The following is a 55,716-nucleotide window of genomic DNA, read 5'->3' on the forward strand; positions in this document are numbered from 1 at the left end:
CGCTCACTCAACGTACTGACAGTTCATATTCATCTCTCGACGAACAAAACCTTCCTCAATACTGTGTGAGACTTGATACTTTCGCTATTTGTCAGACCCGAAGATCCAACTGCGTCCGCCACCAAGTACCCACACTTATCGGCTGTTAATTTTTAAAGATCGTTCGCTCAACCCGCAGCGCAACTTACATCCCGTCGCGCTACCGTCTTGCGTCGCTGCGTCAGCAGCAGAGAAACGAGATTATGCAGACTTCGTTTTCATTCGTCAACTGTTTTTTTCGCTTCGCTTCGTTTTACTTCACTCAGCGTTCAAAACCAGTCTTCGATCAAACGTGCCGCGCACTACCACTTCAACACCTGCGCAGCCCTGCTCCCACTTCCCTTTCCGCTGCACACTTGGCTGCGGAAAGGGCGTGACTTTACGCCCCTTCCTCGACCTGTGCAAGCGAAATTTGAAGAAATTGTGTCAGCGGTGCTTGAACGCTGGTTTGCGCTTCTCCAGGAACGCCGCCATCCCCTCCTTCTGATCTTCCGTAGCAAACAGGGAATGGAACAGGCGGCGCTCGAAATGGATCCCCTCGGCCAGCGTCGTCTCGTAGGCGCGGTTCACCGACTCCTTCACCATCAGCACGGCAGGCAGCGGGAACTCAGCGATCGTCGCGGCGGCCGACATAGCCTCCTCGACCAGCGACGCGGCGGGAACCACGCGCGACACGAGCCCCGAGCGCTCAGCCTCGGCCGCGTCCATGAAGCGAGCCGTCAGGCACATGTCCATTGCCTTGGCCTTCGACACCGCCCGCGGCAGACGCTGCGTGCCACCCGCACCCGGCATCACGCCCAGTTTGATTTCAGGCTGGCCGAACTTCGCCGTATCGGCGGCAATGACGATGTCGCACATCATCGCAAGCTCGCAACCACCACCCAGCGCAAACCCTGCCACCGCAGCGATGATCGGCTTGCGGATCGAGCGCACCGTCTCCCAGTTACGGGTGATGTACTCGCCCATATACACATCCATATAGGTATAGGTCGCCATCATCCCGATGTCCGCGCCCGCCGCGAAGGCCTTCTCGCTACCCGTGATGACGATCGCGCCGACACCGTCGTCTGCATCGAACGCCTTGAGCGCCGCGCCGAGTTCATCCATCAGCGCATCGTTGAGCGCATTCAGCGCCTTCGGCCGGTTAAGTGTGACCAAACCGACCCGGCCACGCGTCTCAACCAGAATGTTTTCGTACACCATGCATCCTCCTATTCTTTAATGTCGATGAAGCGCGAAAACGCTTCGCGCTCGCGCGCGAACAATGCTAACATTCCCCAACCAACCGGTCGGTTTATTAATGATCGTCCGGCTTCCTCCAACACAAGGCCTGCCCTGCCTCCGCCATGACACATCCTCTTTTTGCGAAGCACGAAGACACGCTGAACAAAGCCCTCGCCGCCATTGCAACGCGCGGCTACTGGAGTCCTTTCGTGGAAATGCCGAGCCCCAAAGTGTACGGGGAAACCGGCAACGCGGACGGAGAAGCTGCGTTCAAAGCTCACACGAATCACACGTTCGAGCTCGACCAGCCGAGCACCGGCGAGACAGTAGGCGCCGAGTTGTCGCCGTACGGCTTCGCGCTCGGGACACGTTACCCCAAAGCCGACGTCGATACGCTGATCGCAGCCGCCGCTACGGCGCAGCGCAGCTGGCGCGCGGCCGGTCCGCAAGCATGGATCGGCGTGAGCCTCGAAATTCTGCAGCGCCTGAACCGCGCGAGCTTCGAAATCGCTTATAGCGTCATGCATACGACCGGCCAGGCATTCATGATGGCCTTCCAGGCCGGTGCCCCCCATGCGCAGGACCGCGCCCTCGAGGCTGTCGCCTATGCCTGGAACGAATTGCGCCGCGTGCCGGCCGACGCCCACTGGGAAAAGCCCCAGGGCAAGAACCCGCCGCTCGCCATGCACAAGCGCTATACGATCGCGCCGCGCGGCATCGGGCTCGTGCTCGGCTGCTGCACGTTCCCGACGTGGAACGGCTACCCAGGCCTTTTCGCCGATCTGGCAACGGGCAACGCCGTCATCGTCAAGCCGCACCCGGGCGCGATTCTGCCGCTCGCCATCACCGTGCGTATCGCACGTGACGTGCTGCGCGAAGCTGGCTTCGACCCGAACGTCGTCACGCTGCTCGCAACCGATCCAAACGATGGCCCGCTCGTTCAAGACCTCGCGCTGCGCCCCGAAATCAAGCTGATCGACTTCACCGGCAGCACGCAAAACGGCACGTGGCTCGAGCGCAATGCCCATCAGGCTCACGTGTTCACGGAGAAAGCCGGCGTCAATCAGATCGTCATCGATTCCGTCGACGACCTCAAAGCGGCGGCCCGCAACATTGCGTTCTCGCTGGCGCTGTACTCGGGCCAGATGTGCACGGCCCCGCAAAACATCTATGTGCCGCGCACGGGTATTCGAACCGCCGACGGCCAAATGAGCTTCGATGAGGTCGCGCAAGCGCTTGCCACCGCCGTGCAAAAGCTGTGCGGCGACCCGGCCCGCGCGGTCGAACTGCTCGGCGCGATCCAGAACGATGGCGTGGCCAAACGCATCGACGAAGCCCGCTCGCTTGGCCGCGTGCTCGTCGACAGCAGCTCGCTCGAGCACCCGGCATTCTCCGGCGCGCGCGTACGCACGCCGCTGCTGCTGCAACTCGACGCCGCCACTGACCTCGCCAAATTCAGCGGCGAATGGTTCGGCCCGATCTCGTTCGTGATCGCCACGGACTCGACCGAACAGTCGCTCGAACTGGCCGGCTCGCTCGCCGCGGAGCACGGCGCGCTGACGCTCTCGGTCTACAGCATGGACGAAGGCATCATCGAAGCCGCACACGAAGCATCGATCCGCGGCGGCGTCGCGCTCTCGATCAACCTGACTGGCGGCGTGTTCGTCAATCAATCCGCGGCGTTCTCGGACTTCCACGGAACCGGCGCCAACCCGGCTGCCAACGCGGCGCTCACCGATGCGGCGTTCATCGCCAACCGGTTCCGCGTCGTGCAAAGCCGCATCCATGTTGCGCCGCAAGCCGTGCCCGCGGAAGCTGGCCAGCCGGCATAGGCCGTTTGGCCGAATGGAGTGCCGCCCCTTCACTCTCTAAGATGATCCGAAAGACCCTGCCCTTTCGCAGGGTCGCCGTTCGCAGGACTTTCCGATGACCGATGCATTTATCTGCGATGCGATTCGCACCCCGTTCGGCCGCTACGGCGGCGTCCTCAAAGACGTCCGCCCCGACGATCTGGCAGCGGTGCCGATCAAGGCACTCGTTGAACGCAACCCTGGCGTCGATTGGCGCGCGCTCGACGACATCATCTACGGTTGCGCCAATCAAGCCGGCGAAGACAATCGCAACGTCGCGCGCATGGCAGCCCTGCTCGCAGGTCTGCCGACCGATGCGCCGGGCTCGACGGTGAACCGGCTGTGCGGCTCCGGTATGGATGCCGTCGGGTCGGCCGCTCGCGCGATCAAGGCGGGAGAAGCCCGCCTGATGATCGCTGGCGGCGTGGAGAGCATGACGCGCGCGCCCTTCGTCATGGGCAAGGCAGCAAGCGCCTTCGCGCGTCAGGCCGAGATCCACGATACGACCATCGGCTGGCGCTTCGTCAACAAGCGGCTCAAGCAGCAGTACGGTATCGACTCGATGCCCGAGACGGCTGAAAACGTGGCAGAGCAGTTTTCGGTGAGCCGTGACGATCAGGACGCGTTTGCGCTGCGCAGCCAGCAGAAGGCGTTGCGCGCACAGCAAGACGGGACGCTGGCGGCCGAAATCGTCGGCGTCGACATCCCCCAGAAGAAAGGCGACGCGATCCATGTGACGCTCGACGAGCATCCACGCGAAACGTCGCTCGAAGCGCTCGCCAAGCTCAAGGGTGTCGTGCGCCCCGACGGCAGCGTGACGGCCGGCAACGCATCGGGCGTCAACGACGGCGCTTGCGCACTCCTGCTCGCCAATGAAGAAGCCGCCGCGCAATATGGCTTGCGCCGTCGTGCACGCGTGATCGGCATGGCAACGGCCGGCGTGGAGCCGCGCATCATGGGTATCGGGCCGGCGCCCGCTACGCAGAAACTGCTGCAGCGACTGGGCATGTCGCTCGATCAATTCGACGTGATCGAGCTCAATGAGGCGTTTGCTTCGCAGGGCCTCGCGGTGCTACGTCAACTGGGCCTGCGCGACGACGATCCGCGCGTCAACCCGAATGGCGGTGCAATCGCGCTGGGGCACCCGCTCGGTGCGTCGGGCGCTCGCCTGATTACGACGGCCCTTTATCAACTGGAACGAATCGGCGGCCGGTACGCGCTGTGCACGATGTGCATCGGCGTCGGCCAAGGCATTGCGCTCGCCATCGAGCGCGTCTAAACATCCGATCCGATCGACGGTGCGCGCCACCCGCGCGCCCGTCACGGCGGGAAGCGACGGAGGAGACAGTGAATGGCTTATGAAGCGATCCGCATCGATATCGACGCGTCGACCCACGTTGCCACGGTAACGTTGAACCGGCCCGACAAGCTCAACAGCTTCACGCGCGCGATGCACAGGGAACTGAGTGCCGCACTCGACGAAGCGACGTCGGCCGGCGCGCGGGCATTGGTGTTGACGGGTGCCGGCCGGGGCTTCTGCGCCGGCCAGGACCTCGCGGACCTCGATTTCACGCCGGGCGCGATGACGGACCTCGGCACCCTGATCGACGAGCACTTCAACCCGCTCGTGCGCAAGCTGCAAGCGATGCCGCTGCCCGTGATCGCGGCCGTCAACGGCATCGCGGCCGGAGCCGGCGCGAACCTCGCCCTCGCTTGCGACATCACGATCGCCGCGCGCTCGAGCAACTTCATCCAAGCGTTCGTCAAGATCGGCCTCGTGCCCGATTCGGGCGGCACGGCATGCTTGCCGCAACGCATCGGCATGGCACGCGCGCTGGGGCTCGCCATCACCGGCGACAAGCTCTCGGCCGAGCAAGCCGAACGTTGGGGGCTGATCTGGCAAGTCGTCGACGATGCCGAGCTGCTCCCCGCGGCCACCAGGCTCGCCACACAACTGGCGCAACAACCGACACGCGCGATCGCCGCGATCAAGCAAGCGATGCGTGCCAGCACGACGAACACGCTCGACCAGCAACTCGACCTCGAGCGTGACCTGCAGCGCGAACTCGGCATGTCCCACGATTACGCCGAAGGCGTCGCCGCATTCATGGAAAAGCGCGCGCCTCGCTTCGAGGGACGCTGAAGATGTCGACGGATACGCATCACGCGGGCGCCGGCATGGCGCCCGAAGATCTCGCCAAAGCGGTCGGCGCGACGATGTACGAAGCTGACGCGTGCAGCCGCGCGCTCGGCTTCGAATTGCTCGAAGTGCGCCCCGGCTACGCACGCATGAGCATGACCGTACGCCCGGACTTTCTGAACGGCCACCAGATCTGCCACGGCGGCCTCATCTTCACGCTCGCGGATTCGACGTTCGCATTCGCGTGCAATTCGTACAACATCAATACCGTCGCCTCGGGCTGCTCGATCGAATTCCTGCGTCCCGTCCACGGTGGCGACGTGCTGACCGCCGAGGCCATTGAGCAGACGCTAAGCGGCCGCACCGGCATTTACGACATTCGCGTGACCAATCGCGCCGGCCAAACCGTCGCGATGTTTCGCGGCAAATCCGCGCACATCAAAGGCACCGTCATTCCCGCTGCCTGACACAAAAACAAGAAAACAAGAAGACGCTGTACCGCCGCGACGCGCTGCGAAGTGCGAGGTGCGAGCCCGCGCTCGCCCGTTGCAAGCCGTTTTTCTTATTTCTTTGTAGATGATGAAGGAGACGCTGATGAAGACCGCGCTGCCGCTCGAGCCGATCGAGACCGCTAGCCGCGATGAACTCGCCGCTGTCCAGCTCGAGCGATTGAAATGGTCGCTCAAGCACGCCTACGAGAACTCGCCCGTCTATCGGCGCAAATTTGACGAAGCGGGGGTCCATCCCGACGACCTCAAGACGTTGGCCGATCTATCGCGTTTCCCGTTCACGACGAAGCACGATCTGCGCGACAACTATCCGTTCGGCATGTTCGCCGTGCCGCAAGAGCGCATTTCGCGGATTCACGCTTCGTCGGGCACGACCGGCAAGCCGACCGTCGTCGGCTACACGGCGCGCGACATCGACACGTGGGCCAACCTGGTCGCGCGCTCGATCCGGGCCGCGGGAGCACGGCCCGGCGACAAGGTGCACGTGAGCTACGGCTACGGCCTGTTCACAGGCGGCCTCGGTGCCCATTACGGCGCCGAGCGCGCGGGTCTCACGGTGATCCCGTTCGGCGGCGGGCAAACCGAAAAGCAAGTGCAGCTGATCCAGGATTTCAAGCCCGACATCATCATGGTCACGCCGAGCTACATGCTCGCCATCGCGGACGAACTCGAACGGCAAGGCGTCGCCCCCGCAACGAGCTCGCTGCGCATCGGCATCTTCGGGGCCGAGCCGTGGACCAACGACATGCGCGCGGCGATCGAACAACGGATGGGCATCGATGCAGTCGACATCTATGGACTGTCCGAAGTCATGGGCCCGGGCGTCGCGTCGGAATGCGTGGAGACGAAGGACGGCCCCACGATCTGGGAAGACCACTTCTACCCCGAGATCATCGACCCCGAGACCGGCGAAGTGCTCCCCGACGGCGAATTCGGCGAACTCGTGTTCACCTCGCTCACGAAGGAAGCGCTGCCCATCATCCGCTATCGCACGCGTGATCTGACACGTTTGTTGCCCGGCACCACGCGCACGATGCGGCGCATGGAGAAAATCACCGGCCGCTCGGACGACATGATGATCGTGCGCGGCGTCAACGTCTTCCCGACGCAAATCGAGGAGCTGCTGCTCAAGCAGCATGCGCTCGCGCCGCACTATCAGATCGTGCTGACGAAGGAAGGACCGCTCGACGTGTTCACACTCAACGTCGAGCCGTGCCCCGACACACGCGCCGATGTCGCGACGCTCGATTCAGCCAAGGCGGCACTCGCCTATGACATCAAGGCGTTGATCGGCATCACGGCGATCGTCAATGTGCTCGACGTGAACGGCATCGAGCGTTCGGTCGGCAAGGCGCGCCGCGTGATCGACAAGCGCAGGACGGGCACCTGAGCAGGCCTCAGAACAACAGGCCTCGGAACGTCAGCTCAGGAATTGGGCAGCAACAGCCACATGCGGCCGGCCTGCTTCGTCTTGCCGGCCAGGTCACCCGCATCGTCGCCGTGCCCCCAGAAGTAGTCTGCACGCACGCCGCCCTTGATCGCGCTACCGGTATCCTGCGCAAAAACGAGCCGATTCATCGGCACGTTCGTCAGTGGACGTGTCGTCTGTAAAAAGACCGGCGTACCGAGCGGAATCGCGCTCGGATCGACCGCGATCGAGCGCTCCGGCGTCAGCGGCACGCCGAGCGCACCGATCGGACCGTCGCCTCCCGCGCCCGCCTGGGCAGACGGCATCTCCTTGAAGAACACGAAACGCGGATTCGTATCGAGCAGCGCGTCGACCCGCGCAGGATTGGCGCGCGCCCACCCTTTGATGCCTTGCATCGTCGCCTGCGCGGGCGTGATCTCCCCATGATCGAGCAGCCAGCGGCCAATCGACTTGTACGGCTGATTGTTCGCCCCGCCGAAACCCACGCGCATCACGCCGCCGTCGTCGAGTTCGATGCGACCGGAACCCTGCACTTGCAGGAAAAATGCCTCGACCGGATCGTCCACCCAGACTAGTTCGTTGCCCTGAAGAATGCCTGCGCGCTCGAGCTGCGCGCGCGCCGGCAACGCGGCACCCGCACGATAGCCGGCCGGCCAGCGGTAGAGCGGATATTGGTAGGCGTCATGCCGCGTGCGCGAGCCGCGCAGAAGCGGCTCGTAGTAGCCTGTAATCAGACCGTCGAGCGAGCCGTCGCCGTTGGCGAATTGAAACGGCGTGAAATACTGCTCGAAGAAGCTGCGCGTCGCACCGACGTCGAGGTCGTCGAGTTGCGCCGCGGCCGCACAAGCGCGTTGCCAGCCGCGCTGCTGCGCGACGCGCAGACAATTCTCGCGCAACGCGGCGGCCGCGCCGATCAGCGAATCGTCGTCCCAGCCCGGCACCTGCTGCCACGCCACAGGCGTGAGCCGCGCGCCAGCCAGTTGCCCGGGAATCGATGCCACGCCGCCAGGCCCGGATGCCACCGGCCGCACCATCGTGCCGCCACCGCAGGCGGCCAGCAACGCCGCAAACACGACGGCCAGCGCGCGGCCGGCCGTTCGCTGATTTATCCGCATACAATGCTCGTTCTCGAAGGAAACCGCCATGTCCAACCTGTTCGACGAATACCCGATGCTCATTTTCGCGCTCGAAGCGCTGGTCGCGCTCGTGCTTCTGATCGTCATCGTCGTATGGACGATGTCGGGCAGAAAGAAGCACGCGCCCAAACCCACGCGCGACGATCGTCAGTCCCGGTAAGCCGCGCCACCCAGCCCTCTCAATGCAGCGTGCGCGGCATTTGCAACGTGAACTCGGGCACCGGTGCCTCGAAACGCTCGCCGTCTTCCGCCACGCAGAAATACTCCCCGCGCATCGTCCCGACCGGCGTCGCGATCACGGCCCAACTCGTGTATTCGAATTGCTCGCCCGGCTGCAGCAGCGGCTGATGGCCGACGACACCTAGCCCTTTGACTTCCTGCACGTGATCATCGCTGTCGGTGATGATCCAATGACGCGCGATCAGTTGGGCCGGCACCTGGCCGGTATTGCGGATCGTCAACGTATAGGCGAACGCGTATTGACGGCGCTCCGGGTCAGACTGATCGGGCAAGTAACGCGTCTGCGCCGACACGCTGAATTGATACTGATTCATCGTGATTCCGTTCTGGTAAGCCTGTCATGGCCGCCCGCCTCGCTGGACGCGGGCGGGCGCATGCCGTTCGGTTTGGCATTCTGCGGGATGCGGCCCCCGCCCGCAACCGCACGGTGTGCCGCAGACCACGCAGCGAGGCACGCAGCATAAGACGGTAAAATGACGTTTTTTCCGCCCGCCGCCAGCTTGCTGGCCATGTCCGCGCCATGACGCAATTCCGTATCGCCCCCAGTATCCTGTCCGCCGACTTCGCCCGCCTTGGCGAAGAGGTCCGCAACGTAGTCGCTGCCGGCGCCGACTGGATTCACTTCGACGTGATGGACAACCATTACGTGCCGAACCTTACGATTGGCCCGCTCGTCTGCGAAGCGATCCGGCCGCACGTGCAAGTGCCGATCGACGTGCATCTGATGGTACGTCCGGTCGACCGCATCGTGCCGGATTTCGCCAAGGCCGGCGCGAACCTGATCAGTTTTCACCCCGAAGCGTCGGACCACATCGACCGTACGCTGACGCTGATCCGCGATCACGGCTGCAAAGCCGGCCTCGTGTTCAATCCCGCCACGCCGCTCAGCTACCTCGATCACGTGATGGACCGCGTCGATCTCGTGCTGATCATGTCGGTGAACCCGGGCTTCGGCGGCCAGTCGTTCATCCCCGAAGCGCTCAACAAGCTGCGCGATGCGCGCGCACGCATCGATGCGTATCGCGACAAGACGGGCCGCGAGATCGCGCTCCAAGTCGATGGCGGCGTGAAGGTCGACAACATCGCGCAGATCGCGGCTGCCGGCGCCGATACGTTCGTCGCGGGCTCGGCGATCTTCGGCAAGCCTGACTATCGCAGCGTCATCGACGAAATGCGCCGCGAGCTCGCGTCGGTCGCGCGCGCGTAACGCCATGACGGCCGCCCCCCACGTATTCGAGGCGCCGCGCTTCGCGCAATTTCGCTTGAAAGCCGCCGTCATCGACCTCGACGGTACGATGGTCGACACGGCCGACGACTTCACGGCAAGCATCAACGGCATGCTTGCGCGACTGGGCGAGCGGCCGGCGACACGCGACGAGGTGATCGGCTATGTCGGCAAGGGCTCGGAGCATCTCGTGCGCAGCGTGCTCGCCGCGCGTTTCTCTTCCGACGAAGCGCAAGCGCACTACGACGAAGCGCTCGCCGCCTACCAAGCCGAATACGCCAGCATCAACGGCCGTCATACGCAGCTCTATCCCGACGTCGAACCGGGCCTTGCGGCCCTGCGCGACGCGGGTCTCGGGCTCGCGTGCGTCACGAACAAGCCGCATCGCTTCGCTTGTGCGCTACTTGAACAGTACGGGCTCGCCCGTTACTTCGCGCTCGTACTCGGTGGCGACAGCCTGCCGCGCAAGAAGCCCGATCCCCAGCCGATGCTGGCCGCCTGCGCTGCGCTCGGTGTCGCGCCGCATGAGGCCGTGGCAATCGGCGACTCGGAGAACGACGCGCTGGCCGGGCGCGCGGCCGGCATGGCGACGCTGACCGTGCCATATGGGTACAACCATGGCAAAGCTATACAAACGATAAATTCGGATGGTATAGTCGGCACGTTGCTCGCAGCCGCCACGTGCATTACACGGCATCATGCGAGTCTCGAAGCAACATTCCAATCGCCGACTACTTAGTCACCTTCATGTTTCTGAACAAAAAACGGAGTCCGAGCAGTATCGACCGGGGAGCTTGGCCCTGGCGTCGCTCGTCGCGCTAACCTCTCACGAGGTGCGCTGGTACACCCTATCCAGCGCCGTTTTTTGATTTCGCCGCGCATTCGCGCCACACTCGCCGCATCGACCGAACCGTCCACCGGATGACGTGACCATTGGGTCGCCCTCCGGGTTCGCGCTCATACGGCTTGCCGCACGCTTCGCTTCGCATTCGTCAGTCGATGGCCAAGCGCGCGACCACACGACAGGATCGGAACATGACCGAACTCGAATTCCAATCCCTCGCCAACGAGGGCTATAACCGCATTCCGTTGATCGCCGAAGCCCTGGCCGACCTCGAAACGCCGCTGTCCCTGTATCTGAAGCTCGCGCAGTCCGAGCGCAACGGCGCCAATTCGTTCCTGCTCGAGTCGGTCGTGGGCGGCGAGCGCTTCGGCCGCTATTCGTTCATCGGCCTGCCGGCGCGCACGCTCGTGCGCACCAAGGATGGCGTAACCGAAGTCGTGCGCGACGGGCAAGTCGTCGAGACGCACGAAGGTGATCCGTTCGATTTCATCGCGCAGTTCCAGGCGCGTTTCAAGGTCGCGCAGCGCGCCGGCCTGCCGCGCTTTTGCGGCGGTCTGGCCGGCTACTTCGGCTACGACGCCGTGCGGTACATCGAGAAAAAGCTCGCCGACACGACGCCGCCCGACGACCTCGAACTGCCCGACATCCAGTTGATCCTGTCGGAAGAAGTCGCCGTCATCGACAATCTCGCCGGCAAGCTCTACCTGATCGTCTATGCCGATCCGGCGGTGCCCGAAGCGCACGCGCGCGCCAAGCAGCGACTGCGTGAACTGCGTCAGCGGTTGCGCACGACGGTGCAGCCGCCCGTGACCTCGCCGAGCGTGCGTACCGAGATCTATCGCGAATTCGCGCGCGACGACTATCTGAACGCGGTGCGCCGCGCAAAGGAATACATCGCAGCAGGCGAGTTCATGCAGATCCAGGTCGGTCAGCGTTTGATCAAACCGTATCGCGACAACCCGCTGTCGCTGTATCGGGCGCTGCGTTCGCTGAACCCGTCGCCGTACATGTACTACTACAACTTCGGCGAATTCCAGGTGGTCGGCGCGTCGCCTGAAATTCTCGTGCGCCAGGAAAAGCGCGGCGAGGATCGCATGGTGACGATCCGTCCGCTCGCCGGCACGCGTCCGCGCGGCAATACGCCCGAGCGCGACGCCGAACTGGCGACCGAGCTGCTGAACGATCCGAAGGAAATCGCCGAGCACGTGATGCTGATCGACCTCGCGCGCAACGATGTGGGCCGTATCGCGCAAACGGGCACGGTCGTCGTGACCGACAAGATGGTCATCGAAAAGTACTCGCACGTGCAGCACATCGTGAGCTCGGTCGAAGGCAAGCTCAAACCCGACATGACGAACTTCGACGTGCTGCGCGCCACCTTCCCGGCCGGCACGCTCTCGGGTGCGCCGAAGGTGCGCGCAATGGAAATCATCGACGAACTCGAGCCCGTCAAACGCGGTCTTTACGGCGGTGCCGTCGGGTACCTGTCGTTCACGGGCGAGATGGATCTGGCCATCGCGATCCGCACGGGACTCATTCATAACGGCAATCTGTATGTGCAGGCAGCGGCGGGCGTGGTCGCCGACTCGGTCCCCGAAGCCGAATGGCAGGAGACCGAAAACAAGGCGCGCGCGGTGCTGCGCGCGGCCGAGCAGGTGCAAGACGGCCTCGACAGCGACTTCTGACCGGAGGATACGACCATGTTGCTGATGATCGACAACTACGATTCGTTCACTTACAACCTCGTTCAGTACTTCGGCGAACTCGGCGAAGACGTGCGCACCTATCGCAACGACGAGATCACGATCGAGCAAATCGCGGCGCTGAACCCCGCGCGCATCTGCCTCTCGCCGGGCCCGAGCAACCCGCAGCATGCCGGCATCACGCTCGACGTGCTGCGCCACTTCGCGGGCAAGACGCCGATTCTGGGCGTATGCCTCGGCCATCAGGCGATCGGCGAAGCGTTCGGCGGACGCACGGTGCGTGCCAAGACGATCATGCACGGCAAGGTGAGCCAGATCGAAACGGACTGCAAAGGCGTATTCGCCGATCTGCCCAAGCATTTCAACGTGACGCGCTATCACTCGCTCGCGATCGAGCGCGATACGCTGCCCGATTGTCTCGAGATCTCCGCCTGGACCGAGGACGGCGAGATCATGGGCGTACGCCACAAGGAATTGCTCGTCGAGGGCGTCCAGTTCCATCCTGAATCGATCCTCTCGGAGTATGGCCACGCGCTGCTCGACAACTTCATCAAAGAAGCTGAGACGACCGCCGGCGCGCAGCGTCGCGTCTGACGCGCTTCGCTGCCTCAGCCGAGATAACCGTGCAGCAAAAAAGGGACGAGATCATGAGCATCACTCCGCAAGAAGCGCTGCAACGCACGATCGAGCATCGCGAGATCTTTCACGACGAAATGCTGCATCTGATGCGGCTCATCATGCGTGGCGACCTTTCGCCCGTGATGACGGCAGCCATCATCACGGGTCTGCGCGTGAAGAAGGAGACGATCGGCGAGATCGCGGCCGCCGCAACGGTCATGCGTGAGTTCGCGAACCATGTCGAGGTCGAAGACGGCGATAACTTCGTCGACATCGTCGGCACGGGCGGCGACGGCTCCCATACGTTCAACATCTCGACCGCTTCGATGTTCGTCGCGGCCGCCGCAGGCGCGAAGGTCGCCAAGCACGGCAATCGCGGCGTGTCGAGCAAGTCGGGCAGCGCGGATGTGCTCGAGGCGCTTGGCGTGAACATCGACCTGCAGCCTGACCAAGTCGCGGCCTCGATTGCCGAGACGGGCATGGGCTTCATGTTCGCGCCCAACCATCATCCGGCGATGAAAAACGTCGCCGCAGTGCGTCGCGAACTCGGCGTGCGCACGATCTTCAACATCCTCGGTCCGCTCACGAATCCGGCCGGCGCGCCCAATCAGTTGATGGGCGTGTTCCACCCGGACCTCGTCGGCATTCAGGTGCGCGTCATGCAACGGCTCGGCGCCAAGCATGTGCTCGTCGTGTACGGCAAGGACGGCATGGATGAGGTGTCGCTCGGCGCGGCTACGCTCGTCGGCGAGCTGCGCGACGGCAAGGTGCACGAGTACGAGATCCATCCCGAAGACTTCGGCTTGCAGATGGTGTCGAACCGCTCGCTGAAGGTGAACGACGCGCTCGAATCGAAGAAGATGTTGCTCGAGGCGCTCGGCAATCAGCCCGGCGTCGCACGCGAGATCGTCACGCTCAACGCGGGCACGGCGCTTTACGCAGCCAATGTCGCCGCCTCGATCGCCGACGGCATCGCGCTCGCACGCGAAGCGATCGCGAGCGGGCGCGCACGCGAGAAAGTCGACGCGCTCGCGCGCTTCACCCAGCAATTCAAGCACTGACCCGCATTCAGCAAAAGGCATCGATCACTATGAGCGACATTCTGGAACGCATCCTTGCGGTCAAACGCGAAGAAGTCCGCGCAGCCCAATCGAGCGTGTCGCTCGACGCGTTGCGCCTCGAAGCGTCGGCGCGCGATCGGCGCGATTTTGTCGGCGCGCTGCGCGCCAAGCATGCGGCCGGCCAGCCTGCCGTCATCGCGGAAGTGAAGAAAGCGAGCCCCTCCAAGGGCGTGCTGCGCGAGCACTTCGTGCCGGCCGAGATCGCACGCTCGTACGCGCGCGGCGGTGCAGCGTGCCTGTCGGTGCTGACCGACGTGCAATTCTTCCAAGGCGGCACCGCTTACCTCGAGCAGGCCCGTGCCGCGTGCGATCTGCCCGTGCTGCGCAAGGACTTCATCGTCGATCCCTATCAGATCGTCGAGGCGCGCGCGATGGGCGCCGATGCGATCCTGCTGATCGCAGCCGCCCTGTCGACGCCGCAGATGCAGGAATTCGAAGCGCTCGCGCATTCGCTGGGGCTTGCCGTGCTCGTCGAAGTGCATGACCGCGCCGAGCTCGACGAAGCGCTGACACTGCAGACGCCGCTGATCGGCATCAACAACCGCAACCTGCGCACGTTCGAGACCTCGCTGCAAACGACGCTCGGCATGCTCGATGCGATCCCGCAGGAGCGCATCGTCGTCACCGAATCGGGCATCCTCACGCGCGCCGACGTCGAGCACATGCGCGAACATGCCGTGCACACGTTTCTGGTCGGCGAGGCGTTCATGCGCGCCGACGATCCGGGCACTGAGCTCGCCGCGATGTTCTTCTGACGCCGCGGGTTGCCGCCATGCAATCTGCGGCAGCCTCGGCGCCCTCCTTCAACGTTTCCCCGCATCACGACCGCATGGGCATCGAACGCGAAATCAAACTGGCACTGCCGTCCGAGCAGGCACACACGGCCATGCACTACTTCGTCGAGCACACCGGCGAGCAAGCGCTCGACGTGCCGCTTGCCAACATCTATTTCGACACGCCCTCGCTCGCGCTGACGCAAGCGAAAGTCGCGCTGCGCCTGCGCAAGGCGCCCGGCGGTTGGTTACAGACGGTAAAGCTGGCCGGCACGGCCGAAGGCGGGCTGCACAGCCGCCATGAATGGGAGACGCCCGTTGCGGGCGAAGCGCTCGAGCTCGACGTGCTGCTCGCCGCCTGCAGCGATGCGCAAGCGGCCGACGTGCTGCGTCGCGCGGCGCCGCAGTTGGTGGCGCTGTTCCGCACCGACTTCACGCGCAAGCTGTGGCGCTTTGCCTATCAAGGCGCCCGAGTCGAAGCGGCGATCGACATCGGCGAGGTGACGGCCGAAGTGGATGGCGTGCTGCGCCGCGCGCCGATCAGCGAGATCGAACTGGAGCTCATGGACGGGGACGAGTCGGCCTTGCACGCGTTGGCCGCTGAATTGTCGGCATGCGTGCCGGGGCTGGCCCCCGACAACACGAACAAAGCGCAGCGCGGCTACCGCCTGCGCACGCAATGACGATGGCGCGCCCTCGCCAATCGGCTGCTAGCCAGGCGTCGCTGTTCGACGCGCCGCTCGCCGATGCGCCGCTCGTCGAATCGCTCGACGCGCAATTCGATGCGTTGCCGCCCGCGTGGCGCGAGCATCTGCGTCCGTTCATCGACAGCGACACGTATGTGCCACTGTGCCGCTTCGTGGACGGTGAGCGCGCGACCGGCAAGACGATCTATCCGGCCGACGTGTTTCGCGCGCTGCGCCTGACCAGCCCCGACGACGTGAAAGTCGTCATCGTCGGACAGGACCCTTACCATGGCGAGGACCGTGGTCATCCACAAGCGCACGGCCTGGCATTTTCGGTGCCGCCGGCGGTGCGGCCGCCGCCCTCGCTGCGCAACATCTTCAAGGAAATCGCCGCAGACCTCGGCCATGCACTGCCGCGCCACGGCTGTCTCGATGCCTGGGCAAAACAAGGCGTGCTACTGCTGAACACCGTGCTGACCGTGGAGCGCGGCAAGGCGGCCAGCCACGCCAAGCAAGGCTGGGAGCGCTGCACCGACACGCTGATTCACGAGCTCGCGCATCGGCACGAGCATCTGGTCTTCATGCTGTGGGGCTCGCACGCGCAGGCCAAGCGCACGCTGCTCGACGCGCGGCCGCACTGCGTGCTCGAGGCGCCGCATCCGTCGCCGCTGTCGGCGCATCGCGGCTTTCTCGGCTGCCGCCACTTCACGCTCGCCAACGAGTACCTCGTCGAGAACGGGCGTACGCCGATCGATTGGCGTCTGCCCGATTGACACCGGCGAGCTCGAGCTCAAATAAAAAAACACACGAGGCGATGCCTCGTGTGTTCCTCTCAGACTACCTACGACGTGACCGCCTGGGATAGCGTCAGGCGGCCGCGATCGCTTCGCGCGCGTTCGCCATGCCGGCGCTCGCCGCGTCCGGGCCCATGTTCAGGCCTTCCGCGAAAATGAAGTTCACGTCGGTGATGCCGATGAAGGCGAGGAACGTCTTCAGGAACGGCGTCTGGGTGTCGTTCGGCGTGCCGGCATGCTTGCCCCCGCGCGCCGAGACCACGAAGGCCTTCTTGCCCTTCACGAGCCCTTCGGGGCCGTTCGCCGTGTAGCGGAACGTGACGCCGGCGCGGGCGACCCAGTCGAAGTACGCCTTCAGCTGCGACGACACACCAAAGTTGTACATCGGTGCGCCGATCACGATCATGTCGGCGGCTTGCAACTCGGCGATCAGCGCGTCGCTGCGCGCGGCGATCGCGGCCTGCTCGGGCGTCCGATCGTCGGCCGGCGTGAAGAACGCGCCGAGCACGGATTCGTCGAGATGCGGCAGCGGATCGGCGAGCAGGTCGCGCACCACGACCTTGGCACCCGGGTTCGCTTGTTGCAGCTTCGTGGTCAGTTCGTTGGAAAGCAGCGTCGAGTTTGCACCTTGCGAACGTGCTGCCGAGTTCAGTTGAAGGATCGTCGTCATGTCTGGCTCCAGGTCAGGTAGCGCATCGGTTGCGCGAGTGAAGCCATTGTCTGGTTTCGGACCTACGGGAAAAAGTAGGCTGCCGACGACGGATTGTTGCAAAGATAGAACAATGGGCGACTTGAAACGTCCGATCGTTGCCCCAGTGAACCGAAAGGGGCACGCCGCCGGGCGGCAGCGTGCCGTGATGGATTCCGCCGCTCGCCCGGCTGGCGGACGAGGGCTGACCTCGATCAGCCGCGCAGCCAGCGCTCGCGCGCCTTGCGCGCCGTGCCGCGCTTGTCGTCGGCAGCGGCGAGCTTGTAGCGCGTCACGTCGGGACCGTCGAGCCGTACGCGCGCCACACGCAGTTCATCGCGACGGAACGCGTGAATTTCGACGGTCGAGCCGGGCAAATAGCGCGACAGCAGCGTGTCGAGGTTCGAGCCCGTCACGCGCAGACCGTCAACGGCGATCAGCACGTCGCCGGCCGAGAGACCCGCCTTCTGCGCCGCGCTGCCGTCGTGCACGGCCGCCAGCGTGCATTCGGCTCCGCCGCGCACGCGCGCACCCAGCGAAGGCTTGTCGCCGTCGCCCCCCGGATTGCCGAGGTCAGGTGAAAGCGTGACGGCGAACGGCGAGAACAACGCCTCGAGCGGCAGATCGCGTGTCCCGTGGACGGCGTCCGTGAACAGCGCCCCGAGCTCGACGCCGGTCGCTTCGGCGATCAGTGCGGGCACATCCGCCTCTTCGACGCCCGTGGCCTTGCCACGATAGAAGTCGCGCCCGTAACGCTGCCACAGCAGGCGCATGACGTCGTCGAGCGACTTGCGTTGGTCGGTACGCGCGCGAATCGCCAAGTCGAACGCCAGCGCGACGAGCGAGCCCTTCTGGTAGTAGCTGACGATCGCATTCGGCGAGTTCTCGTCCTGACGGTAGTACTTGATCCACGCATCGAACGAGCTCTCGGCCACGCTTTGCTTCAGACGCCCGCTGCCGCGCAGCACGCCGCCCACGGTCTTGCCGAGCATGCCGAAATAATCGGCCTCGGTGATCGTCTTGGCACGCACGAGCATCAGATCGTCGTAGTACGACGTGAAGCCCTCGAACAGCCACAGCAGCGACGTATAGTTCTCGCGCGACAGGTCATAGGGAGCGAACGCGGCCGGCTTGATGCGCTTGACGTTCCACGTATGGAAGTACTCGTGGCTGCACAGACCCAGGTACGTGCGATAGCCCTCGGTCATCTGCGGACGGCCGACGACGGGCAGGTCGGTGCGATTGCAGATCAGCGCCGTCGACGCGCGATGCTCAAGGCCGCCGTACCCGTCGCTGACAGCCTGCGTCATGAACACGTAACGATCGACGGGCGCCTTCTTCGTGCGCGGTTCGAACAGCGCGATCTGCGCTTCGCAGATGCGCTTGAGATCTGCGGCCAGCCGATCCATGTCGACCGATACGGTGCGCCCGGCGATGACGATGTCGTGCGGTACACCATGCGCCTTGAACGTCGCGAGCGCGAACTGTCCGAGCGTGACCGGATGGTCGATGAGCTCGTCGTAGTTCTGCGCTTCGTAAAGGCCGAAGCCGTAGCGCTTGGTGCCGCGCGCCTCGCTCAGCGCCGTGGCCACGCGCCAGTCGCGATACGTAGCGCCCGCGGGCTTCTGGATATCGACGACGCACGGAGCGTTCTCGTGACCGAGCGCCGCGAGAAAGACGCTCGAGCCGTTGAAGAAGCCTGTCGTATCGTCCAGATGAGCCGCGCGCACCGAGAGGTCCCACGCATAGACTTCGTAGCGCAACGTCAGCGCCCCACCCTTGACGGGCGCGGCCTGCCAGGTCTGCTTGTCGGCCTTCTCGATGCGCACCTTGCGGCCCGCGTCGTTGAACGCCTTCAGCGTGACGATGTTGCGCGCGAACTCGCGCACCATGTAGCTGCCGGGAATCCATGTCGGCAACGCGAAGCGCTGGCCCTCTGGATCGGGGTCCTGGATCGTCAACGTGACTTCGAACAGATGGGCGGCGGGCTGCTTCGGAACGATGGTGTAGCGAATCGGCTTCATCGGCGGGGTAAGGGAACGGGGGAAGGAATGAGGTTGCGGCGGCGCGGCGCAAAGTCGGCCAGGCGGTGCACGACGTGCACCGCCTACTGTGACTTCGCGCTCACGTACGAATCAATGCACGGCGCTGAGCGCCTTTTCGAGCTCGGTGGCCGACACGGCACCAGGCAGACGGCGGCCGTCGGCCAGGAAGATCGTCGGCGTGCCGGTCACGTTCATGCCGTGACCCAGCGCGAGGTTCTTGTCGAGCACGCTCGTATCGCAGGTGCCCTTCGCCGCGTCCGGCGCATGGCGGTCGAGCATCCATGCTTCCCACGTCTTCGCGCGGTCGGACGAGCACCAGATCGCCTTCGACTTGGCCAGCGAATCCGGCGACAACACCGGATACAGGAACGTGTAGACGGTCACGTTGTCGATGGACTTCAACGTCGATTCGAGCTGCTTGCAGTACGGGCAGTTCGGGTCCGAGAACACGGCCATCTTGCGGCTGCCGTCGCCCTTGACCACCTTGACCGCATCGCCGAGCGGCAGGGTCGCGAAGTCGACCTTGTTCAATTCGGAGAGGCGCGCTTCGGTGAGGTTCGTATGCGTTTTGGTATTGAGCATATCGCCGGCGATCACATAGTCGCCGCTGGCATCGCTGTAGAGGATCTGCGAGCCCAGATTGATCTCGTACAGACCCGCGATCGGGGACTTCGCGATGCCCTTGATCGGCAACTCGGGCAGACGCGCTTGCAGCGTCGTCTTCAGCTTGTCGGTTGCCTGGTCGGCGCGGGCGCTGCAGCCGAGCGTCAACGCGGCCGCAACAGCCGCCGCAGCGGCAAGACGCATGACGGTTTGCATGGTGGGAATCCTTTTGGGCAAATGTGCCGCGCGGCTCCTCGCGCGCGGCACGTGGAAATATGAAGTATGCGGCACGGGCACGCCGGCCGCGCGTCAGCCGAGTGCGGCCGTCACGAGCCAGCGCTTGACGAGCGGCTGCGCGCCGACCAGCGACATGCCGAAGTTGCGCACGCTGCGCGCCAGCGTGCCCGGCACCGAAAACAGACGTTGCAGGCCGTCGGTGGCCAGCATGAGCGCGCCGATATCCTCCCGGCGCGCGCGCTCGTAGCGGCGCAGCAGCACCGGATCGCCGAGATCGCGGAACGGCTCCTTGCGTGCGATCACGTCGGCGAGCGTAGCCACATCGCGCAAGCCCAGGTTCATGCCCTGCCCCGCGAGCGGGTGAATCAGATGCGCGGCATCGCCGATGAGCGCCACGCGCGGTGCGATCAGGCGGTCGACCGTTTGCAACGCAAGCGGGAAGCCGTGCGCGGGCCCTACGCATTCGAGCTCGCCGAGGCGCCCGTGCGTCGTGCGCTCGACGGCCGCCGCGAGCTGCGCCGGCTCGAGCGCGAGCAACTCACGCGCATGCTCGGTTTCAGCCGACCACACGAGCGAAACGTGCCCGTCCGGCAACGGCAGCAGCGCCAGGATCTCGCCGTCCTTGAACCACTGATAGGCGGTCTCGCCGTGCGGCCGGGCCGCCTTGAAATTGGCGACGACTCCTGTCTGACGATAATCGCGGCGTTTCACCTGCGCTTCTGTCTGCGCGCGCACCCAGGAATGCGCGCCGTCCGCGCCGACGACGAGATCCGCTTCGAGCACTTGCCCGCTCGTCAGCGCCACGTGGGCCACATCGGGCTTCACGTCGAGGCCTTGTGCACGGGCGTCGAACCACGTCACCTGCGGCGAGAAACGCAGCGCCGCATCGAGCGCATGCTCGATCAACGACGACTCGACGATCCACGCGAGCTGCGGAACCGTGGCCTGGAAGGCGGAAAAATGGAGTTCGGCTTCGGCATCGCCGTACACGCGCATGTCGTAGACAGGCGAGAGACGGTCGTGATCGAGCGCTTGCCAGACGCGCAAACGCTCGAGCAGCGCTTGCGAACTGGCCGAGAGCGCGTAGATACGCGCGTCGAAGGGCACGTCGGCCGGGCGCGGCGCGGCAGGCTGCGCGATCAGGGCGACGCGCTGGCCGGCTTGGGCGAGCGCAAGCGCTGCACTCTTGCCGACGAGCCCGCCGCCGACAATGGCGACATGAAACGTCAGATGGTTGGCGGTCATGAACGGAATTATAGCCGCGCGGCACCTGCGCTCCGGGCTCGCCAGCCGGGGCTGCGGCAAAGCGCGGCAGCGATTGCGCCCATGTCGGCCTCGTCCGCGCGCCGGCGCGGCCTTCGGGGGAGCGCGAACGCGTTACAATGCCCGTTTTTGAGCCTGAGCCGGCACGAACTCGTCGAGCGCGAGCCCCGATTCGCCCGTCCGGTCAGCGTTCGGATTCTTCCTGCGGCTGTTCCTCGCGTCGCGAGCGCGCATCCTGCGCCCTGCCGGTTTGCGCGGCAGCCGTGAGCCACTGATTCAAAAGGTTTCCCATGAGCCTCAAATGCGGCATCGTCGGCTTGCCCAACGTCGGCAAGTCCACCCTCTTTAACGCGTTGACGAAGGCAGGCATCGCCGCCGAAAACTACCCGTTCTGCACGATCGAGCCGAACGTCGGCGTCGTCGAAGTGCCCGATGCGCGTCTGAAGGCGCTCTCGACCATCGTGAAGCCTGAGCGCGTCGTGCCGGCCGTCGTCGAGTTCGTCGACATCGCCGGGCTCGTAGCAGGTGCGAGCAAGGGCGAAGGCCTCGGCAACCAGTTCCTCGCCAACATCCGCGAAACCGACGCCATCACGCACGTCGTGCGCTGCTTCGAAGACGAGAACGTGATTCACGTTGCCGGCAAGGTCGACCCGATCTCCGACATCGAGGTCATCAACACCGAACTCGCGCTGGCCGACCTCGGCACGGTCGAGAAGTCGCTCGCGCGCTATGCGAAGGCGGCCAAGTCGGGCAACGACAAGGAAGCCATCAAGCTCGTCGCCGTGCTCGAGAAAGTACGCGCGCAGCTCGATGCAGCCAAGGCCGTGCGCGGGCTCGACCTGTCCGACGACGAGCAGGCGCTCATCAAGCCGCTGTGCCTGATCACGGCCAAGCCGACGATGTACGTCGCGAACGTGAAGGACGACGGTTTCGAGAACAATCCGTACCTCGATGCCGTGCGCAAGCACGCCGAGGCCGAGAAGGCGCCCGTCGTGGCCGTCTGCGCGGCCATCGAAGCCGAGATCGCCGATCTGGCCGACGAGGACAAGGAAGTGTTCCTCGCCGACATGGGCATGGACGAACCCGGCCTGAACCGCGTGATCCGCGCGGGCTTCAAGCTGCTCGGCTTGCAGACGTACTTCACGGCCGGCGTGAAGGAAGTGCGCGCGTGGACGATCCACATCGGCGACACGGCGCCGCAAGCCGCCGGCGTGATCCACACCGATTTCGAACGCGGCTTCATCCGCGCGCAGACGATCTCGTTCGACGACTTCGTGACCTTCAAGGGCGAGCAAGGCGCCAAGGAAGCCGGCAAGATGCGCGCCGAAGGCAAGGAGTACGTCGTGCACGATGGCGACGTGATGAACTTCCTGTTCAACGTCTGAGCCCGGCCTCGCCGGCTCGGGCAAGCGCCTGCTCGTTCAGGACCACGACCTCAACCTTCCGCTTCTTACGCACATGGCTCAATACGTCTTCACCATGAACCGGGTCGGCAAGATCGTGCCGCCCAAGCGCCAGATCCTCAAGGACATCTCGCTCTCGTTCTTCCCCGGCGCCAAGATCGGCGTGCTCGGCCTGAACGGCTCGGGCAAGTCGACGCTGATCAAGATCATGGCCGGCGCCGACAAGGACATCGAAGGCGAAGCCACGCCGATGCCGAACCTGAATATCGGCTACCTGTCGCAAGAGCCGCAGCTCGATCCCGAGAAGACGGTGCGCCAGGCCGTCGAGGAAGGGCTCGGCGATGTCTTCCAGGCACAAAAGAAGCTCGACGAGATCTACGCGGCCTATGCCGAGCCCGATGCCGACTTCGACGCGCTCTCCGCCGAACAGGCCAAGTACGAGGCGATCCTCGCGGCCAGCGACGGCGGCAGCCCCGAGCAGCAGCTCGAAGTGGCCGCCGATGCGCTGCGCCTGCCGCCGTGGGACGCCAAGGTCGGCCATCTGTCGGGTGGCGAAAAGCGCCGCGTCGCGCTGTGCAAGCTGCTGCTCGAGAAGCCCGACATGCTGCTGCTCGACGAGCCGACCAACCACCTCGACGCCGAATCGGTCGAATGGCTCGAGCAGTTCCTCACGCGCTTTCCGGGCACCGTCGTCGCCGTCACGCACGATCGCTACTTCCTCGACAACGCGGCCGAATGGATTCTCGAACTCGACCGCGGCCACGGCATCCCCTGGAAGGGCAACTACAGCAGCTGGCTCGACCAGAAGGAAGAGCGGCTCAAGCAGGAAGAGGCCTCCGAATCGGCTCGCCAGAAGGCGATCAAGAAGGAGCTCGAGTGGGTGCGTCAGAATCCGAAGGGGCGTCAGGCCAAATCGAAGGCCCGTATCGCGCGCTTCGAGGAACTGAACAGCCAGGACTACCAAAAGCGCAACGAGACGCAGGAAATCTTCATTCCTGTGGGCGACCGCCTCGGCAACGAAGTCATCGAGTTCAAGAACGTCAGCAAGGCATACGGCGACCGTCTGCTGATCGACGATCTGAGCTTCAAGCTTCCGGCCGGCGCGATCGTCGGCATCATTGGGCCGAACGGCGCCGGCAAGTCCACGCTGTTCCGCATGCTGACTGGCCGCGAAACGCCCGATTCCGGCGAAATCGTGATGGGGCCGACGGTCAAGCTCGCCTACGTCGATCAAAGCCGCGACGCGCTCGACGGCACGAAGACGGTGTTCGAGGAAATCTCGGGCGGAGCCGACGTGCTGACGGTCGGCAAGTACGAAACGCCGTCGCGTGCCTACATCGGCCGCTTCAACTTCAAGGGCGGCGACCAGCAGAAGGTAGTCGGCAATCTGTCGGGTGGTGAGCGCGGGCGTCTGCATCTGGCCAAGACGCTGATCGCCGGCGGCAACATGCTGCTGCTCGACGAGCCGTCGAACGACCTCGACGTCGAAACGCTGCGTGCACTCGAAGATGCGCTGCTCGAGTTCGCGGGCTCAGTGATGGTGATCTCGCACGACCGCTGGTTCCTCGACCGTATCGCGACGCACATCCTCGCGTTCGAAGGCGATTCGCAAGTGGTGTTCTTCGACGGCAACTATCAGGAGTACGAGGCAGACAAGCGCAAGCGCCTCGGCGAAGAAGCCGCCAAGCCCAAGCGCATCCGCTACAAGCCGATCACGCGCTAAGCACGGCCAAGCGCCGCTTACCGCTCGATTCGGGCCGGCTCGCCACTGAGGCAGCCGGCCCGAATTGCATTCAGGCTTGCACGCACACGGCGGCGCAATCGAACACGACGGCCTTTACATTTACACTCACGTGAACTCAGTCCGCAACACGTCGTCGAGCGTGCGTACGGCGATGCGGTTGCCGGCCAACGAACTCGTCATCCACACATGGTTGTGATGCGCGACGATGAGCTCGGCAGATAGCGAAGGTTGCGCCTGCGTCGTGTGCAGATCGGAGACGACGGTCGTCTCATAGCCGATCGATACGGCGCGCCGCGCGGCCGTGTTGACGCAGTACTCGGTGGCATAGCCGCACAAGATCAGACGCTCGACGCCGCGCCCGGCAAGCTCATCGCGCAGCGGCGTTTCGTGGAACGAATCGCCGTGGCGCTTGCCGATCATGAGATCGCGCGCGTCGCGCTCGAGCCCCTCGTCCAGCGACCAGGCCGGCGAATTCAGAACCAGCTCTTCGTCTTCGTGCTGCACGAACGAGACGAGCGCTCCGCTGGCCCGCGCGGCGCGCGTCAAACGGTTGATGCCCGCAACGACCTCGGGCACGCGATGCGCCTCGGGATAGGCCGGCGTGCCGTCGCCGGCCAGCAAGCCCTGCTGCATATCGATGACGATGACGGCAACGCCTGGCATGGTCACATGCTCCCTCGTAGGGTTCGTCCAGCTGGAGAAACGCGCGGCGCCGCGCCGGGAGGCGCGGGCTCGCAACAAAACCACACCGAATCAGATCGGCTGGGTGCGCGTGTGCAACCACGCTTTCGCGTCGCCCGACACATGCGGGTCGAGCCGCGTGCGCACGGTCTCGTGATACGCGTTGAGCCACGCGCGCTCGTCCTCGCGCAACAGTTCGCGTGCGATGCAGCGCGTATCGATCGGACACAACGTCAGCGTCTCGAACGCGAGGAAAGCGCCGAACTCGGTCTCGGCCTCGAGCCGCGCGAGCACGAGGTTTTCGATGCGCACGCCCCATTGGCCAGGCCGGTAGATGCCGGGCTCGACCGACGTGATCATCCCCGCTTCCATCGCCGTGAAAGGCTCGGCCGGCGCATAGTGCGAGATCACCTGCGGACCTTCGTGCACGTTCAGGAAGTAACCCACGCCGTGACCGGTGCCGTGTCCATAGTCGACGCCTGCCTCCCAGATCGGCGCGCGTGCGATCGCATCGAGCATCGGCGCACGAATGCCGCGTGGAAATTGTGTGCGCGATAGCGCAATCATGCCCTTGAGCACGAGCGTGAAATCGCGCTGGTGGGCCTCGGTGATCGACCCGACCGGCACTACGCGCGTGATGTCGGTCGTACCGCTCAGATACTGGCCACCCGAGTCGATCAGCAGCAACCCGTTGCCGGCGATCGACGCGTGCGAGGCCTGCGTCGCGCGATAGTGCGGCATCGCGCCGTTCGCGTTGAAGCCCGCGATCGTGGCGAAGCTCGGTGACACGAAACCGGGCCGGCGCGCACGCAGCGCCGTGATGCGTTCGTCGATCGTGAGCTCGGTAATGGCCTCGCCGCGGCCCAGCGCCGTTTCGAACCACGCGAAAAATTCGGCTAGCGCCGCGCCGTCCTGCTCCATCGTCGCGCGCACTTGCTCGGCCTGCTCCGACGTTTTACGCGACTTCGCGAACGTCGACGGATTCACCGCTTCGACGATCCTCACCCCGTCCGCCACTGCTTCGCGCAACCCCAACGTAATGCGGCGCGGATCGATGAGAAGCGTCGCGCCGGCCGGCAACGCAGCCAGTGCTGCGCCTGCCTGCTCGTAAGGCGCAATCTGCACGCCGTCGCGCGCGAGGGCATCCGCGAGCTCGCGTGACACCTTACCCGCGCCGACGAAGAGCCGCGCCTCCTCGAGTCCGATCAGCGCATGCGCGACGAACACGGGATTGAAATTGACATCGGCACCACGCAGGTTGAACAACCAGGCCAGATCGTCCAGCGTCGAGACGAAATGCCACTGCGCGCCCTTCTCACCCATCACGCGGCGAATCTGCGCGAGCTTGTCGGCGCGCGCGGCGCTCGCGTACGGCAACGCATGCTCGAACACGGCATTGGCCGGCAGCGCGGGCCGCTCGGGCCAAACCGCGTCCAGCAGATCCTCGTCGGTGCGCAGGGGGATGCCGGCTGCCTCGAGCCCGTCGGACAGCGCGCGTGCTTGAGCGAGCCCGAGCACCGCGCCATCGACGCCGACGCACGCGCCCGGCGCCAGATGTTGCGCGAGCCATTCGACGTGCGGCTGCGATTGCTGGCCGGCCATCATTTTCATGAGCTGGATACCCGTGCCGGCGAGCTGCGCCTCGGCCTGCACCCAATAGCGGCTATCGACCCATACGCCGGCAAAATCGGCGGTGACCACGAGCGTGCCGACCGAGCCGGTAAAGCCCGACAGCCATTGCCGGCCTTGCCAGCGCTCGGGCAGATATTCGGAAAGATGCGGATCGGAAGACGGCACGACATACGCGGCGAGGCCCAGTCGCGCCATTTCGTCGCGCAGGCGCGCGATGCGCGCGCTAACAGGACCGGCTGCGCCGGCGTGTTCGGGAAGTCGGTCATTCATAAATTCACCTGAATTCAACGACGGGCAGCCAAGCCGACCGTCAGCGCCACGAGGGCGAGTGCGCAAGCTGTACAGACGGGCCACTCGAGTGTGCCGCCGTCATAAAAAAGTCCGGTGACGCTGCCGGCCATCTTGGCCGCACTGGCGGCGACCGCACCGAGAACGATGGCAAGCGCCACCCCAATCCGGCTGGCGCGGCGCAGCGGATGCAACCACCAGCCGAACAGGCCGACGGCCACGCCGAGAAACACGATGCCCGGCCACCCCATCAGCGACACCCCGCCGAGTTCATGTGCCGATCGATCGAACCTGATCCGGGGGATAAGCCACGAAATCGCATGGTTAGTCTCTGTCTCTATATAGCAGGGAAGACCGAATGGTGCTCGGCTTGCGAAGCGCACGAGTTTAGGGACGCGCTCGATGCAAGGCAAGCGCGCTTGCCTGTGCCCAGACGGTCGCGGGCTGCGGGCCTTGCGGCACCGCGACGCGGGCCGCGCAGCAAGCATGCCGGAAGCGGGGAAACGCTATAATACCCGGCTGGAATGTCAGAGCCGCCTTACGAGCGGCCACGCAGCCTGAGCCTATGCAACTCCTCACGATCGGAATCAACCACCACACGGCGCCCGTCGCATTGCGCGAGCGCGTGGCGTTTCCGCTCGAACAGCTCAAGCCTGCGCTCGCCGCCTTTACCGATCTATGGCGTGGCCGGGCCGCGGGCGACTCGCCCGAAGCAGCCATCCTGTCCACCTGCAACCGCACCGAGCTCTACTGCGCCACCGACGATCGCGCGGCGCGCGAAGCGGCCCTCGCCTGGTTGTCGAGCTATCACGGCATTTCGGCCGAGGAGCTGACGCCGCACGTCTACGCGCTGCCGCAATCCGAAGCCGTGCGCCACGCGTTTCGCGTCGCGTCGGGGCTCGATTCGATGGTGCTCGGCGAGACGCAAATCCTCGGACAAATGAAAGATGCCGTGCGCACCGCCTCGGAGGCAGGCGCACTCGGCACTTATCTGAACCAGCTGTTTCAGCGCACCTTCGCGGTCGCGAAGGAAGTGCGCGGCACGACGGCCGTCGGCGCGCAATCGGTGTCGATGGCTGCGGCGTCGGTGCGGCTCGCCCAGCGCATCTTCGACAAGATCTCGAACCAGCGCGTGTTGTTCATCGGCGCGGGCGAGATGATCGAGCTGTGCGCGACGCACTTTGCCGCGCAGGAGCCGCGCGAACTCGTCGTCGCGAACCGCACTGCCGAGCGCGGCGCCAGGCTCGCCGAGCGCTTCAACGGACGCTCGATTCCGCTTTCCGAGCTGCCCGCACGGATGCACGAGTTCGACATCATCGTCTCGTGCACGGCTTCGACGCTGCCGATCATCGGCCTCGGCGCCGTCGAGCGCGCCGTCAAGGCGCGCCGCCATCGCCCGATCTTCATGGTCGACCTGGCCGTGCCGCGCGACATCGAGCCCGAAGTGGCCGATCTGCAGGACGTCTTTCTCTATACCGTCGACGATCTCGGCGCGATCGTACGCGAAGGCAATGCCTCGCGGCAGGCCGCCGTCGGGCAAGCCGAAGCGATCATCGAAACGCGCGTGCAGAACTTCATGCAATGGATCGAAGCACGCAGCGTCGTGCCGGTGATCCGCCACATGCACTCGCAGGCCGACGTGCTGCGCCGCGCCGAACTCGAGCGCGCGCTGAAGATGCTCGCGCGCGGCACGGATCCAGCCGAGGTGCTCGAAGCGATGTCGCAGTCGCTGACCAACAAGCTGATCCACGGTCCGACCCACGCGCTGAACCGCGCCAGCAGCGAAGACCGGGCCGCGCTCGTCGAGCTGCTCGGCGGCGTCTACCGTCACTCGAAGTCCTCGGAACATTAGCGGCCGCGGCCTTGCGCCGCGCGGCGCCGACTTGCTCGGCCGCATCCCGCCCCTCCGATTCCTCTTCTTTCGGGAGCCTCGCTCCACACCATGAAAACGAGCATGCAACACAAGCTCGACCAGCTCACGACCCGGCTGGCCGAACTGAACGACCTGCTGAGCCGCGCGGACGTGACCGCCAATATCGATCAATATCGCAAGCTCACGCGCGAGCATGCCGAGATCGGCCCGGTCGTCGAGCAATACACGCGCTGGCGCCAGGCGCGCAACGACAGCGCGACGGCCCAGGAGCTGCTGACGGACGCGTCGATGCGCGAATTCGCCGAAGAGGAAGTGCGCGCCGCGCGCGATCGCATGGCGCAGCTCGAAACGGAGCTGCGCATGATGCTGCTGCCGAAGGACCCCAACGACGAGCGCAACATCTTCCTCGAAATCCGCGCGGGCACCGGGGGCGACGAGTCGGCGCTGTTCGCCGGCGATCTGCTGCGTATGTACCTGCGCTATGCCGAGCGGCAGCGCTGGCAAGTCGAGATGATGTCGGAGAGCGGCTCCGATCTCGGCGGCTACAAGGAAGTGATCGTGCGCATTGCGGGCCAGGGCGCCTATTCGAAGCTCAAATTCGAATCGGGCGGCCATCGTGTGCAGCGCGTGCCGGCCACCGAAACGCAGGGCCGCATCCACACGTCGGCCTGCACGGTCGCAGTGATGCCCGAAGCCGACGAGATCGGCGAAGTCGAGATCAACCCGGCCGATCTGCGCATCGACACGTTCCGCGCGTCGGGCGCCGGCGGTCAGCACATCAACAAGACCGATTCGGCCGTGCGCGTGACGCACCTGCCGACAGGCATCGTCGTCGAGTGCCAGGACGACCGCTCGCAGCACAAGAACAAGGATCGCGCGCTGAAGGTGCTCGCGGCGCGCATCAAGGACAAGCAATATCACGAGCAGCACGCGAAGGAAGCGGCCACGCGCAAGAGCCTGATCGGCTCGGGCGACCGGTCGGAGCGCATCCGCACCTACAACTTCCCGCAAGGCCGGCTCACCGATCACCGCATCAACCTGACGCTGTATAAGCTCGATGCGATCGTCGACGGCGATCTCAACGAGCTGATTGCCGCACTCGTCAGCGAGCATCAGGCGGAACTGCTCGCCTCGCTCGGCGACGCCGATTGAGCACGCGAGCCGCCATGTCCGCCCGTTCCGACGACGCCTCGCCCGCCACGGCCAGCGCGCTGCTGCGCGTTTCGCCACTGCCTGCGCTCGAAGCGCGCATCCTGCTCGGGCACGCGCTCGGCTGGCGGCGCACCGAACTGATCACGCGAGGCGACGAGCCGCTCGCCGAAGCGGCGCTTGCACACTATCGTGCACTCGAAGCGCGCCGCGTGGCGGGCGAACCGATCGCCCAGATCGTCGGCACACGCGAGTTCTACGGGCTCGAATTCGACGTCACGCCGCATGTCCTGATTCCGCGTCCAGAAACGGAGTTGCTGGTCGAACAAGCGCTGGCTGCAATCGAATCGATCGCGCGGCCGCGCGTGCTCGATCTGGGTACCGGCAGCGGCGCGATCGCGATCGCGATCGCGGCATCGCGCCCCGATGCGCACGTTTGCGCACTCGATCGCTCACCGGAGGCACTGGCCACCGCTGAACGCAACGCCGCCCGGCTACTCGACGCGCAGCGCCCCGGCGGCCCGCTGCAGGTCATGCAAAGCGACTGGTACGCAGCGCTGGAGCGGACGGCGCGCTTCGACCTCATCGTCAGCAACCCGCCCTACATCGCCTGTGACGATCCGCACCTGACGCTCGGCGACTTGCGCTTCGAGCCGCGCGGCGCCCTGACCGACGAAGCCGACGGCTTGAGCGCGATCCGTGCGATCGTCGCCGCGGCCCCCGCGTTCCTCGTGCCGGGCGGATCGCTGTGGATCGAGCATGGCTACGATCAGGCCGCCGCCGTCCGCGTTTTGCTCACCGAGCGCGGCTTGACCGACGTGCACTCGCTGACGGACCTGGCCGGCATCGAGCGCGCCACGGGCGGAGCAGTCGCCGCGATCGGTGCAAGCGACCCGACAGCGCACTGACCGATCCGTCAGACCGCCGCGTCAAGCGGGCGTGCGGCTCAGGAAGCCGAAATCCGCTATCATTTCGCTCTATCTCCCCACCCTTCCGTGCTTTGTCACGGAATCAAGGTCAGTCATGGACACGCAACAACGCATCAAGCAAATCATCGACGAAAACGCCGTCGTCCTCTTCATGAAGGGCAATGCCCAATTTCCGATGTGCGGTTTCTCGGGCCGCGCCGTGCAGATCCTCAAGGCATGCGGCGTCGATCAGTTCAAGACCGTGAACGTGCTCGACGACGAGGGCATTCGCCAGGGCATCAAGGAATTCTCGAACTGGCCGACGATCCCTCAGCTCTACGTGAAGGGCGAATTCATCGGCGGCTCGGACATCATGATGGAGATGTATCAGTCGGGCGAGCTGCAGCAACTGTTCGCCGCGGCATAACGCGCGCGCTCGTCGCTCGCCTCTCCCACCGGTTCCGCACGTCATGCAGATGCGCAGCGCCCCGCCGCACCGGTTGATCGTCGCGATCACCGGGGCGACCGGCGCCGTCTACGGCGTGCGGCTCCTCGAAACGCTCAAACGGCTCGGTGGTGTGCAAACGCACCTGCTGGTCTCGAGCGCGGGCTGGCTCAACATCCAGCACGAACTTCAGCTCTCGAAAGACGACGTCCATCCGCTCGCCGATGTCGTGCATTCGGTGCGCGACGTGGGCGCGAGCATCGCGTCGGGCTCGTTCGCGACCGACGGCATGGTCATCGCGCCGTGCTCGATGAAGACGCTCGCGAGCATTGCACACGGCTTTGCCGACAACCTCATCGCGCGCGCGGCCGACGTGACGCTCAAGGAGCGCCGCCGTCTCGTGCTGCTCGTGCGCGAGACGCCGTTCAACCTCGCGCATCTGCGCAACATGACGGCCGTCACCGAAATGGGCGGCATCGTCTTTCCACCATTGCCGGCGTTCTACAATCGGCCCGCCTCGATCGACGAGTTGGTCGACGACACCGTCGCACGCGTGATCGATATGTTCGCGCTGGGCGCGTCGCTCGCGCCATCATGGCCCGGCCTGCGCGGCATGGGCGATTAATCCGCGGCGTGTCGCGCCCGGAGGACGTGAAGCGCGAGCGTGGCGCGCTACGCTGCCCAGTCGGCTGACGCTAGCCCCGCCCTCATCGACAACCGGCACGACACGATGCGTTTCGCGCAGACGGGTTTATCGCGGCGCACCGGCTGCTTATAGTCATGGCAGATATTTTTCTCGCCGCGCACGACGCGGTCTCACTGCCATGTCCCGTCTGCCCACGCTATTTCTGTCTCACGGCGCACCGACGCTGCCGATCGACCCGACGCTCCCCTCCGGCGAATTCGCCGAGCTTGCTGCGCGGCTGCCGCGCCCACGTGCGATCCTGATGCTTTCGGCACACTGGTGCACCGAAGCGCCGGTCGCGAGCACGGCCGGCACCCCGGAGACGATTCACGACTTCTACGGCTTTCCGCGCGCGCTCTACGAGATCCGTTATCCGGCGCCCGGTGCGCCCGAGGTCGCGCAGGAAGCCGTCTCACGGCTTCAGGCGCAAGGCATCGCCGCGACGACGCAAGCGCACGGGCTCGACCACGGCGCCTGGGTACCGATGCTGCTGATGTATCCGCAAGCCGACGTGCCCATCGCACAGCTGTCGATCCAGCCGCACCGCGATCCCGCGCATCACTACCAGCTCGGCCGCGCGCTGCGCCCACTCGCCGAGGCAGGCGTGATGGTGATCGGCTCGGGCCAGATCACGCACAACCTGCGCGCGGCCGACTTCAGCGCCCGGCCCGAAGACGCCGACCCGCGCGTGGCCGAGTTCACCGGCTGGTTCGAGGAAAAGCTCGCGGCCCGCGACATCGATGCGCTGCTCGACTACCGTCGCCAGGCGCCGCATGCGCTACTGATGCACCCGAGCGACGAGCACCTGTTGCCCGTGTTCAGCGCGATCGGCGCGGCCGTCGACGACTACGCGCTCGAGATCCAGTCGCTCGGCACCTATCAGCGCGCGCTCGCGATGACGAACTACGTCTTCACCGCAGGCGGCAGCCCGGCGTAACGTAAGTAAGCGCGCAGCGGCGCCGTACCAAAAAGAAAGCCCGCCTGATCGCTCAGGCGGGCTTTTCGTTCGACGAAAGGGTCGGTGTCGGGTGATGCTTAGGCGCCGACGCCCTCGCGGAGGTCCTCTTCGGACTCACGCTCGTCGAGGTAATTCGAGCGATAGCCGGACCTGACGCCCCAGTGGTAGAACACGAGCGCAAACACGGCGATGGCCAGCATGTCCCAGCCGTACGGCAGCACACCCAGACCGCCGAACTGCTTCGAGCCGATCAGCGAAAACACGGCCATCGACGGCAGGTACGCGACGAGCCACCAGGCGGCCTTCAGGTCGCGGCCCCAGCCGCTCCAGCCTGCCTTGCCCTGGTAGTAGAAGTAGACGGGCAGCGCGACGACCATCAGCAGGATGATTTCGCCGGTCAGCGGCCACTTCGCCCAGTACAGCACGAGCGAGGCGCAGACGAACGCGAACGGCGCGATCACGTTCATCAGCGGCAGACGCAGCGGACGCTCGATATCGGTCGCAGCACGACGCAGCGCCATCAAGCTGATCGGGCCGGTCAGGTACGAGATCACCGTGGCGACCGAAATCACCGCCGCGAGCGAGCTCCAGCCGCGGAAGAAGAACAGGAAGATGAACGACACGAGCAGGTTGAACCACATCGCGTTGCGCGGCACGCCGTAGAACGGGTGCACGTTGCCGAACATCTTGGGCAGCGTATTGTTGCGCTCCATCGCGTAGATCATGCGCGTGGTCGTCGCCATGTAAGTCGTGCCGGTGCCGCTCGGGCTCACGAACGCGTCGACGTACAGCAGGATCGCGAGCCAGTTCAGATTCAGCGCGATGGCGAGTTCGGCGAACGGCGAAGCGAAGCTGAAGTGGCTCCAGCCCTTGGCGACGTCGGCCGGGTTGACGGCGCCGATGTAGGCGATCTGCAGCAGCACGTAGATCACGAGCGCGAGCAGGATCGAGCCGATCACGGCGAACGGCACGCTGCGCGACGGATTGCGCGCCTCACCAGCCAGGTTCACAGGGCTCTGGAAGCCGTTGAAGCTAAACACGATACCGCTCGTCGCCACCGCCGTGAACACGGCCGACCAGCCGTTGGGCGCGAAAGTGCCGGCTGCGACCGAGCCGAAGTTCGCCGGATGGAAGCTCGACAGCAGCAGGCCGAGGATCGTCAGACCCGGGATCACGAACTTGAACACCGTGATGGCCGTGTTGGCACGCGCGAATACCTTGACGCCCCAGTAGTTGAGCATGAAGTACACGATCACGAGCAGCGCCGACAAGAAGATCCCCATCGGCGTGAGTGATCCGTTCACGAACAAGTCGTGCGCCCATTGATAGGGCCAGGTGCTCATATATTGGATCGACGCTTCGGCCTCGATCGGGATCACCGAAACGATCGCGATCCAGTTGGCCCAGGCGCTGATGAAGCCGACGAGCGCGCCGTGCGAATAGCGTGCGTAGCGAACCATGCCGCCCGACTCGGGGAACATGGCACCGAGTTCGGCATAGGTGAGCGCGATGGCCAGGATCACGACAGCGCCGATGATCCAAGCGCAAATGGCCGCCGGGCCAGCGATCTTAGCCGCCTTCCAAGCGCCGAACAGCCACCCGGACCCGATGATCGAGCCCAGACCGGTCAACATCAGCGCGAATGGCCCGATGTTCCGTTGAATAGAACTTTTCACAACCTCTCCTTGGGGATACACAAACTACGCGAGACAGGCGTCCCAGCACTCGATCGGTCGAATGCTCGCCTCCAACGCCTCGCGCGATGGCGGGTTGCGCCGCAACCAGGCGCAACCCGCCGCAAGGCGCGTAGTTTAACGGTTGCACTCACTTAGATGGTGCAATTTGATCCGGCACTAGCAAAAATATCGGGTTAGACGAAAGAGTTGTAAGCAGATGCACCAAATTCGCCCCAATGCCCCTTGTTGCGCCGCGGAATTAAGTTGACCTTTACCAAGATTCGCCGTATAAAGGTCGGGCAGGATTTCAAGTGGCGAGTGTGAATTGGTCTTTTCGTGATCGCCCATCAGGTACTCCGGTTGGTCCTATTACCCCCTTCCTTGATTTTTTGCACCCATCCGGGCTTCGGCCCATGTTTTTTCTCGTTTTTAGGTTAGGAACGTAATATGGAAACCGGTACCGTCAAGTGGTTCAATGACGCGAAGGGCTTTGGCTTCATCACTCCCGATGCAGGTGGCGAAGATCTGTTCGCTCACTTCTCCGAAATCAAGGTCGATGGCTTCAAGACCCTGCAGGAAAACCAAAAGGTCACGTACGAAGTGCGTACGGGCCCGAAGGGCAAGCAAGCTGCGAACATCAAGCCGGTGTAAGCAGTCTTGGCCTTGTGCCGAATGAAAAAGCCCCGCGATGCGGGGCTTTTTCATTGGTGCGGCGCAAGACAGCCGTATCGGCGGCTACGCGTGGCCGGAGCTATTGGAACACGCGTCGCGCGTGAATACCGAGCCCCGTCGCCACACTCGCCAGCCGGTCGCCGAAGACGGCGCGCGCCTCGGGAAACGCGTCGCGCAGGGCGTTCGAGAGGAACGCGAGCCCCGTCGAGCCGCCCGTGAAATAAAGGGCGTCGACCGCGCCCGGCGCGATGCCGGCCGCTCGCACCGTCTCGCGCGCGGCGTCGACGATCCGCAGCGTATCCTCGGCGCCGGCAGCCACCAATTGCACGTCGTCGAACGCGAGACGCAGGTCCATTTCGACGTCGTCGAGGTCGATCATCGTCTGCCCGCCTGCCGCCACACCGATCTTGGCCTCTTCGGCTCGCGCCGTCAGCGCATGGCCGAGCCGTCGCTCGACGACGCGCATGAGCCGCTCGTGATGCCGCACATCGCGATATAGGTGCTTCGTGAGTTTCAGCTCGCCGATGCGCTTGCCGGTGTAGACCGTGTTGATAAGGTGCCAGGTCGCGAGATCGAAGTAGATGCGGTTCGGTACCTCGCGCCCCTGCGGATCGAGCGATTGATAGCCGAGCTCGCGCAAGATCGTGGCCATTTCGACGCGACGGTCGAAATCGGTGCCGGCGACGTGCACGCCGTGATGCGCGAGCACGTCATCCTTGCGCTCGAGACGGGACATGCGCTCTGGCCCCACTCGCACGAGCGAGAAGTCCGACGTACCGCCGCCGATGTCGGCGACGAGCACGAGCGACTCATTGGTGAGACGCGACTCGTAGTCGAATGCCGCCGCGATCGGCTCGTACTGGAAGTGGATCTCGGCAAGGCCCACGCTCCTGGCCGCCGTCTCGAGCTGTTGCTCGGCGAGGCGGTCGGCCTTCGGATCATCGTCGACGAAGAACACCGGGCGCCCCAGCACCGCGCGTTCGATCGACGCTTGCGCGCTCACTTCGGCACAGCGCTTCAGGTATGCGACGAAGATCGCGATCACTTCGGAGTACTTGATGCCGGAACCGTCGCCGAGCTCGGTCACGCTGTCGGCCAGGGCCGAGCCCAGGATGCTCTTGAGCGAGCGCATCAGGCGGCCGTCGAAGCCGTCGATGTATTCGGCGAGTGCGGCGCGGCCGTAGGCTCGCGTGTGCTCGTCGCTATTGAAGAAGACGGCGGTCGGCAGCGTCGTGTGGCTGCCCTCGACGGGCGCCAGCCGCACCGTATCGCCGTCCGGCAAGGCCACCGCGGAATTCGAGGTGCCGAAGTCCATCGCGCAGTAAGTCATCGCTTGCATCGCAGCTCGCTTCAGGCAGACCAGTAAGGAGCGGCTTTGTATCACGAACGCGCACCGGCCGGCAACCGGCTTCGCAAGTCCGTTGCGAGAATGAGATCGGCGCGGCGCCGTCGTCGGGCGCCGCGAATCCGCTTACTTAAGCCGCGCTCGCGGCAAGGGGCCGCACGGCGCCGCTGCGGTGGATGCGCAGCACGATGACCGATGCGACGAGGCACAGGCCACCCGCGATCATCGACGCGATCGTATAGGTGCCGAGGCTCGCGCGCAGCACGCCCGCCCCGAACGCGGCGAACGCCGCACCGAGCTGGTGTCCAGCCACGACCCAGCCGAACACGACGGGCGCGGCTTCCTTGCCGTAGACATCGGTGGTCAAGCGCACAGTCGGCGGCACGGTCGCGATCCAGTCGAGCCCGTAGAACATCGCGAACAGCGGCAGGCCGAAAAAGTCGATACCGAACGCGTGCGGCAGGTAGAGCAGCGACAAGCCGCGCAATCCGTAGTACCAGAACAGCAGCAAGCGGCTGTTGAAACGATCCGACAGCCAGCCCGACAACGTCGTGCCGAACAAGTCGAAGACGCCCATCGCGGCCAGCAGCGATGCACCCTGCACTTCGGACATGCCGTAGTCACCGCACATCGCGATCAGGTGCGTGCCGACATAACCGTTCGTGCTCGCGCCGCAGATGAAAAAGCTGAAGAAAAGCAGCCAGAAGTCGCGTGTCCTGGCCGCCGAGAACAGCGTGCCGAACGCGAGCTTGAGGGGGTTCTGCGCGGGGCCGGCAGCCGCAACCGGTGCACCGTCGGGCTCGCCGTAGGGTCGCAGGCCGAGATCGGCCGGACGCTCGGGCAGAAACAGCGCGACGAGCGGCAGCACGACGGCCGCGGCGATCGCGACGATCAGCACGACCGGACGCCAGCCGTGGTGCTCGGCGACGGCCGCGAGCATCGGCAGGAACACGAGCTGGCCGGTGGCCGAGCTCGCCGTCAGCATGCCCATCACGAGGCCGCGGCGCTCGCTGAACCAGCGGTTCACGACGGTGGCCGACAACGTCAGCGCGGCGACGCCCGTCGCGCCGCCCACCATCACGCCCCAGACCAGCACCATCTGCCACGTTGCCGTCATCAGCGACGACAGCGCCACGCCGCCCGCCATCATGCCGAGCGCCGTCAGCACCGTGGGCCGCACGCCGAAACGCTGCATCGCGGCAGCCGCGAACGGCCCCATCAGGCCATACAGCGCGATGTTGACCGAGATGGCGAGCGAAATCGTCGCACGGCTCCAGCCGAACTCGTGCTCGAGCGGCACCATCATCACGCTGGGCGTCGCCCGCGTGCCTGCCGCCGCAAGCAAGACAAAAAACACGACAGCGGCCGCCAGCCAACCATAGTGGAACCGTCCGCCAATCCTTCTCGCCGCCCAATTCATACCCACTCCCGGTTGTGCGCGGTCTGCCGCCAGCCTTCGCCGCGCCTGATTGTCGATTGATTGCTTCCCTGCTTGCGTGGTCCGGGGCGCTTGCGCGCTTCGCCGATCACTGTGACCGACCTGTCACATTTGTGAGTTGCCATGCTAGTTACCGATCGGTAACATGTCAAGCACGTGACCTCGTAGATTTCAGACACCCTTGTCTGTCAGTGACCCGCATCGGGAGCCTCACCATGACTCGACCCGCCGACAAACCCGCTGCTGCCCGCCCGCGCGCCCATCTGGCCGGGCCGGCCGCGCAACAGCTGCTGCTGGATGCCGCCGGCGAGCTGTTCTATCGTGAAGGCGTACGTGCCGTCGGCGTCGACGCTGTCGTCGAGCGGGCGGGCGTGAACAAGATGAGCCTGTATCGGCAGTTTTCGTCGAAGGACGATCTCGTCGTCGCCTATCTGGAGCGGGCCAGCGACCTGTTCTTCGAGCGCTTCGAGGAGAGCCTCGCCAAGCACCCAGGCAAACCCGCGCGACAGATTGCGCAGTATTTCGAAGATCTGGCGCAGCGCGCGTCGCGCGAGGGCTATCGCGGCTGCCCGTTCGTGAACGTATCGGCGGAATTTCCCGATGCCTCGCACCCGGCGCGGCTCTGCGTCGCCCGCAACAAGGTCGAGCTGATGGCCCGCCTCACGGCGCTCACGACGGCCGCAGGCGCGCTTGACCCCACCGCGCTGGCCAACGCGTTGGCCTTGCTGATCGAAGGCATCTACGCCGCGAGTCAGACTTACGGCCCGGGATGCGGGCCGATCCTGGTCGCGCCGCAAGTGGCTGCGGCACTGATGGCAGCTGCATGCGACGCATCCGCCACCAAGCCGCCGGCGCTTTGATCTGGTACGCCAAAACGCCAAAGATGCGCGCGTACAATGCGCGCTCTGCTCAGCTTTGCTATCGAACTTGTCGAACACCCGATGTCCGCGCCAGCCGATTCCCCCGACACCGCCCCTGACACCCAGGCCGTGATCGCCGCCACGCAGCACTGGCTCACACGCGCCGTCATCGGACTCAACCTGTGCCCGTTCGCCAAGGCGGTGCATGTCAAACAGCAGATTCGCTATGTCGTCAGCGACGCACGCGACCTCGAAGGGGTGCTAACGATTCTCGAGGCGGAGCTGAAGACGCTTGCAGAGGCTGACCCCGAACGCATCGACACGACGCTGCTGATCTTTCCGCACGCACTCGTCGACTTTCTCGAATTCAACGACACGCTGTTCTTCGCCGAGCGTCTGCTTGGGCAGTTGCGCCTCGACGGCACGCTGCAGATCGCGAGCTTTCACCCGCAGTACCGCTTCGAAGGCACCGAGCCGGAAGACATCGAAAACTATACGAACCGAGCGCCGTACCCGATTCTGCATCTGCTGCGCGAAGCGAGCATCGAGCGCGCCGTGGCCGCCGTCCCCGACGCGGCCGATATCTACGAGCGCAATCAGGAGACGCTGCGCCGCCTCGGCCACGAAGGCTGGCGCAAGTGGATGAGTGAGGACTAGCGCGACGGCGCCTGCGCAGCCGCTCAGGCCAGCGTGAAGAACCGCTCGCGCAGGGACTCGAGGCCGAACGTGTCCAGCAATTGCGCGAGCCGCTCGGTGGGCCGGCGACGCGGCAAGTCCTTGTATTGGGCGATGATGAGCTCGTTCTTCATCGAGTGCTCCCAGCCGACGAGCTCCGTCACGCTGATCTGATACCCGTGTGCCTCGAGTTGCAGACAGCGCAGCACATTCGTGATCTGGCTGCCGAACTCGCGCGTATGCAGCGGATGGCGCCACACCTCCGTCAACGCATCGCCGAGCGACTTGCTCTTGTTCCGACGCAACACGCCAGCCACCTCGGCCTGGCAGCACGGTACGAGCACGATGTGGCGGGCCCGCTTGTGCAGGGCGAAGCGGATCGCATCGTCGGTCGCCGTATCGCATGCATGCAGCGCCGTGACGACGTCGATGGTCTCCGGCAGTTGCGCAGACTCGATCGAATCGGCCACCGACAAGTTCAGAAACGACATCTCCGTAAAGCCGAGCCGCGCGGCGAGTTCGGCCGACTTCTCGACGAGCTCGGCACGCGTCTCGATCCCGTAGATATGCGACCCATCCCCTTTCGGCAATGCTTTGAAAAAAAGATCGTAGAGGATGAAGCCCAGATAGGACTTGCCGGCGCCGTGATCGACGAGCGAGACGCATCCCTGCGTGCGCCGCACGTCTTCGAGCAGCGGTTCGATGAACTGGAACAGGTGATAGACCTGCTTCAGCTTGCGACGGCTGTCTTGGTTCATCTTGCCGTCGCGCGTCAGGATATGTAGCGCTTTGAGCAGCTCGATCGACTGATCTGGACGGACTTCGTAGGTTTTAGTGGACATCGTGGACACAAAAGCGCGGCAAGTCGCCCGAAAACGTGCGACAGCCTACAGAACGAGCGGAGCAATCGCGTCAGTTTACCGAAAAGCACGCAAGCCGATACCCCGTTGCGCCGCATACCGTGTTGGAACGGTTTATGCGTTGGCCCTGTCTGCTCGGTTCTCGTCACGCCGTTCGTCACGAAGAACCTGGGCAGCCGAGCCCGCATCGGCGCACAATGGCGCGGTGCCTTGAAGCAACGCCGGTCGTTGGCAAGATGCGCGATGCCTAAGCGCACGCGAGGAACACCGCGCGCTGCGTACGTAACTCGGACGTGTGTGAACCGACCTTTCCGGTCGAGCCACACTCGAAGGACCAAGTTGACGAAAGGACGACAGCGATGGCTACGATACCTAACGGAGACGCGGAACAGAAGTTTCAGGCCATGCTCGCCACGCTCCTGGCGACACCTACCGGCTGGTCGGAAAAGCAGCAGATCGAACTCGAGATGGCGCGCGACATTTCCGTCGAAATGCTACGCCTCGCGGAGACCATGCGCGACACCGATGCCGGCCTCGAGACGCTGCTGACGCTGCTCAAATACGCGAAAGTGATGGACTTCATCCTGACGACGCTGGCGTCGCGCCGCGACATTCGTCCGCAGACGCTACGCGTGATCTTCAAGCTCGCGGGCTTGAAGGTCGACGAAGCGTACCCGGGCTAAGGCGCACCGCGCTCGCTTTTGTCAGCGTGCCGCGAGCCGCCACAGCGACGTGACTTCAGCCACCCGCGCGCGATGGAGCGGATCGTTCGGATCCGACGCCTTCGGATGCTGCGGCTTGATGTCTTCTTTACCCACTATTTGAAGACCGGCCGCCTCGATCATCGATAGCAGCGCCTCGCGGGTACGCAGGCCCAGATGCTCAGCGAAGTCCGATACGATCAGCCACCCCTCGCCGCCGGGCGCCAGATGTGCGGCAAGCCCATCGAGAAAACCTCGCAGCATGCGGTTGTCGGGATCGTAGACAGCACGTTCGATCGGTGAGCTCGGCCGCGCCGGCAACCACGGCGGGTTGCAGACGACGAGCGGCGCGCGCCCCGGCGGAAACAGGTCCGCCTCCATCACTTCCACGTCGGCGGCCAGACCGAGCCGTTCGATGTTCTCGCGCGCGCAGGCAAGCGCGCGCGGATCGCTGTCGGTCGCGACGATACGTTTGATGCCGCGTTTGGCCAGCAACGCCGCGAGCACACCCGTGCCCGTGCCGATGTCGAAGGCGAGGTCGACAGAAGGCGAAGGGAGCGGCACGCGTGCGACGAGATCGACATACTCGCCGCGTACCGGTGAAAACACGCCGTAATGCGGATGAATCCGCGCGCCGAGCGCAGCGATCTCCACGCCCTTCTTGCGCCACTCGTACGCCCCGACGAGCCCCTGCAATTCGCGCAGCGACACCACCGACGGCCCATCGGCGGGCCCGTAGGCCTCGCGGCACGCCTCGCGCATGTCGGGCGCGCGGCGCAGCGCGATCGAGTAATCGGCTTCGAGCGGAATCAACACCATGCCCAGCGTGCGCGCGCGTTGCGCTTGGGCCTGCCGATGCTGGTTGAAGGCGTCGAGGGGGGAGGCTGCCGGCTTGCGCGGCGCCTTGCGGTCGATGCGGCGCGCCATCGCCTGCAGCAGTTGGCGCGCGTTGTGAAAATCACCGTGCCACATCAGCGCAACGCCTTCGCAGGCTTGGCGATAGGCCGCATCGGCGGTCATCCGGTCATCGGCGACGACCACGCGCTTGGGCGGGGCGACACCCGCTTCGGAGCGCCAGCGCGCCGTGTGCGTCGTGCCGGCGTCGGTCCAGGTGATCGTGGGAAAGGGGGAAAGGGAGTCGGCGGTCACAAAGAAAAAGCGCGGTAAGGTGCGTGGCACACGGCGAGCATACTGCGTTGCTCGCCGCGCAAAACGACACGATACCGCGCTTCGGTATACCTGCGAAAGCCGGTCGTCAGACCTTGAAGGCGCCGACCACCTCCGACAACGCCCCCGTCTGATCCTGCATCGAACGCGCCGAGGCCGCCACCTGCTCGACGAGCGCGGCATTCTGCTGCGTCGTCGTATCGAGCTGCGTGATGGCCTGGTTGACCTGCTCGATGCCGCGGCTTTGTTCATGGCTCGCGGCCATGATCTCGCCCAGGATCGCGGTGACGTTGTTGGTGCTCGAGATGATGTCGTTCATCGTCTCACCCGCCTGGGCGACGAGCACGCTGCCCGATTCGATACGCGAGGCCGAATCGGCGATCAGTGCCTTGATGTCCTTGGCCGACGACGCCGCGCGCTGCGCAAGGTTGCGCACCTCGTTAGCGACGACGGCGAAGCCGCGGCCCTGCTCGCCGGCACGCGCCGCCTCAACCGCCGCATTGAGCGCAAGGATGTTGGTCTGGAACGCAATGCTGTCGATCACGCTGATGATCGCGACGACCTTTTGCGAGGACTCGTTGATCGAGTCCATCGTCTTCACGAACTCGCCGATCACCTCGCCGCCGCGCGATGCGGCGCTCGACGCCTCGGTGGCGAGCTGGTTGGCCTGATTGGCGTTGTCGGCGTTCTGCTTGACGGTGCCGGTGATCTCTTCCATCGAGGCTGCCGTCTGCTGCAACGAGGCAGCCTGCGCCTCGGTGCGTGCCGACAGGTCCTGGTTGCCGCTCGAGATCTCGCGCGACGCGGCCGACAGCGACGACGATCCGTGCACGACCTGACGCACGACGTCCTGCAGACGCGCAACGAACGCGTTGAGGCTGTGCGCGACATCGGCGAACTCCTTGCCGCCGGTCTCGGGCAAGCGGCGCGTGAGGTCCGCCTCACCCGTCGACAGCTCGTCGATGTTCTTCTTGAGCATCGCGAGGCGCTGCATGAACGTGCGAATGCCCCAGATCATCATCGCGAGCAGCGCGATCGCCATCGGCACCTGCACCGACGCAAGCCCACCCAGGATGCGGTTACTGTTGGCCATCAACATCGACGAAGGCACGCTCGTCGCGATGAGCCACGGGCTGCCGGGAATCGGCTTCAGGAACAGCGTCTGTTCGCCGCCCTCACCCGCGTATTGGCCACTCGCTTCACCACCGCCTTGCGCGCTCGGCAGCAGGCGCTGGATCTCGGCCGCCATCGACGAGCTCTGCGCGATGTCCGACACGTTCTTGAGGACGATGTTGCCCTGGATCTTCGAGCTGTTGCTGACGATCTTGCCGTCCGCCTCGACGATGAGGATCTGGCCGTGGATCTTGTCTTCCATGTCGGCCACGAGATGGTTGAAGAAGCCGAGCGTCACGTCGATCGTCGCCACGCCGTACAGCTCGTCGCCCTTATAGATCGCCATCGCGCAGTTCGTGCGCGGCTGCGGGCTCGCATCGTCCTGATAGGCCTTGGCCCACTTGCAATGCCCCTTGGGTGCGGTCTTGCCGTTTTCGTACCACGGCTGCTCCCAGTACTTGAGCGACTCGGGCGAATTCCAGTGCGTGTTGACCGCGAGCTGACCGGTCGAGGCATCGCGCGCGTAGAACGTGCTGAACTTGTCGCGGCCCGCCTCACGCTTGCCCGGCAGAGGCCAGATGCCGCCGCCGAAGACGTTTTGGTCTCCGTATTGATCGACAAGGCTCGGCAGCAGCTTGTCGATCTGATCGCTCTCGAGCATTGCGACCGTCTGCGTGATGCTGCGCTGCTGCGCCTCCACCTGACGCAGCTGCTCGCTGATGCGGATCGAGATCTGGTCCACGTTGCTCGCGATCACCTTGCCTTCGAGCGTGGCGAGGTCAGGCGTCACGAAGAGGCGGATGATGGCGAAGGTCGCGACCAGTAGGACGACAAAGGCTAAACAAGCGCCGAGAGTGAATCGGGTCTGGGTCGAAGCGGGAGCGGTAGGGGCATTCATTGATTTGTTTTTCCCGGGGGGACGGATTTATGGCCTGCTTCGTGTGTTACGGCACAAGTCTTAAGGTCTTGATAAGCAAAGACCCTCTGGGCACTAGAGGAATCTCTCCAATTTCTCCAACACCTTGACACGAAAGGCTCATAGTGCGATTCGCTGAGGACTGCTTGGCGCTTGCCGCCGCGACAGCACGGCGCCTTGCTCGAGCAGGCGCGTTGCCGCGTCAGGGTCGAGCGGTTCGCTGTATAGATACCCCTGTGCATCCACGCAGCCCAGTGAAAGGAGAAAGTCCTGCTGAGTGATCGTCTCGACCCCTTCGGCGATGACCGCGAGACCCAGCGTATTGGCGAGCGTGACGATGGCCGTCGCGATGGCCCCCGTGTCGCCGTGACCGATGCCGCGCACGAAGGCGCGATCGATCTTGATGCGATCGACGGGCAGCGCACTCAGCTGACCGAGGCTCGAATAGCCGACGCCGAAATCGTCGATGGCCACGCGGACGCCGCAACGACGAAACTCGTCGAGCTGCCGCACGGCCGCTTCGGGGTTCTTCATCAGCGCGGTTTCGGTCACTTCGAGTTCGAGCAGCGTCGGGGCCATCCCCGTTTCGTGCAGCACGCGCTGGAACGTCGTCACGATGTTCGTGCGCTGCAACTGAACTGGCGAGAGGTTGATCGAGATCGGCATGGGCGCCAGGCCCTGCGCACGCCACTTGGCAGCTTGCTCGCAGGCCGCGCGCAACACCCATTCGCCGAGCGCCGAGACGAAGCCCGAGGCTTCGGCAACCGAAACGAAATCGACGGGACTAACGTCGCCGTATTCCTCGTCGTACCAGCGCACGAGCGCCTCGAGGGCGCGCACCTGACCGCTACGCATGTCCACTTGCGGTTGATAGTGCAGATGCAGCTTGCCGGATTCGATAGCCTTGCGCAGCCGCGCCGATAGCTTGAGCCGGGCGTCGGCGGCCACGCGCATGCTGGGCCGGTAGAACGCGTGACAGTTGCGGCCGCGATTCTTGGCGGTGTACATGGCGATGTCGGCCGCGCGCAGCAGCGTGGGCGCGTCGGTACCGTCGGTCGGAAACATACTGACGCCGATGCTCGCGCCGATGACGAGCTCATGCCCGGCCGCGTACACCGGCTGTGCAAGCGCCGTCAGCACTGCTTCGGGCAAGCTGTGCGCGTTCACGTGGCGCTCCCGCGCGACCATGACGAACTCGTCGCCGCCATAGCGGGCCACGATATCGCTCGGGCCGGCGCAATTCATGAGGCGCTCGGCCACCTCGATCAGCAGCACATCGCCGATGTTGTGACCTAGCGCGTCGTTGATCGTCTTGAAGCCGTCGAGGTCGATGAACAGCACGGCCACGTCGCGATGCGCGTGGCGCGCCCACTCGAGCACGCCCTCGAGTTTGTCGCCGATCGTGGCGCGATTGGCCAGGCCGGTCAGGCTGTCGCGCTCGCTGAGCTCACGCAGGCGCCGCGAGCGCACGATCAGCTTGGTCGATACATCGTGTGTCGTCTTCGCGAGCACGAGCGGGTAGACGACGATCACAGGCAGCCACGTGACCACGATCGATGCATCGGCAGCCGGCGCCGGCGTCGCACCGAACACGGCCACGCCAATCGCAAGCCCGACACAACTCGCAGCGGCCCCTGCCCCGAACAACCGCCAGCCGCCGACGGACATATTGTCGATGCCGAACATCATCAGCACGACGAGCGTCGCGACCGGCTCGAAATGTACGGCCGAGACCAGCCACCCGCCCCACGCCGCGTCGGCGATCATGTTCCACCGCTCGCACGCCAGCGGATTGGCGGCGCGCCGCGCCCGCTTGAATGCGACATGGGGCCAGACCAAACAGACGCCGACGACCGCGGCAATGAACCACGGCGACATCTGCTCTTCACGCATCAGCAGCATGAGCGGCAGGCACCCCATGCCGAACCCGAGGAGGCGCAGCAAAAAGATGCGTCGCACGAAGCCTATACCGGGACCGATTTCGCGACTGGTTGACCTGAGCACACTTTCCTCACGACGTGGATCACCGTTGGCGGGACGTGTGGAGCAGCAAATTTCTCACCCGAAAACGCAAGCGGTTGTGGTCAGCCGATTTGCGAATCGATTAGGAAAGCGAATCTCTTTAGATTCCCCAGCGGCATTTTCCCGCTCACCGAGAAAACAATCGCTTTAATCGATCGACGACGAATGAATAAAAATCGACTGCCTCGAAAACGGTAGGATAGATACCAATTCGCCGCGTGCTGCCATTGGTGGCCGAGCACGTGTGCGCGAATCTCAGACCCTCCCTAAAAATCAAATAGAAAAATTATGAGCGCTTTCAAAGAGATAGTAGCAACTGCGGCGCTGGGCATCGGATTAATGGCCATCCATACAGCGAGTTTCGCGGCAGGCCCCGAGTCAACCTATACGCAATTGCCGAATGACTTATCGGTGGGCTCGAGCAATGCCACGATATTGACGACGACGGTCACTCTGCCGACGGCCTCGTATGTCTATGTTCAATCGGACGGTCGGGTGTTTCCGGCCGGCGCGGCGATTGCCGCCTTGTCGATCTGGGCCGATGGTGGCGAGATCTCCAACGACAGCGTGATCGACTGGTCCAAGACGACCAACGCCCAGCAGCACTCGTACAACGTCATCGGCGCCACCTATCTGGCAGCGGGCACGCACGTGCTGCGGGTCAATGCTTCGACGCTGAACGGCGCATCGTTCGTGGTCGGCGCCGGCAGCAACCTGTCGGTCATGACTTCGCCGGCCGATACGGTGATGGTGTCGCGAGTCGCGCAGGATACGGCGCCGCTGAGCTTCGCCACGGCCGGGCTCAAGCGGGGCTCGCCGTTGCCGCACCAGCCGCTGGTGTCGCAGATGATCAATACGGGCGGCCGCGCGACCGTTGCGTTGGCGTCGGGCCGCGCCTTTCTGGGGGGTGCGCCCGGCGATCCGTTGACGGCCATTTATCTGAACGGGCAGGAGCCTGCCAACAACGTCGGAACGTGGGCCGACAACGACACTTGGAAAGGCGCCGAGAACCAGTCGCCGTTTTTCAATCACGCGTTCTATGCGCAGCCCGGCAATCAGGCGACCGTGAGCTGGGACGCATCAGCCCTGCCCTACTGCGAGGACGACAGCTGCTCGGGCCTGGTCAACATAGTGAATTACAAAGTGGGTGCTGGTTCGACACTCGTGACGCTCTCGGGCATGACCGTCGCAGGCTCGGCGCCGACCGCATACACCGCGTACAACCGCACGAACTACATCGACATCGGCAGCAGCTCCGGCGTGCCGCCGACAGGCACCAACGTCGTTCTGGCTCAGGCTGACATCGTCATTCCGCAAGGGCACAACGGCGTGGTGCTGTTCACGGGCAAGTCGCGCGTGCAAGGCGATGGCGCCGATGCGGGCGGCACGGTCAGCATGTGGCTCGCGATCGACGGCGTGCAGCGCGGGTCGACGGGCATCCAGCAGCTCAGGCTTCCCGACTGCGTGAGCACGAGAACCATCGGCACGAGCTATCTATCGGCTGCCCCCGGCGAACGGCTCGCACCGGGCACGCATCATGTCACGCTGTATGGGCGCGCGGATGGCAGTTTCAAGCATATGTCGATGACGCGTGATCTGCCGCTGCTTTGGTTCGATTGAGATAGCCAGACCCAACCGGGAAGCCGAAGAACTGCTAACCGGCTTCCCCTTGATCAAGATTGGCCCGCAACGCCATCAGCGCATCGATCAGCTTGCCGATCTCTTCGTCTGGGGCTTTGCACGCACTGGCGATGGAATCGCGAATCTCGCAAGACTTGTCGCGCAAGGCTTCGCCTGCTGGCGTCAGCGTGACGATCAGGTTGCGCTCATTTTTCGGGTCGCGGTTGCGCGCGACATAGCCGAGGTGTTCCAGTCGTTGTACCAGCGGCGTAATCGAGCCCGGGTCCTGGTGCAGCCGGGCTGCGATTTCCTTGATGCCCAGGCGCTGCTGGTTCCACAGTACGACCAGCACGAGGTATTGCGGGTAAGTGACGCCGATCTCCTGCAGCAGCGGCTTGTAGCGCTGCGTCATGCTGAGCGACGTGGAGTAGAGCGCGAAGCACAGGAAGGCGTCGACGCCAGGATTGTTCGTGTTGGCCATGATGATTTTCCCTTCACGCGGGAATTGCCGTGGTTAGCGTGCGTAAATTTAGCGTGCAAACCAGGCGCTGGCAAATGGCCCGCCAGCGCGCGGCACTGCTGCGGGGGCGTGACCGCCCCCGCAGCCCACTGGCTTATTGCAAATGAGCCTTCAGTTCGCTCGCTCCCTGCTGCACGGCCGAGCGTACGGCAGGCACTTGGCTGAGGGGATTGAGCAGCCCGAAGTCATGAATCATGCCGTTGTAGCGAGTAACGGTGACGTCGTCCCCCGCGGCGTCCAACTTGCGGCCGTAGGCTTCTGCTTCATCCCGCAGCACATCGTTCTCCGCCGTGATGATGAGGGCTGGCGGCAGGCCCTTGAGCTGGTCGACAGTCGCACGCAGCGGTGAAGCGTAAATGCTGGCGCGCTCGGCCGGATTCGTCGTGTAGGCGTCCCAGAACCACTTCATCATGTTCTTGGTCAGAAAGTGGCCTTCGGCGAACTGGTTATACGAGGCCGTTTCGAAGTTCGCGTCGGTCACCGGCCACAGCAACAGCTGGAAGCGAATCTTGGGCCCTCCCTTGTCCTTGGCCATCAGGCTGACCGCTGCGCTCATGTCGCCCCCGACGCTATTGCCGGCCACGGCAAGGCGAGAGCCGTCCACCCCGATCTCCTTGCCATGCGCGGCCACCCACTTGGTCGCCGCGTAGATCTGGTTGATGGCGACGGGGTAATGGGCTTCGGGCGAAGGCGAGTAATTGACGAACACGGCCGTGGCGCCGGAGCCGGCCACCAGATCACGCACCAGACGCTCGTGGGTGGGGAAGTCGCCGAGGATCCAGCCGCCGCCATGGATGAACATGAAGACAGGTGTCAGCCCGTTGGCATCGGCCGGACGCACGATGGTCAGCGACACCTTCTGGCCGTCCTGCTCGATGGTCTTTTGCATCACATTGGCCTTGGGCAACACGACCTTGGCCGAAGCCTGAGCACCGACCAGCACCGCGCGAGCATCCTTGGGCGACAGCGTTTCGAGCGGCTTGCCGCCGCCAGCTTCCAGCGTATTGAGAAACTGCTGGGTTTGATGTTCGACATTCGGATTGCCGGCGGCGAACACCTGGCCCACAGCAAGGCTCAGGGCGACGGTGGTGAAGAGCTTCGAGATTTTGTGCATGATGGCCTTCTCTAGTTTTAGCACTAATTGTTAGTACGCTAATTTAGTACCCTGTTTAAGCGGAGCGAGCTACCGCGATAGCCGGCTCCGCGCCGATGCCTGCGCCGTCTCAGGCCAGGCTGATCTGCACATCCACGTTGCCGCGCGTCGCATGGGAATACGGGCAGATATCGCTGTGGGCGGTCTCGATCAGTTCCTGGGCAATGGCGCGATCGATGCCGGGCAAGGAAACGCTCAAAGCTGCCGTGATGCCGAAGCCGCCCGCAGCACGCGGTCCGACGCCGATGCGGGCCGTGACGGAAGCGTGCTCAATTTTCACGCCCTTCTGGCGGGCGACGAAGCGCACAGCGCCTTCGAAGCAGGCGGCATAGCCGGCGGCGAATAGTTGCTCGGGGTTGGTGGCGGCACCGCCTGCCCCGCCCATTTCCTTGGGCAGAGCGAGTTTGGCTTGCAGTACGCCGTCAGACGACTTGATCTCACCTTCGCGGCCGCCAACAGCGGTGGCTTCGGCGGTATATAGAACGTTCACAGACATGATGGGCTCCTTGGTGTGATGACCGATGTTTCCGGCCGACGAACAAAGATTAGCGCACTAATTATTAGCATGGTAATTGTATTTGGCTATGCGGCTAATCGCAGATACCTATCGATCCCGTGGACGCCATCCGCCCGGCGATCGGATGCTCATCCGGCCCGAAGGAGTGAAACGATTTCGACGCGCCAAGACGCAGAGCCAGTCTGAATGTTCACCTGACGGATCCGAACAGCAGCGCAAAGGGGCAGACTGCCCCTCCACTGTAACGATCGGGGATGCAATGGCAACAGACAAGGAAAAGCCGGCTCACCAGCCGCGTCGGTCTCCACCCCGGGACGGCAACCACAAAGTGCCGCTCGGGAAGAACATTCCAAGCCACGACTCCGGGCAGCGGCAGGACTACGTCATCATGCCTCGCGACCAATACGTGCCCGCCCCACCACCCAAGAACCCGGGCAAGTAACAACGACATCTGGAGCCGCTATGGACTGGGATACGGAGGTATGGGGCAAGCGATACGCGGTACTCTACCGTTGCTGGCTCTCCCGCATTTATCACCAGAAGCGCGAACGTTTCTTCGACGTTTGCGACAACGTTACGAAGGCTGTCGCCGTCGTCGGCGGCGCGGCCAGTATTGCCGAAATCGCCGCGCCGAATCAGTTCATCGTCACTGCGGCAGCCATCACCGTCATGTCAGCCCTTAGCCTGGTGGTTGGATATGCCAAGAAGGCGCGCAGCCATGCCGATCTGGCGAAGGCGTTCACGGAGCTCGAGGCCCGGGTCGTAGCGAAGGGCGTCTTCGACGAGCAACAGGTCAATGCCTTTGAAGCCGAGATCCTGCGGTTGGAAATGAATGAATCGAGGTCGCTTGGCGCGCTCGTCCGGATTTGTCAAAACGAGATCGCGGTCGCGCGCGGTAACCTGCAGGACGTTCGTCCGGTATCGCTTTGGCGACGGATTTGGGCGCACCTCTACGACTTCGATATGTCGCCGGAGCCTACGAGCCGATAGGCAACTCGGCCATTGCCGACGAGGACGGAGCGTGAATTAGAATGGCGCGTGTCGCGTAGCGGCCGCATGTCAGTCTCGCATTACCTTCGTCCATCCGATCCGATGTCCGCTCTAGCACCCAATCGCCGTAACCGGTCTACCCCTTCAGAAATTGGTCGGCTTGCCGAAAAAGCGCGTAGCTCCATATTTGAACGGCCTGCAATCCACTCGCTATGTGCCGTTCGTCGGCAGAGCTTTCCAGTTGAAATAGATGAAACCGGAGCGAGATTGCTCGAATCACATTGTGGCCATTGACCAGGAGACCTCGATGGAAATCTCACGTTCGAAGTCCCTGTTCGTTGCGGCGCTACTTTGGGCCGCGTCCTATCTCGCGAGCGGCCTGCTGTCTCACCAGCTCAACGGCCCAGTCCAGATGACGGGTTATATCTGGCTGCCGGCCGGCGTCACGGTTGGCGCTTTCCTGCTGCGCCCGTTCGGCGAATGGCTCGCGCTCGCGGGCGCGTTTCTCGTCGCGCAGCTCGTGCTCGTCGGTATCGAGCATGGCAACTATTTCAACGGGCTGCTGTTCACGATCGACGAGGTCGGCGCAGCCGCGCTCGCGGTCTGGCTCGTGCGCCGCGTGCGATTCTCGCTCGAAGGACTCTATTTTCTGCGCTCGGTGATTCTGGCCGGACTGCTCGCTGGCGTGATCGGCGCGATCGGTGGCGCAGCGTGGTTCGCGATCGTCAAGGGCGCGTCGTTTTGGGAAGTCGGTGCCATATGGGCTGCCTCCGATTTTGTCGGGGTGTTACTCATCGCGCCCGTGCTTGCGTCGTGGTCGCGTTTTCGCGCGCATCGCTCGGGTGACCACGAACGCGTCGATATCGTGCTTGGCATCGTGTCGTTCGTCCTGCTCGTCGTGGTCGCGTTCGTCATCTTCGATGGCGACGGCGACGAATTCGGCGGTGGCGTCGACTACGCACTGACCTACATACCGCTGTTCCTGACAGTGGTCGTGACCGTGCTGCTCGGCGGACGCGCGGGTTCATTGTCGGTGTTGTTGCTCGCGGTCGAGGTCATCCTCAAAACTGCGCAAGGCGAGGGACCGTTCTCAGTACTCGAAGCGCGCCGCGGCCACTCGCTGCTGGAGGCGCAGCTTTATTTGGCGATCGCATCACTGCTCGTGCTGACGGTCAGCACGCTCAAGACCACCCGGGAAAGGACACGCGCGCGCGCAGCCATGGTGGAGAACAACATCGAGCTTGCGCTCGCGAGCGCCGACCAAATCGCGTACGTGCTTGATCCGACGACAGGCGTGCTCGAATGGAGCGGCGACGTACAGCGCGTGTTTGGTCAGGACGTCGACGCAGCGCAGCTTGCGGACGTCACGCGCGTGGCCGAACGGCTGCATCCGAGTGACCGGGAAACGCTTCGCGCCTATTGGGGCGCGGAGGCAGCCGGCGAGGATCGCGACGAGGTGACACTGCGCATCATGCTGCCGGGCGGGAAAATCCGCCAAGTGACCGATTACGGCGCGCCGCTCTTCGACGCGAACGCTGACGTCACAGTTGTGGCGGGAGTCTGGCAGATCGTGCGCGAACCCGTCGAGGCGATCAATGCATAACTGGCGGAACGCGCGACTATCATGACCGGCCGCAATGGCGTCCTGCTGATCCACGGGCTCGGTGGCACGCAATACGACCTCGGCGTGCTGCACAAGGCGATTCGACGTGCGGGCGGCGACACGCACGTCATCACGCTGCCGGGACACGGCACACGTCCGGAGGACCTGGTCGGGGTACGCGCTGAAGCGTGGCTCGACGCAGTCACCGAACAGTACCGCGTGCTGGCGCGCGAATATGACACGCTTCACGTCGCGGGCATGTGCATGGGTGCGCTCGTCGCGTTGCTGCTGTGCCATCGTGTGGAGCACTCACAGGGACGGCTGGCACTGCTCGCGGCTCCCGTCTACATCGATGGCTGGTCAACGCCGTGGTATCGCGCGCTTCGTCATGTGCTATACCGGGTGCCGGGGATGACGGAACGGATGCGCGTCGAAGAGGGCGAGCCGTTCGGGATCAAGAATCCGCTCGTGCGCGCGCTCGTGAAGAAGAAATTCGAGCGCCAGGACAACTTCCATTATCCCTGGGTGCCACTTGCGACAATCTGCCAGGTCGACCGGATGCGTAACTGGGTCCGCGCCGCGGCGCCGGACACGCGCTGCCAGACACTGATCTTGCACGCGCGCGAAGACGAGCTGACAAGTCTGCGTTCGGCGCGCTTCCTCGAGGCGGCGCTGCCGGATGCAAGGAGCGTCGTGCTGGAGAACAGTTATCACATGATCTGCGCGGATAACGACCGCGAAGACGTCGCGCGTCACGTCCTCTCATTCTTCGGCTTCGATCCCGCGCATGCGGTAAGCCCTGCGCTCGCACGCCGGCAGCAGGCCCACCAGAGCGGCTAGTGAGTCCGGGCTATGGTTAGGGCGGACCGTCTGACAGTAACGGCCGCGCCCACCCTGCCGCCCTGTCATGCACGAATGCTGGTGGCGACCCTTCGTAATCCATCACGCGGGCAGTGGCTCAGGATGCAAATGCAATCCGAGTGCGCGCATAACCTTCAGGATGGTGGAGAAGTCGGGGCTTCGTTCGCCGGATAGCGCCTTGTACAAGCTCTCCCGGGAAAGGCCCGCGTCACGGGCGACCTGTGTCATGCCGCGCGCACGGGCCACGTCGCCGAGCGCCCTAGCGATGAACGCCGCATCGTCGCCCGCCTCTTCGAACGCAGCTTCGATGTACAGACGCATTTCCTCTTCGGTGCGCAGGTGTTCGGCAACGTCGTATCGAGTCGTAGTCGTAGCCATGTGTCAAATCTCCAGTTCGCGAGCCATGCGAAGCGCCTGTTTGCGCCAAGCGTAGCCAACAGGCTACAGTCGGTCAATCCCACGAGTGCCCCCTGTCGTCATCCGCCAGAGACCTTCACCAGTCTTGACGGCTTTGTACGCGCTTCAGGACAAAATCCTCTCGCGGCGACGCACGCCATGACGAATTATTGGCCGCGTTGCTTAAGGGGGCAGCCGTACTGGATACGCCTAAGCTCTCCGGGTCGCATTAATTGCGCGCGGCCGGGGGCTCTGTGCCCGCGTCCGCATTGATCAAGTACGGTACGAACTGCACGACTTCCTCCCCCGCCCACTCGTTGAGCGCACGAAACCGCGCTTGCAGCGGCTCGATTCTGTTGCGCCCGAGCACCTTCGCTGCCGTGCTCCTTGCCATCACCACCCTTAAAGGGTAATGATAGCAAGGATAAGAGCACGCCACATTACAAGCTCGCCACCATTCAAGCCACCGTCGCTCGGCTGGGCCTACATCAAGATTACCGAGCGAAGCGACGGTGCGCCGGTCATCCAGTTCAAGGAGAAGTGACATGAAACATCGCAACTGCGCGAACTGCGGCACCCGTAATGGCATGACGCGGTTCGAAAACGAATCCTTTACGATCCGGCACGAGGAATTTACCGCGCAAGTTCAAGGGTTGTCGGGCTGGCGTTGCCGGACGTGCGAGGAAGTCGAGTTCGACCAGCAAAGCGCATTGCAATACGCAGAGGCCAGCGACGCGCTGGTGCTGAAGGCGCGCGAGCACACGCAGCATGAAATCCGCCGCATCCGCAAGAAACTGCACTTGAGTCAGGCGCAGGCGGCCCGCCTGACGGGGGGTGGGCACAACGCGTTCTCGCGTTACGAGAGCGGCGAAGCCACGCCTGTGGCAGCCGTAGTCAATCTGCTGAAACTACTGGACCGTCAGCCGGAACTCCTGAATGTGCTGGTGGCCCCGCAGAACGTCGAGTTGCAATTGCACCAATGAGTGCAGCCCCGAACGGGAAGCCTGTCCAGCTTCGTGTGGACGCATCCACCGATCAGAATGGCTGACTGATTGGCCGCGGCCGGCCAAACCGTCTTGCTGATGAGTTTGGAAACGCGGAGGACGCTTTGGAAACGACAAGGGGCACAGGCGCATCGAAGCCTGGATGCTCAAAGAGGCTGGTATCGACTTCGAGCCGGAGCAGGCTTCGGATTCATTTTCCGAATATGGCCCTGATTACATATGATGCTCAGACCATATGACATTGAATACATATTGATTTTGATACATAATGGCTAACATGAACTGGACGGTGCTGTTTCACGACGCATTCGACGCAGAGTTCCAAGCACTGTCAGAGAGTTTGCAGGATGAACTGCTAGCCCACGCAAGGTTGCTTGGTGAGTTTGGCCCGAATCTTGGCCGACCGACCGTTGATAGCCTCAAAGGCTCTCAACACGCCAACATGAAGGAGCTGCGCTTCGGTTGGGACAACGGCGTCTGGCGCGTTGCCTTCGCTTTCGACCCAAAACGACAGGCGATTTTATTGGTAGGTGGCGACAAGGGCGGCGCTGACCAGAAGCGGTTTTACAAGCGGCTGATTGCCGTGGCCGATGGCCGGTTCAATGAGCATCTAGCCTCGCTCGCAGCAGAGAAAGGAACGGAGAGCAAGCATGGCAAAAAAACTCGATGATGTG

At 64.2% G+C, this 55,716-nt stretch carries 54 protein-coding genes (1 of these 54 only partly in view); 32 read left to right on the forward strand and 22 right to left on the reverse strand.

The features are described from left to right. Positions 1-465: 465 nt before the first annotated feature. Positions 466-1,242 carry an enoyl-CoA hydratase gene (locus D7S89_RS23620; RefSeq protein ID WP_121281305.1) on the reverse strand — a complete coding sequence of 259 codons (777 nt, stop codon included), beginning with the start codon at positions 1,240-1,242 and terminating at the stop codon, positions 466-468. A 143-nt stretch (positions 1,243-1,385) separates the two neighbouring features. Between D7S89_RS23620 and paaN the strand changes: the two genes are divergently transcribed. The 5 genes from paaN to paaK all read left to right on the forward strand — a co-directional run bounded on the left by paaN (position 1,386) and on the right by paaK (position 7,152). Beyond that, complete coding sequence (gene paaN / locus D7S89_RS23625; protein ID WP_121281306.1) at positions 1,386-3,095, forward strand: phenylacetic acid degradation protein PaaN; 1,710 nt, start codon at positions 1,386-1,388, stop codon at positions 3,093-3,095. 94 nt (positions 3,096-3,189) lie between these two features. Further along, positions 3,190-4,392: a 3-oxoadipyl-CoA thiolase gene (gene pcaF, locus D7S89_RS23630; RefSeq protein ID WP_121281307.1), complete on the forward strand. Its 1,203-nt coding sequence runs from the start codon at positions 3,190-3,192 to the stop codon at positions 4,390-4,392. Between the two features lie 72 nt (positions 4,393-4,464). Then, a complete protein-coding gene (paaG, locus tag D7S89_RS23635; protein ID WP_121281308.1) occupies positions 4,465-5,256 on the forward strand; it encodes a 2-(1,2-epoxy-1,2-dihydrophenyl)acetyl-CoA isomerase PaaG in 792 nt (263 codons plus the stop codon). A 2-nt stretch (positions 5,257-5,258) separates the two neighbouring features. Next, positions 5,259-5,720, forward strand: coding sequence for a hydroxyphenylacetyl-CoA thioesterase PaaI (gene paaI, locus D7S89_RS23640; protein WP_121281309.1), 462 nt, complete (start codon positions 5,259-5,261; stop codon positions 5,718-5,720). 127 nt (positions 5,721-5,847) lie between these two features. Further along, complete coding sequence (paaK, locus tag D7S89_RS23645; RefSeq protein WP_121281416.1) at positions 5,848-7,152, forward strand: phenylacetate--CoA ligase PaaK; 1,305 nt, start codon at positions 5,848-5,850, stop codon at positions 7,150-7,152. Between the two features lie 35 nt (positions 7,153-7,187). Here the strand turns inward: paaK and mltA are convergent, their stop codons facing one another. Both mltA and apaG read right to left on the reverse strand, forming a co-directional pair. Then, positions 7,188-8,414: a murein transglycosylase A gene (gene mltA, locus D7S89_RS23650; protein WP_121281417.1), complete on the reverse strand. Its 1,227-nt coding sequence runs from the start codon at positions 8,412-8,414 to the stop codon at positions 7,188-7,190. A gap of 92 nt (positions 8,415-8,506) precedes the next feature. After that, on the reverse strand, positions 8,507-8,881 hold the full coding sequence (gene apaG / locus D7S89_RS23655; protein ID WP_121281310.1) for a Co2+/Mg2+ efflux protein ApaG: 375 nt from the start codon (positions 8,879-8,881) through the stop codon (positions 8,507-8,509). A gap of 206 nt (positions 8,882-9,087) precedes the next feature. On the opposite strand from apaG, the gene rpe reads away from it, so the two are divergent. The 8 genes from rpe (at position 9,088) to D7S89_RS23695 (ending at position 16,310) form a co-directional block, all read left to right on the forward strand. Then, positions 9,088-9,774, forward strand: coding sequence for a ribulose-phosphate 3-epimerase (gene rpe, locus D7S89_RS23660; RefSeq protein WP_121281311.1), 687 nt, complete (start codon positions 9,088-9,090; stop codon positions 9,772-9,774). Positions 9,775-9,778: 4 nt separating this feature from the next. Further along, complete coding sequence (locus D7S89_RS23665; protein WP_121281312.1) at positions 9,779-10,531, forward strand: phosphoglycolate phosphatase; 753 nt, start codon at positions 9,779-9,781, stop codon at positions 10,529-10,531. Positions 10,532-10,827: 296 nt separating this feature from the next. Continuing rightward, on the forward strand, positions 10,828-12,321 hold the full coding sequence (gene trpE / locus D7S89_RS23670) for an anthranilate synthase component I (protein ID WP_121281418.1): 1,494 nt from the start codon (positions 10,828-10,830) through the stop codon (positions 12,319-12,321). A gap of 15 nt (positions 12,322-12,336) precedes the next feature. After that, entirely contained in the window at positions 12,337-12,933 is a 597-nt protein-coding gene (locus D7S89_RS23675; RefSeq protein WP_121281313.1) for an aminodeoxychorismate/anthranilate synthase component II, read from the forward strand. A gap of 53 nt (positions 12,934-12,986) precedes the next feature. After that, complete coding sequence (gene trpD / locus D7S89_RS23680; RefSeq protein WP_121281419.1) at positions 12,987-14,018, forward strand: anthranilate phosphoribosyltransferase; 1,032 nt, start codon at positions 12,987-12,989, stop codon at positions 14,016-14,018. 29 nt (positions 14,019-14,047) lie between these two features. Then, on the forward strand, positions 14,048-14,833 hold the full coding sequence (gene trpC / locus D7S89_RS23685) for an indole-3-glycerol phosphate synthase TrpC (protein WP_121281314.1): 786 nt from the start codon (positions 14,048-14,050) through the stop codon (positions 14,831-14,833). A gap of 74 nt (positions 14,834-14,907) precedes the next feature. After that, the gene (locus tag D7S89_RS23690; protein ID WP_121281315.1) at positions 14,908-15,534 is read left to right on the forward strand and encodes a CYTH domain-containing protein; all 627 of its coding nucleotides are present in this window, start codon (positions 14,908-14,910) and stop codon (positions 15,532-15,534) included. Further along, positions 15,531-16,310, forward strand: coding sequence for a uracil-DNA glycosylase (locus D7S89_RS23695; RefSeq protein ID WP_121281316.1), 780 nt, complete (start codon positions 15,531-15,533; stop codon positions 16,308-16,310). Before D7S89_RS23690 ends, D7S89_RS23695 begins: the two co-directional genes overlap by 4 nt. A gap of 94 nt (positions 16,311-16,404) precedes the next feature. Here D7S89_RS23695 and D7S89_RS23700 read toward each other — a convergent pair whose 3' ends face one another. The 4 genes from D7S89_RS23700 to D7S89_RS23715 form a co-directional block, all read right to left on the reverse strand. Next, positions 16,405-17,001, reverse strand: coding sequence for an FMN-dependent NADH-azoreductase (locus D7S89_RS23700; protein ID WP_121281317.1), 597 nt, complete (start codon positions 16,999-17,001; stop codon positions 16,405-16,407). 233 nt (positions 17,002-17,234) lie between these two features. Then, a complete protein-coding gene (locus tag D7S89_RS23705; protein WP_121281318.1) occupies positions 17,235-19,043 on the reverse strand; it encodes a M61 family metallopeptidase in 1,809 nt (602 codons plus the stop codon). Between the two features lie 111 nt (positions 19,044-19,154). Then, positions 19,155-19,883 carry a DsbC family protein gene (locus tag D7S89_RS23710; RefSeq protein WP_121281319.1) on the reverse strand — a complete coding sequence of 243 codons (729 nt, stop codon included), beginning with the start codon at positions 19,881-19,883 and terminating at the stop codon, positions 19,155-19,157. A gap of 93 nt (positions 19,884-19,976) precedes the next feature. After that, on the reverse strand, positions 19,977-21,149 hold the full coding sequence (locus D7S89_RS23715) for a UbiH/UbiF family hydroxylase (protein ID WP_121281320.1): 1,173 nt from the start codon (positions 21,147-21,149) through the stop codon (positions 19,977-19,979). A 308-nt stretch (positions 21,150-21,457) separates the two neighbouring features. On the opposite strand from D7S89_RS23715, the gene ychF reads away from it, so the two are divergent. Next, the gene (ychF, locus tag D7S89_RS23720) at positions 21,458-22,552 is read left to right on the forward strand and encodes a redox-regulated ATPase YchF (RefSeq protein WP_121281321.1); all 1,095 of its coding nucleotides are present in this window, start codon (positions 21,458-21,460) and stop codon (positions 22,550-22,552) included. 73 nt (positions 22,553-22,625) lie between these two features. Further along, positions 22,626-24,293 (forward strand): energy-dependent translational throttle protein EttA, encoded by a 1,668-nt coding sequence (gene ettA, locus D7S89_RS23725; RefSeq protein ID WP_121281322.1) that lies wholly within the window; start codon positions 22,626-22,628, stop codon positions 24,291-24,293. 126 nt (positions 24,294-24,419) lie between these two features. On the opposite strand, the gene D7S89_RS23730 is transcribed toward ettA, so the two are convergent. From D7S89_RS23730 to D7S89_RS23740, 3 genes are all read right to left on the reverse strand, one after another. Continuing rightward, positions 24,420-24,977 carry an isochorismatase family protein gene (locus D7S89_RS23730; protein ID WP_121281323.1) on the reverse strand — a complete coding sequence of 186 codons (558 nt, stop codon included), beginning with the start codon at positions 24,975-24,977 and terminating at the stop codon, positions 24,420-24,422. 90 nt (positions 24,978-25,067) lie between these two features. Next, positions 25,068-26,897: an aminopeptidase P family protein gene (locus tag D7S89_RS23735; RefSeq protein ID WP_121281324.1), complete on the reverse strand. Its 1,830-nt coding sequence runs from the start codon at positions 26,895-26,897 to the stop codon at positions 25,068-25,070. A 14-nt stretch (positions 26,898-26,911) separates the two neighbouring features. Continuing rightward, the gene (locus D7S89_RS23740; RefSeq protein WP_121281325.1) at positions 26,912-27,166 is read right to left on the reverse strand and encodes a hypothetical protein; all 255 of its coding nucleotides are present in this window, start codon (positions 27,164-27,166) and stop codon (positions 26,912-26,914) included. A 314-nt stretch (positions 27,167-27,480) separates the two neighbouring features. Between D7S89_RS23740 and hemA the strand changes: the two genes are divergently transcribed. The 6 genes from hemA (at position 27,481) to D7S89_RS23770 (ending at position 32,912) form a co-directional block, all read left to right on the forward strand. After that, positions 27,481-28,767: a glutamyl-tRNA reductase gene (hemA, locus tag D7S89_RS23745; RefSeq protein ID WP_121281326.1), complete on the forward strand. Its 1,287-nt coding sequence runs from the start codon at positions 27,481-27,483 to the stop codon at positions 28,765-28,767. Between the two features lie 90 nt (positions 28,768-28,857). Then, a complete protein-coding gene (gene prfA, locus D7S89_RS23750) occupies positions 28,858-29,940 on the forward strand; it encodes a peptide chain release factor 1 (RefSeq protein WP_121281327.1) in 1,083 nt (360 codons plus the stop codon). A 14-nt stretch (positions 29,941-29,954) separates the two neighbouring features. Continuing rightward, a complete protein-coding gene (prmC, locus tag D7S89_RS23755) occupies positions 29,955-30,845 on the forward strand; it encodes a peptide chain release factor N(5)-glutamine methyltransferase (protein WP_121281328.1) in 891 nt (296 codons plus the stop codon). A gap of 115 nt (positions 30,846-30,960) precedes the next feature. After that, on the forward strand, positions 30,961-31,272 hold the full coding sequence (grxD, locus tag D7S89_RS23760; protein ID WP_121281329.1) for a Grx4 family monothiol glutaredoxin: 312 nt from the start codon (positions 30,961-30,963) through the stop codon (positions 31,270-31,272). A gap of 43 nt (positions 31,273-31,315) precedes the next feature. Next, positions 31,316-31,915 (forward strand): UbiX family flavin prenyltransferase, encoded by a 600-nt coding sequence (locus D7S89_RS23765; RefSeq protein ID WP_121281330.1) that lies wholly within the window; start codon positions 31,316-31,318, stop codon positions 31,913-31,915. A gap of 199 nt (positions 31,916-32,114) precedes the next feature. After that, the gene (locus tag D7S89_RS23770) at positions 32,115-32,912 is read left to right on the forward strand and encodes a DODA-type extradiol aromatic ring-opening family dioxygenase (RefSeq protein ID WP_121281331.1); all 798 of its coding nucleotides are present in this window, start codon (positions 32,115-32,117) and stop codon (positions 32,910-32,912) included. A gap of 98 nt (positions 32,913-33,010) precedes the next feature. On the opposite strand, the gene D7S89_RS23775 is transcribed toward D7S89_RS23770, so the two are convergent. Further along, a complete protein-coding gene (locus D7S89_RS23775) occupies positions 33,011-34,609 on the reverse strand; it encodes an APC family permease (RefSeq protein ID WP_121281332.1) in 1,599 nt (532 codons plus the stop codon). Between the two features lie 447 nt (positions 34,610-35,056). Between D7S89_RS23775 and D7S89_RS23780 the strand changes: the two genes are divergently transcribed. After that, on the forward strand, positions 35,057-35,260 hold the full coding sequence (locus tag D7S89_RS23780) for a cold-shock protein (RefSeq protein ID WP_121281333.1): 204 nt from the start codon (positions 35,057-35,059) through the stop codon (positions 35,258-35,260). Between the two features lie 100 nt (positions 35,261-35,360). Here D7S89_RS23780 and D7S89_RS23785 read toward each other — a convergent pair whose 3' ends face one another. Further along, positions 35,361-36,611 (reverse strand): Hsp70 family protein, encoded by a 1,251-nt coding sequence (locus D7S89_RS23785; RefSeq protein ID WP_121281420.1) that lies wholly within the window; start codon positions 36,609-36,611, stop codon positions 35,361-35,363. A 145-nt stretch (positions 36,612-36,756) separates the two neighbouring features. Next, entirely contained in the window at positions 36,757-38,046 is a 1,290-nt protein-coding gene (locus D7S89_RS23790) for an MFS transporter (RefSeq protein WP_121281334.1), read from the reverse strand. Between the two features lie 233 nt (positions 38,047-38,279). Between D7S89_RS23790 and D7S89_RS23795 the strand changes: the two genes are divergently transcribed. After that, positions 38,280-38,924, forward strand: coding sequence for a TetR/AcrR family transcriptional regulator (locus D7S89_RS23795; RefSeq protein WP_121281335.1), 645 nt, complete (start codon positions 38,280-38,282; stop codon positions 38,922-38,924). A gap of 81 nt (positions 38,925-39,005) precedes the next feature. Continuing rightward, entirely contained in the window at positions 39,006-39,581 is a 576-nt protein-coding gene (locus tag D7S89_RS23800; RefSeq protein WP_121281336.1) for a DUF1415 domain-containing protein, read from the forward strand. A gap of 23 nt (positions 39,582-39,604) precedes the next feature. Here the strand turns inward: D7S89_RS23800 and D7S89_RS23805 are convergent, their stop codons facing one another. Continuing rightward, a complete protein-coding gene (locus D7S89_RS23805) occupies positions 39,605-40,441 on the reverse strand; it encodes a class I SAM-dependent methyltransferase (RefSeq protein WP_121281337.1) in 837 nt (278 codons plus the stop codon). A 377-nt stretch (positions 40,442-40,818) separates the two neighbouring features. Here D7S89_RS23805 and D7S89_RS23810 point away from each other — a divergent pair, with 377 nt between their 5' ends. Continuing rightward, the gene (locus D7S89_RS23810) at positions 40,819-41,142 is read left to right on the forward strand and encodes a DNA-binding protein (RefSeq protein ID WP_121281338.1); all 324 of its coding nucleotides are present in this window, start codon (positions 40,819-40,821) and stop codon (positions 41,140-41,142) included. A gap of 21 nt (positions 41,143-41,163) precedes the next feature. Here the strand turns inward: D7S89_RS23810 and D7S89_RS23815 are convergent, their stop codons facing one another. The 3 genes from D7S89_RS23815 to D7S89_RS23825 form a co-directional block, all read right to left on the reverse strand. Further along, positions 41,164-42,309 carry a methyltransferase gene (locus tag D7S89_RS23815; RefSeq protein ID WP_147426754.1) on the reverse strand — a complete coding sequence of 382 codons (1,146 nt, stop codon included), beginning with the start codon at positions 42,307-42,309 and terminating at the stop codon, positions 41,164-41,166. A gap of 106 nt (positions 42,310-42,415) precedes the next feature. Beyond that, a complete protein-coding gene (locus D7S89_RS23820; RefSeq protein ID WP_121281340.1) occupies positions 42,416-44,338 on the reverse strand; it encodes a methyl-accepting chemotaxis protein in 1,923 nt (640 codons plus the stop codon). Between the two features lie 138 nt (positions 44,339-44,476). Next, a complete protein-coding gene (locus D7S89_RS23825; RefSeq protein WP_147426755.1) occupies positions 44,477-46,315 on the reverse strand; it encodes a putative bifunctional diguanylate cyclase/phosphodiesterase in 1,839 nt (612 codons plus the stop codon). 474 nt (positions 46,316-46,789) lie between these two features. Here D7S89_RS23825 and D7S89_RS23830 point away from each other — a divergent pair, with 474 nt between their 5' ends. Further along, positions 46,790-47,998, forward strand: coding sequence for a hypothetical protein (locus tag D7S89_RS23830; protein ID WP_121281342.1), 1,209 nt, complete (start codon positions 46,790-46,792; stop codon positions 47,996-47,998). A 34-nt stretch (positions 47,999-48,032) separates the two neighbouring features. Here the strand turns inward: D7S89_RS23830 and D7S89_RS23835 are convergent, their stop codons facing one another. From D7S89_RS23835 to D7S89_RS23845, 3 genes are all read right to left on the reverse strand, one after another. Further along, positions 48,033-48,479 (reverse strand): MarR family winged helix-turn-helix transcriptional regulator, encoded by a 447-nt coding sequence (locus D7S89_RS23835; RefSeq protein WP_121281343.1) that lies wholly within the window; start codon positions 48,477-48,479, stop codon positions 48,033-48,035. Between the two features lie 133 nt (positions 48,480-48,612). Then, complete coding sequence (locus D7S89_RS23840) at positions 48,613-49,632, reverse strand: alpha/beta hydrolase (protein ID WP_121281344.1); 1,020 nt, start codon at positions 49,630-49,632, stop codon at positions 48,613-48,615. Positions 49,633-49,741: 109 nt separating this feature from the next. Continuing rightward, entirely contained in the window at positions 49,742-50,167 is a 426-nt protein-coding gene (locus tag D7S89_RS23845; RefSeq protein ID WP_121281345.1) for an organic hydroperoxide resistance protein, read from the reverse strand. 483 nt (positions 50,168-50,650) lie between these two features. Here D7S89_RS23845 and D7S89_RS23850 point away from each other — a divergent pair, with 483 nt between their 5' ends. The 3 genes from D7S89_RS23850 to D7S89_RS23860 all read left to right on the forward strand — a co-directional run bounded on the left by D7S89_RS23850 (position 50,651) and on the right by D7S89_RS23860 (position 53,621). Then, complete coding sequence (locus D7S89_RS23850) at positions 50,651-51,178, forward strand: hypothetical protein (RefSeq protein ID WP_121281346.1); 528 nt, start codon at positions 50,651-50,653, stop codon at positions 51,176-51,178. 307 nt (positions 51,179-51,485) lie between these two features. Next, complete coding sequence (locus D7S89_RS23855; protein ID WP_121281347.1) at positions 51,486-52,781, forward strand: MASE1 domain-containing protein; 1,296 nt, start codon at positions 51,486-51,488, stop codon at positions 52,779-52,781. Between the two features lie 21 nt (positions 52,782-52,802). Then, positions 52,803-53,621: an alpha/beta hydrolase gene (locus D7S89_RS23860; RefSeq protein WP_183085335.1), complete on the forward strand. Its 819-nt coding sequence runs from the start codon at positions 52,803-52,805 to the stop codon at positions 53,619-53,621. Positions 53,622-53,723: 102 nt separating this feature from the next. On the opposite strand, the gene D7S89_RS23865 is transcribed toward D7S89_RS23860, so the two are convergent. Next, positions 53,724-54,020, reverse strand: a complete 297-nt coding sequence (locus D7S89_RS23865) for an addiction module antidote protein (protein WP_121281349.1) — start codon at positions 54,018-54,020, stop codon at positions 53,724-53,726. 247 nt (positions 54,021-54,267) lie between these two features. Continuing rightward, positions 54,268-54,432, reverse strand: a complete 165-nt coding sequence (locus tag D7S89_RS23870; protein ID WP_425470900.1) for a hypothetical protein — start codon at positions 54,430-54,432, stop codon at positions 54,268-54,270. Between the two features lie 151 nt (positions 54,433-54,583). Here D7S89_RS23870 and D7S89_RS23875 point away from each other — a divergent pair, with 151 nt between their 5' ends. The 3 genes from D7S89_RS23875 to D7S89_RS23885 all read left to right on the forward strand — a co-directional run. Then, the gene (locus tag D7S89_RS23875; RefSeq protein ID WP_121281350.1) at positions 54,584-55,021 is read left to right on the forward strand and encodes a type II toxin-antitoxin system MqsA family antitoxin; all 438 of its coding nucleotides are present in this window, start codon (positions 54,584-54,586) and stop codon (positions 55,019-55,021) included. Between the two features lie 289 nt (positions 55,022-55,310). Further along, entirely contained in the window at positions 55,311-55,712 is a 402-nt protein-coding gene (locus tag D7S89_RS23880) for a type II toxin-antitoxin system RelE/ParE family toxin (protein ID WP_121281351.1), read from the forward strand. Beyond that, a protein-coding gene (locus D7S89_RS23885; protein WP_121281352.1) for a helix-turn-helix domain-containing protein crosses the window boundary here: on the forward strand, positions 55,693-55,716 show its 5' portion. It continues 342 nt past the right edge of the window; 24 of the gene's 366 nt are visible here — the first part of the coding sequence; it begins with the start codon at positions 55,693-55,695; the stop codon falls past the right edge of the window. The genes D7S89_RS23880 and D7S89_RS23885 overlap by 20 nt, the downstream gene beginning before the upstream one ends.

Source organism: Trinickia fusca (assembly GCF_003628145.1).
Lineage (GTDB): Bacteria > Pseudomonadota > Gammaproteobacteria > Burkholderiales > Burkholderiaceae > Trinickia > Trinickia fusca.

What these genes read in the sequence shown, in the direction of transcription:
- D7S89_RS23820 (WP_121281340.1), bottom strand. Translation starts at nt 44,338, where the DNA reads ATGAATGCCCCTACCGCTCCCGCTTCGACCCAGACCCGATTCACTCTC.
- ychF (WP_121281321.1), top strand. Translation starts at nt 21,458, where the DNA reads ATGAGCCTCAAATGCGGCATCGTCGGCTTGCCCAACGTCGGCAAGTCC.
- D7S89_RS23735 (WP_121281324.1), bottom strand. Translation starts at nt 26,897, where the DNA reads ATGAATGACCGACTTCCCGAACACGCCGGCGCAGCCGGTCCTGTTAGC.
- D7S89_RS23665 (WP_121281312.1), top strand. Translation starts at nt 9,779, where the DNA reads ATGACGGCCGCCCCCCACGTATTCGAGGCGCCGCGCTTCGCGCAATTT.
- trpE (WP_121281418.1), top strand. Translation starts at nt 10,828, where the DNA reads ATGACCGAACTCGAATTCCAATCCCTCGCCAACGAGGGCTATAACCGC.
- D7S89_RS23695 (WP_121281316.1), top strand. Translation starts at nt 15,531, where the DNA reads ATGACGATGGCGCGCCCTCGCCAATCGGCTGCTAGCCAGGCGTCGCTG.
- prmC (WP_121281328.1), top strand. Translation starts at nt 29,955, where the DNA reads ATGTCCGCCCGTTCCGACGACGCCTCGCCCGCCACGGCCAGCGCGCTG.
- D7S89_RS23765 (WP_121281330.1), top strand. Translation starts at nt 31,316, where the DNA reads ATGCAGATGCGCAGCGCCCCGCCGCACCGGTTGATCGTCGCGATCACC.
- D7S89_RS23620 (WP_121281305.1), bottom strand. Translation starts at nt 1,242, where the DNA reads ATGGTGTACGAAAACATTCTGGTTGAGACGCGTGGCCGGGTCGGTTTG.
- hemA (WP_121281326.1), top strand. Translation starts at nt 27,481, where the DNA reads ATGCAACTCCTCACGATCGGAATCAACCACCACACGGCGCCCGTCGCA.
- D7S89_RS23875 (WP_121281350.1), top strand. Translation starts at nt 54,584, where the DNA reads ATGAAACATCGCAACTGCGCGAACTGCGGCACCCGTAATGGCATGACG.
- grxD (WP_121281329.1), top strand. Translation starts at nt 30,961, where the DNA reads ATGGACACGCAACAACGCATCAAGCAAATCATCGACGAAAACGCCGTC.
- paaK (WP_121281416.1), top strand. Translation starts at nt 5,848, where the DNA reads ATGAAGACCGCGCTGCCGCTCGAGCCGATCGAGACCGCTAGCCGCGAT.
- D7S89_RS23785 (WP_121281420.1), bottom strand. Translation starts at nt 36,611, where the DNA reads ATGACTTACTGCGCGATGGACTTCGGCACCTCGAATTCCGCGGTGGCC.
- paaI (WP_121281309.1), top strand. Translation starts at nt 5,259, where the DNA reads ATGTCGACGGATACGCATCACGCGGGCGCCGGCATGGCGCCCGAAGAT.
- D7S89_RS23835 (WP_121281343.1), bottom strand. Translation starts at nt 48,479, where the DNA reads ATGGCCAACACGAACAATCCTGGCGTCGACGCCTTCCTGTGCTTCGCG.
- paaG (WP_121281308.1), top strand. Translation starts at nt 4,465, where the DNA reads ATGGCTTATGAAGCGATCCGCATCGATATCGACGCGTCGACCCACGTT.
- D7S89_RS23845 (WP_121281345.1), bottom strand. Translation starts at nt 50,167, where the DNA reads ATGTCTGTGAACGTTCTATATACCGCCGAAGCCACCGCTGTTGGCGGC.
- D7S89_RS23805 (WP_121281337.1), bottom strand. Translation starts at nt 40,441, where the DNA reads ATGTCCACTAAAACCTACGAAGTCCGTCCAGATCAGTCGATCGAGCTG.
- pcaF (WP_121281307.1), top strand. Translation starts at nt 3,190, where the DNA reads ATGACCGATGCATTTATCTGCGATGCGATTCGCACCCCGTTCGGCCGC.
- D7S89_RS23865 (WP_121281349.1), bottom strand. Translation starts at nt 54,020, where the DNA reads ATGGCTACGACTACGACTCGATACGACGTTGCCGAACACCTGCGCACC.
- D7S89_RS23675 (WP_121281313.1), top strand. Translation starts at nt 12,337, where the DNA reads ATGTTGCTGATGATCGACAACTACGATTCGTTCACTTACAACCTCGTT.
- rpe (WP_121281311.1), top strand. Translation starts at nt 9,088, where the DNA reads ATGACGCAATTCCGTATCGCCCCCAGTATCCTGTCCGCCGACTTCGCC.
- apaG (WP_121281310.1), bottom strand. Translation starts at nt 8,881, where the DNA reads ATGAATCAGTATCAATTCAGCGTGTCGGCGCAGACGCGTTACTTGCCC.
- D7S89_RS23710 (WP_121281319.1), bottom strand. Translation starts at nt 19,883, where the DNA reads ATGCAAACCGTCATGCGTCTTGCCGCTGCGGCGGCTGTTGCGGCCGCG.
- D7S89_RS23880 (WP_121281351.1), top strand. Translation starts at nt 55,311, where the DNA reads ATGGCTAACATGAACTGGACGGTGCTGTTTCACGACGCATTCGACGCA.
- D7S89_RS23705 (WP_121281318.1), bottom strand. Translation starts at nt 19,043, where the DNA reads ATGAAGCCGATTCGCTACACCATCGTTCCGAAGCAGCCCGCCGCCCAT.
- D7S89_RS23730 (WP_121281323.1), bottom strand. Translation starts at nt 24,977, where the DNA reads ATGCCAGGCGTTGCCGTCATCGTCATCGATATGCAGCAGGGCTTGCTG.
- D7S89_RS23795 (WP_121281335.1), top strand. Translation starts at nt 38,280, where the DNA reads ATGACTCGACCCGCCGACAAACCCGCTGCTGCCCGCCCGCGCGCCCAT.
- D7S89_RS23860 (WP_183085335.1), top strand. Translation starts at nt 52,803, where the DNA reads ATGACCGGCCGCAATGGCGTCCTGCTGATCCACGGGCTCGGTGGCACG.
- trpC (WP_121281314.1), top strand. Translation starts at nt 14,048, where the DNA reads ATGAGCGACATTCTGGAACGCATCCTTGCGGTCAAACGCGAAGAAGTC.
- paaN (WP_121281306.1), top strand. Translation starts at nt 1,386, where the DNA reads ATGACACATCCTCTTTTTGCGAAGCACGAAGACACGCTGAACAAAGCC.
- D7S89_RS23715 (WP_121281320.1), bottom strand. Translation starts at nt 21,149, where the DNA reads ATGACCGCCAACCATCTGACGTTTCATGTCGCCATTGTCGGCGGCGGG.
- D7S89_RS23850 (WP_121281346.1), top strand. Translation starts at nt 50,651, where the DNA reads ATGGACTGGGATACGGAGGTATGGGGCAAGCGATACGCGGTACTCTAC.
- D7S89_RS23780 (WP_121281333.1), top strand. Translation starts at nt 35,057, where the DNA reads ATGGAAACCGGTACCGTCAAGTGGTTCAATGACGCGAAGGGCTTTGGC.
- D7S89_RS23770 (WP_121281331.1), top strand. Translation starts at nt 32,115, where the DNA reads ATGTCCCGTCTGCCCACGCTATTTCTGTCTCACGGCGCACCGACGCTG.
- D7S89_RS23810 (WP_121281338.1), top strand. Translation starts at nt 40,819, where the DNA reads ATGGCTACGATACCTAACGGAGACGCGGAACAGAAGTTTCAGGCCATG.
- D7S89_RS23855 (WP_121281347.1), top strand. Translation starts at nt 51,486, where the DNA reads ATGGAAATCTCACGTTCGAAGTCCCTGTTCGTTGCGGCGCTACTTTGG.
- D7S89_RS23740 (WP_121281325.1), bottom strand. Translation starts at nt 27,166, where the DNA reads ATGGGGTGGCCGGGCATCGTGTTTCTCGGCGTGGCCGTCGGCCTGTTC.
- D7S89_RS23870 (WP_425470900.1), bottom strand. Translation starts at nt 54,432, where the DNA reads ATGGCAAGGAGCACGGCAGCGAAGGTGCTCGGGCGCAACAGAATCGAG.
- D7S89_RS23690 (WP_121281315.1), top strand. Translation starts at nt 14,908, where the DNA reads ATGGGCATCGAACGCGAAATCAAACTGGCACTGCCGTCCGAGCAGGCA.
- trpD (WP_121281419.1), top strand. Translation starts at nt 12,987, where the DNA reads ATGAGCATCACTCCGCAAGAAGCGCTGCAACGCACGATCGAGCATCGC.
- D7S89_RS23700 (WP_121281317.1), bottom strand. Translation starts at nt 17,001, where the DNA reads ATGACGACGATCCTTCAACTGAACTCGGCAGCACGTTCGCAAGGTGCA.
- mltA (WP_121281417.1), bottom strand. Translation starts at nt 8,414, where the DNA reads ATGACGATCAGAAGCACGAGCGCGACCAGCGCTTCGAGCGCGAAAATG.
- D7S89_RS23840 (WP_121281344.1), bottom strand. Translation starts at nt 49,632, where the DNA reads ATGCACAAAATCTCGAAGCTCTTCACCACCGTCGCCCTGAGCCTTGCT.
- D7S89_RS23790 (WP_121281334.1), bottom strand. Translation starts at nt 38,046, where the DNA reads ATGAATTGGGCGGCGAGAAGGATTGGCGGACGGTTCCACTATGGTTGG.
- ettA (WP_121281322.1), top strand. Translation starts at nt 22,626, where the DNA reads ATGGCTCAATACGTCTTCACCATGAACCGGGTCGGCAAGATCGTGCCG.
- prfA (WP_121281327.1), top strand. Translation starts at nt 28,858, where the DNA reads ATGAAAACGAGCATGCAACACAAGCTCGACCAGCTCACGACCCGGCTG.
- D7S89_RS23800 (WP_121281336.1), top strand. Translation starts at nt 39,006, where the DNA reads ATGTCCGCGCCAGCCGATTCCCCCGACACCGCCCCTGACACCCAGGCC.